The 56303-nt window shown below is 59.6% G+C and carries 54 protein-coding genes, 1 tRNA gene and 2 pseudogenes (2 of these 57 running past the window's edge); 43 read left to right on the forward strand and 14 right to left on the reverse strand.

The annotated features are described in order from the left end of the window. Nucleotides 1-214, forward strand: the 3' end of a protein-coding gene (locus tag BK662_RS05320) for an aminoacyl-tRNA deacylase (RefSeq protein ID WP_123357216.1). The gene continues 254 nt to the left of window position 1, outside the view; the window shows 214 of its 468 coding nt (coding positions 255-468); its start codon lies off the left edge, out of view; the stop codon is at nucleotides 212-214. Nucleotides 215-349: 135 nt separating this feature from the next. Continuing rightward, nucleotides 350-595: a DUF2789 domain-containing protein gene (locus BK662_RS05325; protein ID WP_123357217.1), complete on the forward strand. Its 246-nt coding sequence runs from the start codon at nucleotides 350-352 to the stop codon at nucleotides 593-595. Between the two features lie 3 nt (nucleotides 596-598). Here the strand turns inward: BK662_RS05325 and BK662_RS05330 are convergent, their stop codons facing one another. Both BK662_RS05330 and BK662_RS05335 read right to left on the reverse strand, forming a co-directional pair. Further along, nucleotides 599-880, reverse strand: a complete 282-nt coding sequence (locus tag BK662_RS05330) for a type II toxin-antitoxin system RelE/ParE family toxin (protein WP_123357218.1) — start codon at nucleotides 878-880, stop codon at nucleotides 599-601. Then, a complete protein-coding gene (locus tag BK662_RS05335; protein WP_008068580.1) occupies nucleotides 877-1155 on the reverse strand; it encodes a hypothetical protein in 279 nt (92 codons plus the stop codon). The genes BK662_RS05330 and BK662_RS05335 overlap by 4 nt, the downstream gene beginning before the upstream one ends. A gap of 197 nt (nucleotides 1156-1352) precedes the next feature. Here BK662_RS05335 and BK662_RS05340 point away from each other — a divergent pair, with 197 nt between their 5' ends. The 11 genes from BK662_RS05340 (at nucleotide 1353) to pgaD (ending at nucleotide 15711) form a co-directional block, all read left to right on the forward strand. Next, nucleotides 1353-1781 (forward strand): MarR family winged helix-turn-helix transcriptional regulator, encoded by a 429-nt coding sequence (locus BK662_RS05340; protein ID WP_123357219.1) that lies wholly within the window; start codon nucleotides 1353-1355, stop codon nucleotides 1779-1781. Further along, on the forward strand, nucleotides 1778-3850 hold the full coding sequence (locus BK662_RS05345) for an FUSC family protein (RefSeq protein ID WP_123357220.1): 2073 nt from the start codon (nucleotides 1778-1780) through the stop codon (nucleotides 3848-3850). Before BK662_RS05340 ends, BK662_RS05345 begins: the two co-directional genes overlap by 4 nt. Beyond that, nucleotides 3847-4056, forward strand: coding sequence for a DUF1656 domain-containing protein (locus BK662_RS05350; protein WP_030128598.1), 210 nt, complete (start codon nucleotides 3847-3849; stop codon nucleotides 4054-4056). The genes BK662_RS05345 and BK662_RS05350 overlap by 4 nt, the downstream gene beginning before the upstream one ends. Beyond that, nucleotides 4053-4940, forward strand: coding sequence for an efflux RND transporter periplasmic adaptor subunit (locus BK662_RS05355; protein WP_123357221.1), 888 nt, complete (start codon nucleotides 4053-4055; stop codon nucleotides 4938-4940). The genes BK662_RS05350 and BK662_RS05355 overlap by 4 nt, the downstream gene beginning before the upstream one ends. Next, nucleotides 4937-6385, forward strand: coding sequence for an efflux transporter outer membrane subunit (locus tag BK662_RS05360; RefSeq protein ID WP_123357222.1), 1449 nt, complete (start codon nucleotides 4937-4939; stop codon nucleotides 6383-6385). Before BK662_RS05355 ends, BK662_RS05360 begins: the two co-directional genes overlap by 4 nt. Before the next feature lie 80 nt (nucleotides 6386-6465). After that, nucleotides 6466-7101 carry an NADH:ubiquinone oxidoreductase subunit N gene (locus BK662_RS05365; RefSeq protein ID WP_123357223.1) on the forward strand — a complete coding sequence of 212 codons (636 nt, stop codon included), beginning with the start codon at nucleotides 6466-6468 and terminating at the stop codon, nucleotides 7099-7101. Nucleotides 7102-7403: 302 nt separating this feature from the next. Continuing rightward, a complete protein-coding gene (locus BK662_RS05370) occupies nucleotides 7404-8915 on the forward strand; it encodes a YdgA family protein (RefSeq protein ID WP_123357224.1) in 1512 nt (503 codons plus the stop codon). Nucleotides 8916-9339: 424 nt separating this feature from the next. Continuing rightward, nucleotides 9340-11820, forward strand: a complete 2481-nt coding sequence (gene pgaA / locus BK662_RS05375; protein WP_123357225.1) for a poly-beta-1,6 N-acetyl-D-glucosamine export porin PgaA — start codon at nucleotides 9340-9342, stop codon at nucleotides 11818-11820. A gap of 12 nt (nucleotides 11821-11832) precedes the next feature. Continuing rightward, nucleotides 11833-13830 carry a poly-beta-1,6-N-acetyl-D-glucosamine N-deacetylase PgaB gene (pgaB, locus tag BK662_RS05380; RefSeq protein WP_123357226.1) on the forward strand — a complete coding sequence of 666 codons (1998 nt, stop codon included), beginning with the start codon at nucleotides 11833-11835 and terminating at the stop codon, nucleotides 13828-13830. Between the two features lies 1 nt (nucleotide 13831). Beyond that, nucleotides 13832-15187 (forward strand): poly-beta-1,6-N-acetyl-D-glucosamine synthase, encoded by a 1356-nt coding sequence (gene pgaC, locus BK662_RS05385; RefSeq protein ID WP_123357227.1) that lies wholly within the window; start codon nucleotides 13832-13834, stop codon nucleotides 15185-15187. After that, complete coding sequence (gene pgaD / locus BK662_RS05390) at nucleotides 15184-15711, forward strand: poly-beta-1,6-N-acetyl-D-glucosamine biosynthesis protein PgaD (RefSeq protein WP_123357228.1); 528 nt, start codon at nucleotides 15184-15186, stop codon at nucleotides 15709-15711. Before pgaC ends, pgaD begins: the two co-directional genes overlap by 4 nt. 155 nt (nucleotides 15712-15866) lie before the next feature. Here the strand turns inward: pgaD and BK662_RS05395 are convergent, their stop codons facing one another. Then, nucleotides 15867-17396: an FAD-dependent oxidoreductase gene (locus BK662_RS05395; RefSeq protein ID WP_123357229.1), complete on the reverse strand. Its 1530-nt coding sequence runs from the start codon at nucleotides 17394-17396 to the stop codon at nucleotides 15867-15869. A gap of 139 nt (nucleotides 17397-17535) precedes the next feature. On the opposite strand from BK662_RS05395, the gene BK662_RS05400 reads away from it, so the two are divergent. From BK662_RS05400 to BK662_RS05425, 6 genes are all read left to right on the forward strand, one after another. Next, nucleotides 17536-18096: a YbhB/YbcL family Raf kinase inhibitor-like protein gene (locus BK662_RS05400; RefSeq protein WP_123357230.1), complete on the forward strand. Its 561-nt coding sequence runs from the start codon at nucleotides 17536-17538 to the stop codon at nucleotides 18094-18096. Between the two features lie 87 nt (nucleotides 18097-18183). Then, complete coding sequence (locus BK662_RS05405; RefSeq protein ID WP_123357231.1) at nucleotides 18184-19932, forward strand: vWA domain-containing protein; 1749 nt, start codon at nucleotides 18184-18186, stop codon at nucleotides 19930-19932. 17 nt (nucleotides 19933-19949) lie between these two features. Next, nucleotides 19950-20531 (forward strand): RNA polymerase sigma factor, encoded by a 582-nt coding sequence (locus BK662_RS05410; protein WP_123357232.1) that lies wholly within the window; start codon nucleotides 19950-19952, stop codon nucleotides 20529-20531. Next, entirely contained in the window at nucleotides 20528-21145 is a 618-nt protein-coding gene (locus BK662_RS05415) for a hypothetical protein (RefSeq protein WP_123357233.1), read from the forward strand. The genes BK662_RS05410 and BK662_RS05415 overlap by 4 nt, the downstream gene beginning before the upstream one ends. Nucleotides 21146-21166: 21 nt before the next feature. Continuing rightward, nucleotides 21167-21433, forward strand: a complete 267-nt coding sequence (locus BK662_RS05420; RefSeq protein WP_207189013.1) for a hypothetical protein — start codon at nucleotides 21167-21169, stop codon at nucleotides 21431-21433. After that, nucleotides 21430-21648: a hypothetical protein gene (locus BK662_RS05425; protein WP_259695879.1), complete on the forward strand. Its 219-nt coding sequence runs from the start codon at nucleotides 21430-21432 to the stop codon at nucleotides 21646-21648. The genes BK662_RS05420 and BK662_RS05425 overlap by 4 nt, the downstream gene beginning before the upstream one ends. 65 nt (nucleotides 21649-21713) lie before the next feature. Here BK662_RS05425 and BK662_RS05430 read toward each other — a convergent pair whose 3' ends face one another. Beyond that, entirely contained in the window at nucleotides 21714-22007 is a 294-nt protein-coding gene (locus BK662_RS05430; RefSeq protein ID WP_123357235.1) for a DUF3077 domain-containing protein, read from the reverse strand. 791 nt (nucleotides 22008-22798) lie between these two features. Between BK662_RS05430 and BK662_RS05445 the strand changes: the two genes are divergently transcribed. Beyond that, the gene (locus BK662_RS05445; RefSeq protein ID WP_123357237.1) at nucleotides 22799-23053 is read left to right on the forward strand and encodes a type II toxin-antitoxin system HicA family toxin; all 255 of its coding nucleotides are present in this window, start codon (nucleotides 22799-22801) and stop codon (nucleotides 23051-23053) included. Continuing rightward, a complete protein-coding gene (locus BK662_RS05450; protein ID WP_123357238.1) occupies nucleotides 23050-23382 on the forward strand; it encodes a type II toxin-antitoxin system HicB family antitoxin in 333 nt (110 codons plus the stop codon). The genes BK662_RS05445 and BK662_RS05450 overlap by 4 nt, the downstream gene beginning before the upstream one ends. A 118-nt stretch (nucleotides 23383-23500) precedes the next feature. Here BK662_RS05450 and BK662_RS05455 read toward each other — a convergent pair. Beyond that, nucleotides 23501-23577, reverse strand: a tRNA-Arg gene (locus BK662_RS05455). 349 nt (nucleotides 23578-23926) lie between these two features. Here BK662_RS05455 and gabD point away from each other — a divergent pair. The 3 genes from gabD (at nucleotide 23927) to BK662_RS05470 (ending at nucleotide 28189) form a co-directional block, all read left to right on the forward strand. Then, complete coding sequence (gene gabD / locus BK662_RS05460) at nucleotides 23927-25369, forward strand: NADP-dependent succinate-semialdehyde dehydrogenase (RefSeq protein WP_123357239.1); 1443 nt, start codon at nucleotides 23927-23929, stop codon at nucleotides 25367-25369. A gap of 193 nt (nucleotides 25370-25562) precedes the next feature. Then, entirely contained in the window at nucleotides 25563-26840 is a 1278-nt protein-coding gene (gabT, locus tag BK662_RS05465) for a 4-aminobutyrate--2-oxoglutarate transaminase (protein ID WP_008068635.1), read from the forward strand. Nucleotides 26841-26974: 134 nt separating this feature from the next. Then, a complete protein-coding gene (locus BK662_RS05470) occupies nucleotides 26975-28189 on the forward strand; it encodes a response regulator (RefSeq protein ID WP_123357240.1) in 1215 nt (404 codons plus the stop codon). A gap of 135 nt (nucleotides 28190-28324) precedes the next feature. On the opposite strand, the gene BK662_RS05475 is transcribed toward BK662_RS05470, so the two are convergent. Beyond that, nucleotides 28325-29314: a GGDEF domain-containing protein gene (locus BK662_RS05475; protein ID WP_123357241.1), complete on the reverse strand. Its 990-nt coding sequence runs from the start codon at nucleotides 29312-29314 to the stop codon at nucleotides 28325-28327. A 238-nt stretch (nucleotides 29315-29552) separates the two neighbouring features. Further along, entirely contained in the window at nucleotides 29553-30737 is a 1185-nt protein-coding gene (gene desA, locus BK662_RS05480) for a delta-9 fatty acid desaturase DesA (RefSeq protein WP_123357242.1), read from the reverse strand. Nucleotides 30738-30884: 147 nt separating this feature from the next. Between desA and BK662_RS05485 the strand changes: the two are divergent. The 6 genes and pseudogenes from BK662_RS05485 to BK662_RS05510 all read left to right on the forward strand — a co-directional run. Beyond that, a pseudogene (locus BK662_RS05485) lies at nucleotides 30885-31080 on the forward strand (GGDEF domain-containing protein); the annotation flags it as partial. Nucleotides 31081-31315: 235 nt separating this feature from the next. Continuing rightward, nucleotides 31316-31498, forward strand: coding sequence for a sulfur starvation response protein OscA (gene oscA / locus BK662_RS05490; protein ID WP_007941032.1), 183 nt, complete (start codon nucleotides 31316-31318; stop codon nucleotides 31496-31498). A 152-nt stretch (nucleotides 31499-31650) separates the two neighbouring features. Then, nucleotides 31651-32664: a sulfate ABC transporter substrate-binding protein gene (locus tag BK662_RS05495; protein WP_123357243.1), complete on the forward strand. Its 1014-nt coding sequence runs from the start codon at nucleotides 31651-31653 to the stop codon at nucleotides 32662-32664. A 240-nt stretch (nucleotides 32665-32904) separates the two neighbouring features. Then, nucleotides 32905-33723 carry a sulfate ABC transporter permease subunit CysT gene (gene cysT / locus BK662_RS05500; protein ID WP_033058556.1) on the forward strand — a complete coding sequence of 273 codons (819 nt, stop codon included), beginning with the start codon at nucleotides 32905-32907 and terminating at the stop codon, nucleotides 33721-33723. A 12-nt stretch (nucleotides 33724-33735) separates the two neighbouring features. Then, complete coding sequence (gene cysW, locus BK662_RS05505) at nucleotides 33736-34605, forward strand: sulfate ABC transporter permease subunit CysW (protein ID WP_052962920.1); 870 nt, start codon at nucleotides 33736-33738, stop codon at nucleotides 34603-34605. A gap of 3 nt (nucleotides 34606-34608) precedes the next feature. Then, complete coding sequence (locus BK662_RS05510; protein WP_123357244.1) at nucleotides 34609-35598, forward strand: sulfate/molybdate ABC transporter ATP-binding protein; 990 nt, start codon at nucleotides 34609-34611, stop codon at nucleotides 35596-35598. A 90-nt stretch (nucleotides 35599-35688) separates the two neighbouring features. Here the strand turns inward: BK662_RS05510 and BK662_RS05515 are convergent, their stop codons facing one another. Next, entirely contained in the window at nucleotides 35689-36207 is a 519-nt protein-coding gene (locus tag BK662_RS05515) for an Mpo1 family 2-hydroxy fatty acid dioxygenase (protein WP_123357245.1), read from the reverse strand. An 85-nt stretch (nucleotides 36208-36292) separates the two neighbouring features. On the opposite strand from BK662_RS05515, the gene BK662_RS05520 reads away from it, so the two are divergent. Beyond that, nucleotides 36293-36979 (forward strand): Crp/Fnr family transcriptional regulator, encoded by a 687-nt coding sequence (locus tag BK662_RS05520; RefSeq protein WP_123357246.1) that lies wholly within the window; start codon nucleotides 36293-36295, stop codon nucleotides 36977-36979. 134 nt (nucleotides 36980-37113) lie between these two features. Beyond that, nucleotides 37114-37479 carry a response regulator gene (locus BK662_RS05525; RefSeq protein WP_030131593.1) on the forward strand — a complete coding sequence of 122 codons (366 nt, stop codon included), beginning with the start codon at nucleotides 37114-37116 and terminating at the stop codon, nucleotides 37477-37479. 151 nt (nucleotides 37480-37630) lie between these two features. On the opposite strand, the gene BK662_RS05530 is transcribed toward BK662_RS05525, so the two are convergent. Next, nucleotides 37631-38635: an AraC family transcriptional regulator gene (locus tag BK662_RS05530; protein ID WP_123357247.1), complete on the reverse strand. Its 1005-nt coding sequence runs from the start codon at nucleotides 38633-38635 to the stop codon at nucleotides 37631-37633. A 100-nt stretch (nucleotides 38636-38735) separates the two neighbouring features. Here BK662_RS05530 and BK662_RS05535 point away from each other — a divergent pair, with 100 nt between their 5' ends. From BK662_RS05535 to BK662_RS05570, 8 genes and pseudogenes are all read left to right on the forward strand, one after another. Further along, nucleotides 38736-39809 (forward strand): fatty acid desaturase, encoded by a 1074-nt coding sequence (locus tag BK662_RS05535; RefSeq protein WP_123357248.1) that lies wholly within the window; start codon nucleotides 38736-38738, stop codon nucleotides 39807-39809. Between the two features lie 472 nt (nucleotides 39810-40281). Next, the gene (locus BK662_RS05540; RefSeq protein WP_030131588.1) at nucleotides 40282-40863 is read left to right on the forward strand and encodes an alpha/beta hydrolase; all 582 of its coding nucleotides are present in this window, start codon (nucleotides 40282-40284) and stop codon (nucleotides 40861-40863) included. 67 nt (nucleotides 40864-40930) lie between these two features. Continuing rightward, nucleotides 40931-41863, forward strand: a complete 933-nt coding sequence (locus BK662_RS05545; protein WP_123357249.1) for a sigma 54-interacting transcriptional regulator — start codon at nucleotides 40931-40933, stop codon at nucleotides 41861-41863. A gap of 262 nt (nucleotides 41864-42125) precedes the next feature. Then, nucleotides 42126-42894: pseudogene (locus BK662_RS05550) on the forward strand (MetQ/NlpA family ABC transporter substrate-binding protein). Between the two features lie 563 nt (nucleotides 42895-43457). Further along, nucleotides 43458-44123: an amino acid ABC transporter permease gene (locus BK662_RS05555; RefSeq protein WP_007941049.1), complete on the forward strand. Its 666-nt coding sequence runs from the start codon at nucleotides 43458-43460 to the stop codon at nucleotides 44121-44123. Next, nucleotides 44104-44763, forward strand: coding sequence for an amino acid ABC transporter permease (locus tag BK662_RS05560; RefSeq protein ID WP_123357250.1), 660 nt, complete (start codon nucleotides 44104-44106; stop codon nucleotides 44761-44763). Before BK662_RS05555 ends, BK662_RS05560 begins: the two co-directional genes overlap by 20 nt. Next, nucleotides 44760-45542, forward strand: a complete 783-nt coding sequence (locus BK662_RS05565) for an amino acid ABC transporter ATP-binding protein (RefSeq protein WP_123357251.1) — start codon at nucleotides 44760-44762, stop codon at nucleotides 45540-45542. Before BK662_RS05560 ends, BK662_RS05565 begins: the two co-directional genes overlap by 4 nt. Next, entirely contained in the window at nucleotides 45539-46420 is an 882-nt protein-coding gene (locus BK662_RS05570; protein WP_123357252.1) for a transporter substrate-binding domain-containing protein, read from the forward strand. The genes BK662_RS05565 and BK662_RS05570 overlap by 4 nt, the downstream gene beginning before the upstream one ends. Nucleotides 46421-46566: 146 nt before the next feature. Here the strand turns inward: BK662_RS05570 and BK662_RS05575 are convergent, their stop codons facing one another. Further along, on the reverse strand, nucleotides 46567-47763 hold the full coding sequence (locus tag BK662_RS05575) for an AAA family ATPase (protein ID WP_123357253.1): 1197 nt from the start codon (nucleotides 47761-47763) through the stop codon (nucleotides 46567-46569). A gap of 247 nt (nucleotides 47764-48010) precedes the next feature. Here BK662_RS05575 and BK662_RS05580 point away from each other — a divergent pair, with 247 nt between their 5' ends. The 3 genes from BK662_RS05580 to BK662_RS05590 are packed head-to-tail and all read left to right on the forward strand — an operon-like array spanning nucleotide 48011 to nucleotide 53228. Further along, complete coding sequence (locus BK662_RS05580; protein WP_123357254.1) at nucleotides 48011-49114, forward strand: efflux RND transporter periplasmic adaptor subunit; 1104 nt, start codon at nucleotides 48011-48013, stop codon at nucleotides 49112-49114. After that, nucleotides 49111-50178: an efflux RND transporter periplasmic adaptor subunit gene (locus tag BK662_RS05585; RefSeq protein ID WP_123357255.1), complete on the forward strand. Its 1068-nt coding sequence runs from the start codon at nucleotides 49111-49113 to the stop codon at nucleotides 50176-50178. Before BK662_RS05580 ends, BK662_RS05585 begins: the two co-directional genes overlap by 4 nt. Next, a complete protein-coding gene (locus tag BK662_RS05590; RefSeq protein WP_123357256.1) occupies nucleotides 50175-53228 on the forward strand; it encodes an efflux RND transporter permease subunit in 3054 nt (1017 codons plus the stop codon). Before BK662_RS05585 ends, BK662_RS05590 begins: the two co-directional genes overlap by 4 nt. Before the next feature lie 106 nt (nucleotides 53229-53334). On the opposite strand, the gene BK662_RS05600 is transcribed toward BK662_RS05590, so the two are convergent. The 4 genes from BK662_RS05600 to BK662_RS05620 all read right to left on the reverse strand — a co-directional run. Next, the gene (locus BK662_RS05600; protein WP_123357258.1) at nucleotides 53335-53970 is read right to left on the reverse strand and encodes a class I SAM-dependent methyltransferase; all 636 of its coding nucleotides are present in this window, start codon (nucleotides 53968-53970) and stop codon (nucleotides 53335-53337) included. A 196-nt stretch (nucleotides 53971-54166) separates the two neighbouring features. Further along, complete coding sequence (locus BK662_RS05605; RefSeq protein ID WP_123357259.1) at nucleotides 54167-54523, reverse strand: DUF6124 family protein; 357 nt, start codon at nucleotides 54521-54523, stop codon at nucleotides 54167-54169. 542 nt (nucleotides 54524-55065) lie between these two features. Next, nucleotides 55066-55710 (reverse strand): methionine ABC transporter permease, encoded by a 645-nt coding sequence (locus tag BK662_RS05615; RefSeq protein WP_030128490.1) that lies wholly within the window; start codon nucleotides 55708-55710, stop codon nucleotides 55066-55068. Continuing rightward, nucleotides 55700-56303 carry the 3' portion of a methionine ABC transporter ATP-binding protein gene (locus BK662_RS05620; RefSeq protein ID WP_123357261.1) on the reverse strand. It continues 518 nt past the right edge of the window, so 604 of the gene's 1122 nt are visible here — the last part of the coding sequence; its start codon lies beyond the right edge, outside the window — the gene reads right to left on this strand; the stop codon is at nucleotides 55700-55702. The genes BK662_RS05615 and BK662_RS05620 overlap by 11 nt, the downstream gene beginning before the upstream one ends.

Below are 56303 nucleotides of genomic sequence, written 5' to 3' on the forward strand. Positions count from 1 at the left end.
CCTGCCGCACCTGTTCGACGATTGCGAACGCGGCGCCGTGCCTGCACTGGGCGAATCCTACGGGATGGACATGGTCATCGACCCTCTGCTGACCCGGCAGAAAGACATCTACCTCGAAGCCGGCAACCACAACAATCTGGTACACATGAGCGTGCCGGAATTTTTGAAAATGGTGCCGCATGCCGAGGTGTGCGAGTTGAGTCAGTCGGCGTAGCGTCGACATAACTGCCGTCATCGCGGGCAAGCCTCGCTCCTACAGGAATTGCGAAAACCCTGTGGGAGCGAGGCTTGCCCGCGAATAGCCGCGCCACGGTCACCCATCCAATACGCAATCACGAAGGAGCCAAACATGGAATCCCCTACCCACAGCCTCCCCAACCTGTTCAAACAACTCGGCCTGCCCGATGACGCTGAAAGCATCGATAAATTCATCGCTACCCATTCACCGCTCAAACCCGAACTGCACCTGGCGGACGCGTTCTTCTGGAACGAGAGCCAGGCAGAGTTGCTGCGTGAGGAGATTCTGGATGATGCGGATTGGGCGGAGGTGGTGGATCAGCTGGATGTAATGCTGAGGAAGGGGCGGGGGGTGTAACAGTCATCTTTCTGGTGGCCACTGTCGGGACGTATGCGCTAGAGCGAGTATCCAGATCGCATCTGGCCCCAATTCATAAACGACGCGATAGCTCTGATGTGGAATTAACTCGCGAGTACCTGCAATGATTCCGACAGGGCCGCTTTCAGGGTATTGGGCAATGCGGGATATCGCGTTTTTGAAGCGGTTGTCCATGTCGATGGCGGCTTGCGGGTTGACGGCATGCAGGTAATCCCAAATGTCTGCACGATCCTGTGCTGCTGTTGGCGTCCAGATTATCTTCATTCTTGTATAGCTGCTCGCACTCGCCTGGCAGTGAATTCTGCTTCAACTTCTTCATTTGTCAGACCATCCCCAGCGCGCATGGACACTCGGGCCTTGTCGACCTTACGTTGCAGGAATGCTTCGTACTCGCGCGATTCTCGTTGGGTTTGAACGAATTGACGCATCATTTCCCTGACGATTTGAGAGGCAGGACGATGAGAAGCTTCTGCTTCGGCCATGAACTGTTCACGCAATTCGGGTTCGAGTTTCATCGTAAAAACGGCTTGTTTTGACATGTCCAAGTCCTCGGAATATGTACTGACGAAGTATATACACCTTCACTACTTTCTTTGGTCAAGCAGTCGCTTGTCACGACAGACGGCGGCAAATTGTTTCAAAACTTGACCAACTTTCCCCTCCAATGCCATATTGATAGTTAGCAAACTAACTGTGTGTGCATCCCCTCGTGCCAAAGAACCTCGACGCTCTCCAGATGAACATCAGCAGCTCCATGGTGGTGGCCGCCAGGCATTGGCGGAAGATCTGTCAGACCACGCTGGTCAACTATGGAATCTCCGAAGCCTGCGCTGTGCCGTTGTTGATGATCGGGCGTTTGGGCGAGGGTGTACGGCAGGTGACGGTCGCGCAGGCGGCGGGGATGGAGAGTCCTTCTCTGGTGCGTTTGCTGGATCAGCTGTGCCATGCCGGTTACGTCTGCCGTACCGAAGACGTTCATGACCGGCGCGCCAAATGCCTGAGCCTGACCGCGACCGGTCGCGAGCTGGTGCAGGCAGTTGAAATCGAGTTGGTGCGTTTGCGCCATGAAGTGCTCGAAGGGATTGCCCCGAGTGATCTGGAAGCGGCGCTGCGGGTACTGAAAGCTTTCGAAGCGGCCGATCATTCAGCGGTGGCCCATCCTTGAACGGTTTTTTCACCGGTGTGCCTCCGGCGCGGGACTGGTTCTACGGTGTGCGCACGTTCGCGGCATCGATGATCGCGCTGTACATCGCCATGCTTATGCAAATGCCCCGTCCGTATTGGGCGATGGCTACGGTGTACATCGTTTCCAGCCCGTTCGTCGGTCCTACCAGTTCCAAGGCGTTGTACCGCGCCGTTGGCACTTTGCTCGGTGCGGCGGCGACGGTTTTTTTCGTGCCGATGTTTGTGCAGAGCCCTTATGTGCTGGTGGTGGTCATCGCCCTGTGGACCGGGATTTTGCTATTTCTGTCCTTGCACCTGCGCACTGCCAACAGCTACGCCTTGATGCTCGCCGGTTACACCTTGCCGCTGATCGCCCTGCCGGTGGTGGATAACCCGCTGGCGGTATGGGACGTGGCCGAGGCGCGCACCGAAGAGATCTTTCTCGGCATCGCCTGCGCGGCAGTGGTCGGCGCCATGTTCTGGCCGCGGCGGCTGGCGCCGGTGTTCAACGATTCGGTGAATAAATGGTTCGCCGATGCCTCGACCTACAGCCTGCGCTTCCTCAGTCGCAACGTGCAGCCGGACGAAGTCAGTGCCCTGCGTTCATCGATGGTGGCGAACTTCAACAGCCTGGAATTGATGATCGGTCAGTTGCCCCACGAGGGCGCGCGGCCGCAGACAGTGCGTAATACCAAGGAACCGCGCGGGCGAATGATCCATCTGCTGCCGGTGATCGATGCCCTCGACGACGCGCTCTATGCCCTCGAGCGGCGCACGCCGGAGCTTGTGGATAAGTTCGCGCCACTGCTGACCGCGACCGCCGAATGGCTTGACCACAAAGACGCGGACCTCGACCGCTGGCAGGCCCTGAAAAGCCAGCTCCAAGCGCTGCAACCGAACGCCGAGGCGCTGGACGATCGCAAGCAGTTGTTGTTCTCCAACGCCCTGTATCGCCTCGGCGAATGGATCGATGTGTGGCAAGACTGCCGCAGCCTGCAATACGCCATTCAGTGCGAGAGCCAGGACAGTTGGCGTGCGGTGTATCGGCACTGGCGCCTCGGTCGGCTGTCGCCGTTTCTCGACCGTGGGTTGATGCTCTATTCGGCCGCGTCCACGGTCACCGCCATCATCGTCGCCTCGGTGCTGTGGATTCTGCTCGGTTGGACCGACGGCGGTAGCGCGGTGATCCTGGCGGCGGTGGCGTGCAGTTTTTTCGCTTCGATGGACGACCCGGCGCCGCAGATCTACCGGTTCTTTTTCTGGACCGCGATGTCGGTGCTGTTCGCCAGCCTTTATCTGTTTCTGATCCTGCCGAACTTGCATGACTTCCCGATGCTGGTGTTGGCGTTTGCCATCCCGTTCATTTGCGTCGGCACCCTGACGGTGCAGCCGCGTTTCTACCTGGGCATGCTGCTGACCATCGTCAACACGTCGTCCTTCATCAGCATTCAGGGCGCCTACGACGCGGATTTCCTCAGCTTCGCCAACTCCAACCTGGCTGGTCCCATGGGCTTGCTGTTCGCGTTCATCTGGACCCTGATCGCCCGGCCATTCGGCGCGGAACTGGCGGCCAAGCGCCTGACCCGTTTCAGCTGGCGCGACATCGTCAGCCTCACCGAGCCGGCTTCGTTGGCCGAACACCGGCAATTGGGCGTGCAGATCCTCGATCGTCTGATGCAGCACTTGCCGCGGCTGGCCATGACCGGCCAGGACACCGGGATCGCACTGCGGGAAGTGCGCGTGGCGTTGAATCTGCTCGACCTGCTGGCTTATACGCCGCGTGTGGTGGGCGTGCCGCAGGTGCTGCTGCAGCAAGTGGTGGCCGAAGTCGGTGAGTACTTCAAGGCCTGTCTCAAGGCCGACGAACGTCTGCCAGCGCCGAGCCCGTTGCTGATGACCCTCGATCGCACCCGTCGCGCCCTCGATACCGAGTGCGACGACGGCGCCCGTCTGCATTTGCTGCACGCCCTGAGCGGCTTGCGCCTGGCCTTACTGCCGGGTGTGGAGTTCGTCGGCACAGGCGAGCTTGAAGAACCGCTTCCCCATGGCATCGATGGAGCGCCTTTATGATCGGTGATCTGGATATCAGCGGGGTGTTCCTGCCCACGCTGCTGGTGCTGATGGGCATTACCTACGTGTTGTACCTGTTGGTTCACGGGTTGCTGACGCGCCTGCACTTTTACCGTCTGGTCTGGCACCGGGCATTGTTCAACGTGGGTCTCTACGCCTTGCTCCTCGGCGCCGTGGACTCACTCAGTCGATACCTGATGACATGAAAAAACCTTTTTTGACCCTCGGCCGCGTGGTCCTGACGCTGTTGATCGTGACCTTCGCCGTTGTCGTGGTCTGGCGCATGGTCATGTATTACATGTTCGCGCCCTGGACCCGGGACGGGCACATCCGCGCCGACATCGTGCAAATCGCCCCGGACGTGTCGGGGCTGATCCAGCAAGTGGAGGTGCGCGACAACCAATGGGTGAAACGCGGCCAGGTGCTGTTCAGCATCGATCAGGACCGTTTCAAACTGGCGTTGCGCCAAGCAAAAGCTGCCGTCGCCGACCGCCAGGAAACCCTGGCCCAGGCTCAACGCGAGGCCAAGCGTAACCGTGGCCTCGGCAATCTGGTCCCGGCCGAACAACTGGAGGAAAGCCAATCCCGTGTCGCCCGTGCCGAAGTGGCGTTAATGGAAGCGCAGGTGACGGTGGACAGCGCCCAGCTCAACCTCGACCGCTCGCTGATCCGCAGCCCGGTGGATGGCTACGTCAACGACCGTGCGCCGCGTTCCCAGGAGTTCGTCACCGCCGGGCGGCCGGTGTTGTCGGTGGTGGACAGCAACTCCTTCCACATCGACGGTTATTTCGAAGAAACCAAGCTGGATGGCATTCATGTCGGCCAAGGCGTCGATATTCGGGTCGTCGGCGACCGCGCTCGGCTGCGTGGGCACGTGGAAAGCATTGTCGCCGGCATCGAAGACCGCGATCGCAGCAGCGGCAGCAACCTGTTGCCCAACGTCAATCCGGCGTTCAGCTGGGTGCGGCTGGCGCAGCGGATTCCGGTACGAATCGCTTTCGACGAGGTGCCAGCGGACTTCCGCATGATTGCCGGCCGCACGGCCACGGTGTCGATCATCGACGATCAAGCCGGGGAGCCGGCGCAATGAGCAGGGCCTCTGGATTGGCGGTGGCCGGGTTAGGGCTGCTGCTGTCGGCCTGTCAGGTGGTCGGGCCGGATTATCACTTGCCGGACGAGGCCGCCGTGCACCGTGACGACTTTCAGGGCGATCTGACGGTGAACGGCAAAAATGTCGTTTCGGCACCAGTGCCCAGCGATTGGTGGCGGTTGTATCAGGATCCGCGTCTGGACCAATTGGTGCAGCAGGCCATGGCCTCCAACACCGATTTACGGGTGGCGGCGGCGAATCTTTCGCGGGCTCGCGCTCAGGTCGACGAAGCGCAGGCGGCGGGCGGTTGGAGCGGCGGCGTGAAAGTCGGCGCCCAGCGTTTGCAGGAGTCCGGCGAGGCGTTCTTGCTGGCGGATAAAGTACCGGTGGCCAACGTCGGTGACATCGGCATCACCACGTCCTATCAGTTCGACCTGTTTGGCACGTTGCAGCGCGGCATCGAAGCGGCCAAAGCCAATGCCGATGCGACTCAGGCGGCAGCGGACACTGCGCGCATCACGCTGGTGGCCGATGTGGTGCGGGCTTACACCCAAGTCTGCGCGGCCAACGAAGAGCGGGAGATCGCTCAGCATTCTCTCGACCTGCAAGCCCAGAGCACCACGCTGACCCAGCGTTTGCGCGATGCCGGGCGCGGTGATGAAACCCAGGTCACCCGTTCGCAAACCCAATTCAAATCCTTGCGCGCCGAATTGCCGCGTTATGAAGCCGCACGTCAGGCCGGACTGTTCCGCTTGTCGATGCTGCTGGCCAAACCGGTCGAGCAATTGCCTGCGGGCACCAGCGACTGCGCCGAGCTGCCGAAAATTGCGCAATTGTTGCCGGTGGGTGACGGCGCCACGCTGCTCAAGCGTCGACCCGACGTGCGGCAAGCCGAGCGCAGATTGGCGGCCGCAACCGCCGGTATCGGCATTGCAACCGGCGAGTTGTACCCGGACATCAGCATCGGCGCGACCGTTGGTACGGTCGGGATTCTGGAAAACCTCGGCAAACCGGCGACCAATCGCTGGGGCTTCGGCCCGTTGCTGAGCTGGACCGTGCCGTCCAACGGCTCTCGCGCGCGAATCCGTGAGGCCGAAGCCGCGACCCAAGGCGCGCTGGCGCATTTTGATGGCGTGGTGCTTAACGCCATCCGCGAGACTCAGACTGGCTTGGCGCAATATTCCGCGCAGCTTCAGCGCCGCGATGCGTTGGCAGATGCCGAACAATCGGCACAACTGGCGGCAGACCAGACCCACCGCTTCTTTCAGGCCGGCCGCGCGTCGTTTTTGGCTGACCTGCAAGCCACCCGCACCTACACCGACGTACGGGCGCAACTGGCTTCGGCCAACACCCAAGTCGCCATGAGCCAGATCGATTTGTTCCTTGCTTTGGGCGGCGGCTGGGAAAGCGGACGAACGCAAGGGTCACAACCCGGCAAACCCTGAGGCCGTTGCTATGCTTTGATTTGATGGGGGCGCGCGGCGAACCCGTCGATCAGGCTTGCGTTGGTCATGGGGATCTAATAATGAAAAACCCTTATGCTCCTGGCTTCTGGTGCGCCATTGCGGCATTGGTTTTGCTGTCGGCCACCTATTTCTACGGCGTCATGCTGGCCCACCAGCTCGACACGGCGCTGATATTCCTCGACAGCGCGGTGGCGTTGATCGCCGTGATGGCTATCGTGGTGGTCGCCTGGGCGTCATTACAGGGCCAGCGCATCAAGAAACGACAACTCGAACAAGGCAAGACCCTGGTGCTGATCTGGGACACCAAGGTGGCTTTGCGTCGCGTCGAAACGGTGTTCGACCGGTATTTCTGGGGCAGTTACTGGCAACCGGGGCGCACCTTCCAGGAAGTCATGGGCGAACTCACCGGCACGCCGCTGGAAAAAAGCCTCGAAACCTTGAAGAAACAATGCCTGGCGCTGGACAAGCAAGTGGCCGACGAGGGGTGGCACTGGCTCAACAATGCGCGAGAGCTGTCCGATGTCGCCAACGCCATGGCCCGTGAACGCTATCAGCTGGATTTCTGCGACCCGCGCGCGGAAGTGACCGGCGGGGCGGTGATCAATCGGGATTTTGAAGTGCTGGTGTATACGTGGACTGCGCGGCTCAAAAGCTTCGATCATCAGCTTGATGAGATCGAGGTCCAGTATTCCTGATCCGGTGTTGGCGGGACTGACGCCTTCGCGAGCAAGCCCACTCCTACAGGGGGAACGCATTCCAATAATGTGGGAGCGGGCTTGCTCGCGAAGGCGATCGAATGACCGCCGAAACTCTCGACCCTTGCCAGTTGTCCACAGGCTGCCGCATCCCATAGACACTCTTTCACCTTTAATCATTGGGCCGCTTTGCGGCGCAAATGCTAATCTCCATCCCACTTTTAGCACAGTCGTGACCGCAACCCGTCATGGGTACAGGGAAGACGACCACACTTTCAGCAACGGACATTGACGGGTACTTCATGAATAAATCAGCAGGCGTGCTTCTAGGAATTGTCGTGGCCATCGGTGCAATCAGTGCCGGCGGTGCGTGGTACACCGGCAGCAAGCTCGATGGGGTGCTGAACACCTCGATCGCCGATGCCAACAAAGAGCTGCAAGCCGCGCTGGCAGGTTCCAATGGTACGGCGTCTCTGGAGCTGGTGTCGCTGGACCGCCATGTGTTCAGCAGCACCGCGCACTACCGCCTCAAGGGCGAGGGTGAGATGTTTGGTGAAGCACCGGTCGAGTTGCTGTTCGTCGACCGCATCGAACATGGCCCGCTGCCGTTCTCGCGTCTGGTGTCGCTGAAGTGGTTGCCGGTCCTGGCCACCAGTCACTACGAGCTGGAAAAGACTCCGCTGACCGAGAAGTGGTTCGCGGCCGCCAAGGACAATTCCCCGGTCAAAGGCGTGGTCAACATCGGCTACGACAACTCCACCAAGGGCACCCTCGAATTTCTGCCGCTGGAAACAGCACTGGATGACAAGTCCAATCTGACGTTCTCCGGATTGAAACTGGACGTAGCCGCCAGCGCCCAGGCGCAAAAGGTCAAGGCTGACGGTTACATGGACAGCCTGAAGCTGACCACCGTGGCCGAAGATCAGACCCCGGTACAGGTCGAGCTCAATGGCTTGACCGTGGCCAGTAACCTGAACAAAAGCACCTACGGCTATTACGTCGGTGAAAACACCGTCGAGCTGACCAGCAGCAAGACCACCTTCGGCGCCAAACAGTCGGTACTCGGCTTCAAGAACTTTGAAATGAAGAACAAGACCGAGGAATCGGGCACCAACGCTTCGGGGCGTGCCGATTACAAGGTTGGTGAAGTGTCCTTGAACGGCAAGGTTGTCGGCTCTGCGCAGATGGCCATGAGCCTGAAAAACCTCGACATCCCGTCAACGATGTCGCTGATGCAGATCTACCAGACCAAACTGCAACCGTACGAGAAGGCCGCCGCTGAAGCTGCTGCCGCCGGTCTACCGGCGCCGGAGCTGAACCTGACCCCGGCCGAAGAGGCACAGGTCAAGACCGGCCTGGAGAAACTGCTGGCCGCCGGCCCGCAGGTGGCTCTGGAAAACCTGTCGTTCAATACCAGCAACGGCGAAAGCCGCGCCAACCTGGTGCTGGACCTGACCAAACCGCAGTCCATGGACCTGCCGCCAGACCAGTTGGTCAAGCAATTGATCGCGCTGCTGGACTTCAACGTACTGGTATCCAAGCCAATGCTGGTTGACGTGCTCACCGTGCAGTCGCAAATCGACGGCCAGACCGACGCCAAGCTCATTGCCGATCAGGCGAGTGCAACCGCCGACATGTTCGGCAGCATGGCGGTCGGCACGCAACTGGCGAAACTGGACGGCAACAACGTCGTCACCAAGCTGCACTACGCCAATAATCAGGTGGACTTCAACGGCCAGAAAATGACCCTCGAAGAATTTGTTGGCTTCGTGATGAGCAAACTCGGCGGCACTGGCAACGTCACCATCCAGTAAAACCGCAGGCTTCAGCGCAACGCCCGGCCTCTGCACCACGCAGACGCCGGGCGTTTTGCTGTCTGGGGTTTTGAAAGGAGGTGAGGGGGAAGGAGGCCCTGATGCCTGTCAGTCAAGGACATGAACACTGCAACCTCTGTGGGAGCGAGCCTGCTCGCGATAGCGGTGGGTCAGCCAACATTGATGCTGAATGTACCGCCGTCATCGCGAGCAGGCTCGCTCCCACAGGGGTTGCGATGGGCTGACTGGCACCAGAGAAGACCCGAGCGTCACGAATCTGAATAATTATTGTGTTCTGAATAGTCGACTACGCTTGCATGCAAGACTACGTCGATAAAGCTTGGCTGGGTCTTTCGACCCGGCTTTCCGCTACGAATGGGCAAGGGACATTGCGACCCGGCTGGCCATGTAAGGATGCTGACGAATGCCGTGTATTGCTGGTCCCTTTATTCATCGTGGTTTGCGCCCCTTGTTTCGCATGGCGCTGTGCGGCCAGTTGCTGTGGCCGATGCTGGCGCTCGCTGACACTCCCTACGACCAAATGGTTCGCGATGCACGGGCCGGCAACTACACGCCTGCGCTGACCGTATTGCGCCAGGTGCCGGTCAACCAGGCCACCACCGGCCAGATCAGCGATCACTTGCAGATCGCCAGCTGGGCTGGGCTGGACGCCGAAGTGGTCCAGGTCTATGAAACCCAAGGGCACAATCGGGCGCTGCCGGTTCAGGCCCTGACTGCCACCGCGCGTGCCTATCGCAACCTCAAGCGCTGGGACTCGGCGACCCAGGTATACAACAAGGCTTTGGCCCTTGAACCGCAAAATGCCGACCTGCAGCTGGGGCTGGCGATGACCCAGGCCGATGCCGGTAAACCTGACGAGGCCGTTGCCCGCGCCAGGGCGCTGGTGGCGGCGAAACCGGATGATCCTTCCCGCCGCCTGGCCCTGGCTTACGCCTTGACCCGCGCCGGTGCGACCTACGACGCATTGTTTGAATACGACCAGGCCTTCATCCGCGCTGGCAGCAAACCCGACGTCGCTCGGGAATACGTGATTGCCCTGCAACGTGCCCGCCTGCCGGAACCGGCCTTGCGCCTGGCGCGTCAGCGGCCGGGGTTGCTGGATCCGGTCACGCTGCGACGTCTTGAAGGTGATCTGGCCGCAGAACGAGTGCGGCTGGCCGAGCTGGCCACTCGCAGCGAAAAAGAACGGTATGTGATCGCCGATCGGGCTCTGGCCGATTACGACCAGTTACTGGCGACCTGGACGCCGGATCCTCAGGCCCACGATGACGTCATCCGCTGGCGAATCGATCGCATGGGCGCCCTCAAGGCCCGTGCGCGCACCGCTGATGTGATCGCCGAATACCAGAAGCTGCTCGCCGAAGGCGTGAAGATTCCGACCTACGCCCTGCGTTGGGTGGCGTCGTCCTATCTGGACCAGCGTCAGCCAGAAATCGCCACCGATTTGTATCGTCAGGTGCTGGTGGCGCCGGATGCTGATGTCGGCGACCGCCTGGAAGACAGCACCGCGCTCTATTACGCCTTGCTCGAAAGCGATAAGGCCGATGAAGCGCGTCAGGTCGCTGAAGACCTGGCCAAGACTCAGAAGCCGCGCGTCGAGCTCAAGGGCTTGCCGGTGGGCAATCCCAACGATGAATGGATGGACGCGCAGCAACTCGCCGCCCAGGCCGGCACCTACGGCGCTGATCTGCCCTCGGGCGAGCAGCGTTTGCAGGTGCTGGTGGATCAGGCCCCGGGCAACCTCGGCCTGCGTCTGGCCCAGGCCGATCTGTACCTGGCCCGGGACTGGCCACGGCGTGCCGAGAATCAGCTCAAGGAAACCGAGAGCATGGCGCCACGGGACATCGGGCTGGAAATTGCTCAGGGTCACACCGCCATGGATCTGCAGGAATGGCGGCAGCTGGATGCGCTGACCGACGATGTGGTCGCGCGCTATCCGAACAACCGTCAGGTCCAGCGTTTGCAACGTCAGCGCGCGGTTCATGACATGGCCGAGCTGCGGGTGGAGGCCTATGGCGGCAAGAGTTATGGCGGTGGCAACGGCGACGTCGGGGCGGTCAACGGCAGTCGCGATTTCGGCATCGAAACCACGCTGTACAGTCCGCCCATTGATGAAGACTGGCGCGTGTTCGCCGGCGCCGGTTACGCCACCGGCGACTTCCAGGAAGGCACTAGCCACCATCGCTTCCAGCGCGTCGGCCTCGAACGTCGGACCCGCGACATGACCCTGGAAGCGGAAGTCTCCAACCATTCCTACGGTTTCGGTGACAAACAGGGCGCGCGTCTGGCGATTGCCCGAGACATCGACGATCACTGGCAGTACGGCGGCAGCCTCGAATACCTGTCGGCGCAAACGCCGTTGCGGGCCTTGAACAGTGACATCACCGCCAACGGCGGCAGTGGTTTCATCCGTTGGCGCGCCAATGAGAGCCGTGAGTGGAAACTGGCGGTCAGCCCCTCGCACTTCAGTGACGGCAACAACCGTGTCGAAGCCTTGCTCACCGGTCGCGAGGGTGTTTATCGCGCGCCGGGGCTGCATGTCGACCTCGGCCTGGAGGTCGGCACCAGCCATAACTCCAACTCCAGCGACGTGCCGTACTTCAACCCCAAATCCGACTTCAGCGTGCTGCCAACGGTGAACGTCAACCACGTGCTCTACCACCGCTACGAAACTTCCTGGAGCCAGCAATTCCTGGCCGGTGCGGGCACCTATAGCCAGCGCGATCACGGCACCGGCGGCGTCGGCCTGCTGGGTTACGGCCAGCGCTACAGCTGGAACGACGTATTCGAGGTGGGCGGCTTGCTGAGCGTGATCAACCGGCCTTATGACGGCGACCGCGAAACCGATCTGCGCCTGCTCGTCGACCTCACTTACCGCTTCTAGAAGAGTTTGAAGATGCCTTTTATTTCGCGATTCATCCTTCTGCTCGGAGTGCTGCTGATCAGCGCCTGCGCCCAGCAAGCCCCAGCCTTCGCGCCGCCGTCCGAACGCCCGGTGTCGGCCAATGAAAAGCCTTGGCCGAAAAACCATGTGCTGGGGATTGCTTACCATGACATCGAAGACCGCGACCCCGATCAGGCGGTGGTGGCTGTGCGCACCGAGCGCATGATCGAGCAACTGGCGTGGCTACGGGAGAACAACTACAAACCGGTCACGGTCGACCAGATCATGGCGGCTCGCAAGGGTGGCCCGGAGCTGCCGCCCCGGGCGATTCTGCTGAGTTTCGACGATGGCTATTCGAGCTTCTACACCCGCGTGTTGCCAGTGCTGCGCGCCTATAATTGGCATGCCTTGCTGGCGCCGGTCGGGGTATGGATCGATACGCCGCTGAACCAGCCAGTGGATTTCGCCGGTACCCCGCGCAAGCGTTCGGACTTCCTGACCTGGGAGCAGATCCGCGAGATTTCCCGATCCGGCCTGGTGGAAATCGCCGCCCACACCGACGCCAGCCACAAAGGCGTGTTGGCCAACCCGCAAGGCAACCTGCAACCGGCGGCAGCGACCCGGCGCTATGACGCCGCTACCGGGCGCTATGAAACCGAAGCCCAATTCCAGGCCAGGATGCGCGCCGACGTGGCGGCCATCTCGGAGAAGATCCGCAAGGTCACCGGTTACAAACCGCGTGTGTGGGTCTGGCCGTATGGCACGGCGGATGGCACCTCGCTGCAAGTGATCAACGATCAGGGTTATCAGATGGCCCTGACCCTGGACGACGGCCTTGATGCCCTCGACAACCTGATGAGCAGCCCGCGCTTTTTGGTGGCTTCGGATCCGAATGGCGAACGCTTTGCCAACAGCATCGTCTCGGTGCAGACCGAATCGCTGATGCGTGTGGTGCATGTGGACCTGGACAACGTCTACGACCCGGACCCGGCCCAACAGGAAATCAACCTTGGCAAACTGATTCAGCGCATGGCCGACATGGGCGCCAATACGGTGTTCCTGCAAGCTTTCGCCGACCCCGCGGGCGATGGCCTGGTCCACTCGCTGTACTTCCCTAACCGGCACCTGCCGATGCGCGCCGATATCTTCGACCGCGTAGCCTGGCAGTTGCGCACCCGGGCTCAGGTCAAAGTCTATGCCTGGATGCCGGTGCTGAGTTTTGCCCTGGATTCGAAGTTGCCACGCGTCACTCGCTGGGACCCGAAAACCGCTACCACCTCGATCGATCCGGGCCAGTACAAGCGCTTGTCGCCATTCGATCCGAACGTGCGGCGCATCATCGGTGAAATCTACGAAGACGTGGCACGCCTGACCTCGGTCGACGGCATCCTCTATCACGATGACGCGGTGCTGTCGGACTTCGAAGACGCCGGGCCTGAAGCCCTGAAGGTCTATGCCGCCAACGGTCTGCCCGGTTCGATCGCCACCCTGCGTGCGGATCCAGCCACCCTGCAACGCTGGACGCGGTTCAAGAGCCGCTACCTGATCGATTTCACTCACGAACTGACCGCCAGGGTCCGCGCCATTCGCGGTCCGCAAGTGAAAACAGCGCGCAATATTTTCGCCGAGCCAATGCTCAACCCCGAGAGTGAAGCGTGGTTCGCGCAGAACCTCGATGACTTCCTGAGCGCCTATGACTGGACGGCGCCGATGGCCATGCCACTCATGGAAAAACAGAGCCGCCAGCAATCCGGCCCCTGGCTCGAAACGCTAGTGGCGACGGTCAAATCGCGCCCCGGCGCACTCGAGCGCACGGTGTTCGAATTGCAGGCCCGTGACTGGACGAAAAACGCCAACGCCGACATCGACGGCGAACAGTTGGCTGACTGGATGGGCCGCCTCAAGCGTCAGGGCGCCACCAGTTTCGGCTACTACCCGGACAACTTTCTCGAGAACCAGCCGGACCTGAAAACCGTACGGCCCGCGCTCTCCAACAAGTGGAATCCATAACATGCTGGACAGACTTTTAGCCCTGCTGGTTCTGGCGATCGTCCTTGGGGTTCCCCTCGGGCTGATCTTTCTGCTCACCGGGCAATTCCTGATGGACTTCGTGTTCTTTTATCCACTGTTCATGTCGGGACTGTGGATTGCTGGCGGCCTGTATTTCTGGCTGCACTGGGAGCGCCACTGGCCGTGGCAGGACGACACTTTGCCGCCACCGCTGGTCGGCGAACCGCTGATCTCGATCCTGATCCCTTGCTACAACGAAGGCGACAACGCGGCCGATACCATCCACGCGGCGCTGGCCCAGCATTACCCGAACATCGAAGTGATCGCGATCAACGACGGCTCCAAGGACAACACCGCCGCGGTGCTCGATGCACTGGCGTTGCAGGATCCGCGTCTGCGGGTGCTGCACCTGGCGGAGAACCAGGGCAAGGCCGTGGCCCTGCGCATGGGCGCCATTGCGGCGCGCAGCGAATATCTGGTGTGCATCGACGGTGATGCGCTGCTGGCGCCGAACACCGCGGCGTATCTGGTGGCGCCGATGCTCGACAATGCGCGACTGGGCGCCGTGACCGGCAACCCGCGAATCCGCACCCGTTCGACCTTGATCGGCCGTGTGCAGGTCGGCGAGTTCTCGTCGATCATCGGCCTGATCAAGCGCACCCAACGGGTGTTCGGGCGGATCTTTACCGTCTCCGGGGTGATCGTCGCCTTCCGTCGCACGGCCCTGAACCGGGTCGGCTACTGGAGCCCGGACATGATCACCGAAGACATCGACATCAGTTGGAAGCTGCAACTGGATCACTGGAGCATTTTCTACGAGCCCCGCGCGTTGTGCTGGATCCTCATGCCGGAAACCCTCGGCGGCCTGTGGAAGCAGCGTCTGCGCTGGGCCCAGGGCGGTGCCGAGGTGCTGTTCAAGAACATCCGTGGCATCTGGCAATACCGCCATCGTTACCTCTGGCCGTTGCTGTTCGAATACTGCCTGTCCACCGGCTGGGCGTTCACCTTTCTGCTGTCGGTGATTTTCTGGGGCGTCGGCAAATTCGTCGAAATGCCGCCAGCCATTGCCGTCGATCACCTGATGCCACCGGCGTTTACCGGATTGTTGTTGGCAGTAGTCTGCCTGGTGCAATTCGCGGTCAGCATCCTGATCGACCGCCGTTATGAAAAGGGCCTCGGCAAGACCATGTTCTGGGTGGTCTGGTATCCGCTGGTGTTCTGGCTTATCAGCTTGTTCACCACCCTGGTCAGCTTCCCCAAGGTACTCTTCGGCCAACATCAGAAGCGTGCGCGCTGGGTCAGCCCGGACCGGGGCATCAAGCCGCTGAATGACGATGAAGAGGAGGTCATCAAATGAAAATCATCAGAACCCGGCAGCGGCCCTTTCTGGTCGTGATCGATGTTTTTCTCACCGTGCTCGCCTGGGTCGGTCTGCTGTATTTGCTGGCGCGGGGTTTGTGGCCGTTGATCGATACCCATGACGGCCCGCGCATCGATGCGTCATTTTTCGACGCCCTCGGCACGTTGCAGATTTACCTGTGGGTGGCGTTGTTGAATGCGGTGATCCTGATCACGTGGGCGCGTTATCAACAGCGCAAAAGCAAGAGCTTCGCCCAGCGCCGTTTACCGGCGCCGGTGGTGGATGATCAGGGGCTCAGCAAAAGCTTCAAGCTGACCGGCGACCGGCTGGCGAAACTGCGCACGTCTGGCTCGATGACCATTCATAACAATCAGGATGGTGATGTCAGCCATGTCGTTACGCACTTCTTCCCGGTCGACCCGGACAAGCTGCCACTGCCTTTGGCGCCGCTTGAACATCCGTTCGTGATTCGCTTACCGGCCGAAGATGACGACAATCGAGAGCCGGTGAGCCATCTCTAGGCATATGTTCATCTGTGGCGAGGGAGCTTGCTCCCGCTGGAGGCCGAAGGACTCCCGATGCCATTAACCGCGCTGTAGCTGATAGAGCGCGGTCACCGATTTTGCGTCTGCTTCACAGACGAACGGGAGCAAGCTCCCTCGCCACTAAGTCGCGGTCAGCCAACATCCCGAATCAGCCGCCAGGCCTCATCCACCGACAGCGGCTGTTTCATCCGTTCGGCAAGCATTGCCATAACCCGTTCCTGATCGCAGGCAACGGCCGCCGCCACCACGCCGTTTTTGCCAAACAGGCCGATAAACGGTGGATGGTCAGGGTCGCCCTTGAACTCGACCTCGTCCCAAGCCTCGGCGTGTCCGAGGTAGTCGTAGTTTTTGCCGAAGTGCCAGGTCCAGAAATACGGCACGTCGAGGTAGCGCTCATCGCCGCCGAGCATATTCGCCGCCGCAATTCGCGCCTGTTGCTGGGCCAGTCGCCAATGCTCGATCCGTTGCGGCTGGCCATTGAGCGGGAAGGTCGCAATGTCGCCGACGGCCCAGAGCCCGTCGGTCACACGCATTCCGCCATCGACCTTCAATGACTGGTCTTTTTCTTTTGGCAAATCGGCAAACGGGGCCGTTGCCGGGGTGACGCCAATGCCGACCAACACCAGATCCGCCGGCAAGCGCTGACCGTTATCCAGCAGCACCGCTTCGACCTTGCCTGTGCCTTCGATCTGCGCGGCCTCGCCATCGGTATGAAACACCACGCCATTAGCCTCGTGCAGGGCACGAATCGCTTTGCCGACGGCATCGCCGAATTGCGCCTCGAACGGGATGGCATGGCGGGCCAGGACAGTGACCTCCAGGCCGTACTGACGCAGGGATGAAGCGGACTCCAGAGCAATGAAACTGTCGCCGACAATCACTGCCCGTTGACCGGGTTTGGCGGCTGAAAGAATCTGCTGCGCCTGTGCCTTCGAACGCAATACGAATACCTGCGGCAGATCGGCGCCGGGCAGCGGCAGAGACTTGGGTATGCCGCCGGTGGCGATCACGGCGCCGTCATAGCTCAACGATTGGCCATCAGACAGGCGCAGAGTCCGGTTCGGTGCATCCAGGCCCATCACATCGCTGTTTATCCGTTCAATGCGCTGTTCGCTGTAAAAACCTTCATCACGCAGTGGCGGGACTTCGTCGGGCGGCATCTCCCCGGCAATCACGAATTTGCTCAATACCGTCCGGTCGTAACCGGCCTCGGGCTCGCGGTCGATCAGCAACACCCGGCCACCGAAACCTTTCTCTCGCAGCGCCGCCGCACAAGCCGTACCTGCGGCACCGGCACCGATGATCACAAAGGTTCGCTTATCGTCCGCCGGCGGGGTGCTCGCGGTGGGCATCGGCTGGTCATCGACCCAGACCTCATCGTCGCGGATTTCAAGCGGGTAGCGTCGCAGACTGTCCAGGGACGGTGGCTCGCATAACGCGCCGTCTTCGAGCCGGTACGCTGCCTTGTGCCACGGGCAGATCAGCCGTCCTTCACACAGCGCACCCTTGGCCAAGGGTGCCCCGGCGTGGGGACATTTGCCCTGATAGGCACGCAATTGATCGCCGAACCGCAGCAAGACGATTTTCGTCTTATCGATCCGGACTTCAAGGCCACGGTCTTGGGGCACATCGGCGAAACGGGCGACGCGATGCAGTGCCATGATCGATCTCCAGACAGGTGTTTCACTTAGGAGTTTGGCGCCTTTTCCGAGGTTCAGCCAATTCCTGCTGCCACCGCACGAACGGTCCGGCTATAGTTTGCCAGCCGACCACGGCCCCACCCGCACAAGGTGCTCCGGTATGACCCGATTGACCTCTTTGAACCCTTGGCTGGCGGCCGTTGCAGTCGCCCTTTGCGTGCAGTTTCCGGCGCAGGCCCAGGAGCGTTTCACCCTCAGCATTCCCGGTGTTTCGGACAATCGCCTGTTCACGTCAGCGGCGGCCAGCGATGCCAGCGGTTGCGGCGGCAAGAACCAGTCCCCGGCCTTGAGCTGGAACGCGGGCCCCCCGGGCACCCTCAGCTATGCCATCGTCATGCACGACCCGGACGGCCAGAAGGGCTTGGGCGTCGATCACTGGATTCATTACGGCATCAAGGCCGCGACGCGTCAGATCCCGGCCGGTGTCGGCGCCAAATCCGCCCTCGAAGGCGTGGGCGGCACCAACATCAAAGGCACCACCGGTTACATTGGCCCTTGCCCGCCCATTGGCGATAGCTCTCATCACTACATCATCCAGCTTTACGCCCTGGACCTGGCGCCAGACGCCTTGCCTGCCGGTCTGACCCGCGCGCAGCTGATGGAACAGATCAAAGGCCATGTGCTGAAAAACAGCAGCGTGGTGCGGCGTTATCACCGCTAAAGATTTTTCCTGGTGAGTTAACCCGAACCTGCCGGGCTGTCCGTCTCAGAGGATGAATGAGTCAATTTCCTCCTGAGGTCAGCCCCCATGTCCCTCCCTCTGCACTACCTCCGCCCGGCCGCCCAGGGTTTCGCCGCCGGGTTATTGCTGGCCATTGCCGGTTGCGGCGCTTCATCCACGCCAGATTCTGCGACGGACGCCTCTGAGACAGACAGCCCGGCAGCGGTTGCGCCACCGGTTCAAGGTGCGCTGAAAACTGAAGCGTTGGCGCGCGAGGCGGTCATGGCAGACACCGCGCAGGCCAAGCGCAACGCGCGACCAGCACCCTCGGCCGCTTTCGCACCCATGCCGGCCGGTGAAGCTTATCCACAGGGCTATCGGGACGAGCAGCGGGAGCAATATCAGGCGCTGGCCGATAACCCGATCCACAGCGTGACTGAGGCGCCGGTCTCGACCTTCAGTGCCGATGTCGACACGGGCGCTTACGCTAACGTCCGGCGCTTGCTCAATCAGGGGCGTTTGCCTCCCGAAGGGGCGGTGCGGCTGGAAGAAATGGTCAATTACTTCCCCTACGATTACGCCTTGCCCACCGATGGCTCGCCGTTCGGCGTGACCACCGAACTGGCGCCGTCGCCCTGGAACCCGCATACCCGTTTGTTGCGGATAGGCATCAAGGCATCTGATCGCGCCGTGGCGGAGCTGGCCCCGGCGAATCTGGTGTTTCTGGTGGACGTGTCCGGCTCCATGGACCGGCGCGAAGGCTTGCCCATGGTCAAAAGCACGCTGAAATTGCTGGTCGATCAATTGCGCGAGCAGGACCGGGTTTCGCTGGTGGTATATGCCGGAGAATCTCGTGTGGTGCTGGAGCCGACTTCCGGACGGGAAAAAGCGAAAATTCGTACCGCCATCGATCAATTGACCGCAGGCGGCTCGACCGCCGGCGCATCGGGTATCGAACTGGCCTATCAAATGGCGCAACAGGCGTTTATCCCCAAAGGCATCAACCGCATCCTGCTGGCCACCGACGGTGACTTCAACGTCGGCATTAGCGACTTCGACAGCCTCAAGCAAATGGCTGTGGATAAACGCAAAACCGGCGTCTCTCTGACCACCCTGGGTTTTGGTGTGGATAACTACAATGAACACCTGATGGAGCAACTGGCCGATGCTGGCGACGGCAACTACGCCTACATCGACAATCTGCGTGAGGCGCGCAAAGTACTGGTGGATCAGCTCGGTTCGACCCTCGCAGTAGTGGCGAAAAACGTGAAGCTGCAGGTGGAGTTCAACCCGGCGCAGGTCAGCGAATATCGGCTGCTGGGCTATGAGAATCGCGCCTTGAAGCGTGAGGATTTCAGCAACGACAAAGTCGACGCCGGAGAAATCGGCGCAGGGCATACGGTGACAGCGTTGTATGAAATTGTGCCCAAGGGTGAGAAGGGCTGGCTGGAACCGCTGCGCTATGGCAATCCTGGGGCCGATGTTTCCGCAAAAACCGGAGAATTGGCGATGCTGCGAGTGCGTTATCAGTTGCCTGAAGGTGGGAGCAGTCGCTTGATCGAGCGGCCAATCTTGAGTGGTGAGGCCGGCAAACTCTCGGCAGCCAGCAATGATCTGCGCTTTGCCGCTGCCGTCGCTGCCTCTTCCCAGCAACTCAAGGACGGGCGTTATACCGGTAATTTCAGCCTCAAGGACACCGAAACCCTGGCCCGTGGCGCACGGGGTGATGATCAATTCGGCCTGCGCAGTGAATTCGTGCAATTGGTGGAGTTGGCGCAGAGCCTGCGAACCCCGACCGCTTCGAATCAACAGCCCAACGACAACCGGATAGAGTGAAAGAGGCCAGCGCTGACATGTCCGATTCTGCAATCAGCTCAGCCGCCAGCAGCGACGAATCGCTGCTGGCGCGCTACCGCTCCGGCGACGGGCCGGCGTTCGAGGTTTTGTACGCCCGTCATCGCCAGGGTCTTTATCGATTCCTTCTCGGCCTCAGCGGCAAACCCGAATTGGCCGAAGAGGTGTATCAGGAAACCTGGCTGAGCCTGATCCGCAGCACCAGTCAGCCACAAGGCCGGGCGAACTTTCGTACCTGGCTCTACCAGATTGCCCGCAACCGACTGATCGATCACTGGCGCAAACACGGAATCCACAACCCCTTGCACGACAGCTATGACGAACAATCCCATGCCCTGATCGATGACGCGGCCGACCCCGAACAACTGCTGAGCCTGAGCCGCGACGGTCAGCGCCTCGAAGCCGCCCTGCAAACTCTCCCCGCCGACCAGCGCGAAGTGTTCCTGCTGCGCGCCCACGGCGACCTCGACCTGCCGCAGATCGCCACCCTCACCGAAACACCGCTGGAAACCGTCAAGAGTCGCTTGCGCTACGCCCAGCAAAAACTGCGTCGGCTGCTGGCCGAGGAGGTACTGACATGACTGACGCCCGACAAACACCGCCATCGCCTGACGATGAAGTTCTCAAGCATTTTCGCGACCACGCAACCGGCGAACCACCGGCGCATCTCGACGCCTTCGTCTTGGCCACAGCGCACCGCGAAGCCCCACCGAAGCCGAACCTGTGGCAACGATGGCTCCGCGCCTGCCAGCAACCCCGCTGGCAAGTGGCGTTCGCCAGCCTCGTCGGCGTGGCCCTGATGCTGGCGCTGGTACAACGCACGCCGGAACAACTGCCGAGTTATGACTTCGCCCCTGCGCCCAAAGCGTCCGCCCCGGCCGCCAAACCGGAAGCCGCTGCTCGCTCCCAGGTTGCACCGACCGGCGCTTTATCTGCCCCCGCACCTGCTGCGCCCATGACGGAGTTCTCGGCACCGATGCAGCGCGAGTCGATCAATAGCGAAATGGCTGACGAAGCAAAAATCAGCAAACGCTTAGCCGCGCCGGCCAAGTCACTGGATGATCAATTACGTGAAGTGATACACCTGCAAGATACCGGTCAAACCCAAGCCGCCGAGGCGCTGCTGGCGACATTGCACAAGCGCTTCCCCAAGGAAAACCTCACCGCAAAACTCAAGGATTTGCAGAAGAAATGAGGTGAACAGCGGTCGGCAAATTTGGCATCGACACCCGAAAGCGCGCACTATCGGCCTATAGCCGATGCGTTGGAGGATGCCGTGGCACAAAAAATCGACCGCATCGCCCAAATGCTCAACTGCCCGGTGAAGGGTGAGGAATTGCGGCGGGCAGTGACTGAGAGTCGTAAGGAGTTTCTTCTGGCGAAGCAGGCAGAAGAAGCGCTTGAGGAAGACGTTCTTGATGATGAAGTGGTCGAGGACGAAGAGGATGATGATTACGACGAGTTTGACTGGACGACAGAATGAAAAAACCGCTTCGGCGACCCGTTGCCGTTCCCAACCATAACCATCCTGCTGCTCACCCCTTGCCGCATACGGCCTATCAGCAACGAGCCGTAGTAATACGTGAGTCTATTGGCGTCAGCCGTAATGACCCACGTCCGGCTATTCCTGCCGAAACACTATTTGCCGAGCTTGATGCGCTCATTGATGAGGTTGAAGCAGAGCGTAGCCGCCCTTGAAAACACTCACTTAAAAATTGCAGGCCCCGAAAAATCGGGGCCTGCAATTTTTGGGTGAGTTGCCGCTATTCTGCGGCTTGTTGCGTCGTCGACTGCGGTGGTCGCGTCAAAACTTTCACCACATCATCAATCACAGCCTTACCCATCGCCGTCAAATAGTGCGCGGCCCAAGCATGGCGGTCGGTGTCTTTTGCGTAGGCAGCATCCTCGGCAAACGATTTGGCCAGGAACAACAGGTCAGATGCCTGCGCTAACGCTTCGCTGATGGGCACACCACCATTCACTCGAAACAGCGGTTCAACAGAGCCGTAGTGGAAGGGTGTGAAGCCGATGGTTTTCAGTTCAGATTGGTCAGTCATTGTCACCTCCATTGGCGGAGGCGCGGTGGAAGCGTGATTCAATACAGCGTTGAGGGGTGAACCGAATTTCGTACGGATTTACATTGCGCATGGTCTAGCTCCTTGACGAGGAACTGCCACTTTTTCGTTACCAAGCGAATGGGTGGCAGCTGTGCGCAGGTTGGTAAACCGGGAGTCAAGGAATCCGGCACGCCCGAAGACGTCCCACGCACAGCCGCCATAACTCAAAATTGCGGGCATAAAAAAACGCCTGCAAATCTAATGGGGGCGCTGTTGCGCTCAACTCTCGGGTTACCAAGCCCGGTCGCTGAATTGGCAGCGACGGCAGAAGGGTATCGTGCAGGCTGATCTCCTGCAACCTCGGATATTGGGTGAATGGCAACGGCGATTGTCAGAGCACCAGTTGCCGCTGACTACCCAAGAACTACCCAAGAAATGTACGAAGGCCGGCACGCGTCTGACACTGACGCGTGCCGCAGTTGTAAACCTTTAGTTTACAACTGCCCCTTCAACCCGCTAACCATCGGCTTATACAGCCCGTAAATGTGACTCGGAGTTGCACTTGATGGCCTGATGACGCTCGCCCAAATCAAGAAGATTCACCTTGAGTCTCGAAACAACGTGTCTTCAGTCTTGGTCACTTCCATCCGTCCAGGCCAGATGGATCAGATTCGGGAAGCCATCTTCCAGTTGGAAGCATCAATTGGCCGTCATGCGCTTGGGGGGTGGACAGCGCTGATTAGTCAGGATTCGCGGTTGCTTTCTTTTGCGCGGTATCATAATTTCATACCATGAATAACAAACAGCTCAGCACCCTGAAAGCAGTATTCTCAAGGCCGACCCCAGCCACGCTGGAGTGGGCTCGTATCGAATCCTTGTTCGGTGCCGCTGGCGCCAAGACTATTGAAGGAAATGGGTCCCGGGTGCGCTTTGAGCTGAATGGTGTGGTCGCCACCTTTCACCGACCACACCCGGACAAAGAAGCAAAGCCCTACCAGGTTCGTGATGCTCGGGCTTTCCTTGAACAAGCAGGAGTCACCCCATGAGCGTAATGAATTACAAAGGCTATGCCGCCCGAATTGAATACAGCGAGGAAGATGGCCTGTTTGTCGGCCATATTGCTGGTACCAGAGATATTGTTGGGTTTCATGGCGAGTCAGTACAGGAGCTTCGAGATGCATTTGAAGAGGCCGTCACTGATTATCTGGAGACTTGCGCCAAGCTCGGGCGCACACCGCAGAAGCCCTATTCTGGCCACCTCAGTCTGCGTTTAGCGCCCGCACTCCACGCAACTGTCGCCGTAAAAGCGCAGCTAGCCCACAAGAGTATCAATCAGTGGGTAGCTGACGTTCTTGATCGTGAGGTGCATGCCTGACCACTGCCATTGCACCTTCCTGATAAAAAGCCAGGAGGTGTAAACCTTATTCAGGACGAGACAACACCCACAAAAAAGCCCCAGACCCTAAGATCTGAGGCTTTTTCATTTCTGCGTATGGTGCACCAGGCGGGATTCGAACCCACGACCCCTGCCTTCGGAGGGCAGTACTCTATCCAGCTGAGCTACTGGTGCAATGCGGGCGCCATGATACTCATATGCACTGCGGGCGTCCATGCTGCTGAAGCGTCTGTGCTTTTCGAAAGCGTAACCTGCGTTTGCTACGCTGATCTGAAAAAATAGGCAAATGCGGCGTTTTCGTTCTTTTTTTCGAACAGCCTATTGTCCTTTACCCCCTTTGATCCTAGGATTCGTTTGAGATTTCAAACGCTCTTGTCTGGGTGCTGAACCGCACGAGTTCGATTTGTGCGCTATTTATGTGCTTCAGCCCGGTGAATGATTTCCCTGACGGCAGCCTATAAGGCGCCTTTCTACAATCATAATTCGCTCCGCGCGTGCCGCGGTGCTGTTAAGGAAAGCCGACATGCAGCTTAAAGACACCCAGTTGTTCCGCCAGCAAGCCTTTATCGATGGCGCTTGGGTCGATGCGGACAACGGTCAGACGATCAAGGTCAACAACCCGGCAACAGGCGAAATTCTGGGCACCGTGCCGAAAATGGGCGCTGCCGAAACCCGTCGTGCGATCGAAGCCGCGGACAAAGCGCTGCCGGCCTGGCGTGCGCTGACCGCCAAGGATCGTGCGAACAAGCTGCGTCGCTGGTTCGAGCTGATTATCGAGAACCAGGACGACCTGGCTCGCCTGATGACTCTGGAGCAGGGCAAGCCATTGGCTGAAGCCAAAGGCGAGATCGTTTACGCCGCTTCCTTTATCGAGTGGTTCGCCGAAGAAGCCAAGCGCGTTTACGGTGACGTGATTCCGGGCCACCAGCCAGACAAGCGTCTGATCGTGATCAAGCAGCCGATCGGCGTGACCGCAGCGATTACCCCGTGGAACTTCCCGGCCGCGATGATCACCCGTAAAGCCGGCCCGGCCCTGGCAGCCGGTTGCACCATGGTGCTCAAGCCTGCTTCGCAAACGCCTTTCTCGGCTTTCGCTCTGGCTGAACTGGCCCAGCGTGCCGGTATTCCGAACGGTGTGTTCAGTGTTGTGTCCGGCAGCGCCGGCGACATCGGCAGTGAGCTGACCAGCAACCCGATCGTGCGCAAACTGTCCTTCACCGGCTCGACTGAAATCGGTCGTCAGTTGATGGCCGAATGCGCCAAGGACATCAAGAAAATCTCCCTGGAACTGGGCGGTAACGCGCCGTTCATCGTGTTCGACGACGCGGACCTGGATAAGGCCGTCGAAGGCGCGATCATTTCCAAGTACCGCAACAACGGCCAGACCTGCGTCTGCGCCAACCGCCTGTACATTCAATACTCGGTCTACGATGCGTTCGCCGAAAAACTGAAAGTGGCCGTGGCCAAACTCAAGATCGGTAACGGTCTGGAAGATGGCACCACCACTGGCCCGCTGATCGACGAAAAAGCCGTGGCCAAGGTTCAAGAGCACATTGCTGACGCCGTCGGCAAAGGCGCTACCGTGCTGTCCGGTGGCAAGGTGATGCAAGGCAACTTCTTCGAGCCGACCATCCTGACCAACGTGCCGAACAACGCTGCCGTGGCCAAGGAAGAAACCTTCGGTCCATTGGCGCCACTGTTCCGCTTCAAAGATGAAGCTGACGTGATCGCGATGTCCAACGACACCGAGTTCGGTCTGGCCTCGTACTTCTATGCTCGCGACCTGGGCCGTGTGTTCCGTGTGGCTGAAGCCCTGGAATACGGCATGGTCGGTGTCAACACCGGGTTGATCTCCAACGAAGTCGCGCCGTTTGGCGGCATCAAGGCGTCGGGCCTGGGCCGTGAAGGCTCCAAGTACGGCATCGAAGATTACCTGGAAATCAAATACCTCTGCCTGGGTATCTAAGCTCGGAAAACATAAGCAGGCATTGCTTCAAGCGCAAAGGGCACGAGAGCGCTGTCCCTTTGCGCCGCTTCAAACGGAATTTTCTCTGTGGCCGGGAAAGCTGTGGCAGTCGATCATCGCATGCTGCCGTAGTTGCCTCCCCGCCGCATTTTCCTTGAACCACGCCGCCCGATGAGCGGTGAATGAGGACACTATGAGCAAGACTAACGCATCCCTGATGAAACGCCGCGAAGCCGCTGTACCGCGCGGTGTTGGCCAGATTCACCCGATCTTCGCCGAGTCCGCGAAGAACGCCACCGTGACCGACGTTGAAGGTCGCGAGTTCATCGACTTCGCCGGCGGTATCGCTGTGCTGAACACCGGTCACGTGCATCCGAAAATCATCGCTGCCGTGACCGAACAGCTGAACAAGCTGACCCACACCTGCTTCCAGGTACTGGCCTACGAGCCGTACGTAGAAGTGTGCGAAAAAATCAACGCCAAGGTGCCGGGTGATTTCGCCAAGAAAACCCTGCTGGTGACCACCGGCTCCGAAGCCGTGGAAAACTCCATCAAGATCGCCCGCGCCGCCACTGGCCGTGCCGGTGTGATCGCGTTTACCGGCGCTTACCACGGTCGCACCATGATGACCCTGGGCCTGACCGGTAAAGTCGTGCCTTACTCGGCCGGCATGGGCCTGATGCCAGGCGGCATCTTCCGCGCGCTGTACCCGAACGAATTGCACGGTGTGAGCATCGACGATTCGATCGCCAGCATCGAACGCATTTTCAAGAACGACGCCGAGCCGCGTGACATCGCTGCCATCATCATCGAGCCGGTTCAGGGCGAAGGTGGTTTCTACGTCGCGCCTAAAGAATTCATGAAGCGTCTGCGCGCTCTGTGCGACCAGCACGGTATCCTGCTGATCGCTGACGAAGTACAAACTGGCGCTGGTCGTACCGGTACTTTCTTCGCCATGGAACAGATGGGCGTTGCTGCCGACCTGACCACCTTCGCCAAATCCATCGCTGGCGGCTTCCCGTTGGCCGGTGTTTGCGGCAAGGCCGAATACATGGACGCTATCGCTCCAGGCGGCCTGGGCGGCACTTATGCCGGTAGCCCGATCGCTTGCGCCGCGGCCCTGGCCGTGATGGAAGTGTTCGAAGAAGAGCACCTGCTGGATCGCTGCAAAGCGGTCGGCGAGCGTCTGGTGACTGGCCTGAAGGCCATCCAGGCCAAGTACCCGGTCATCGGTGAAGTGCGTGCCCTGGGCGCGATGATCGCGGTCGAGCTGTTCGTCGACGGCGACAGCCACAAGCCGAACGCTGCTGCCGTGGCATCGGTTGTGGCCAAGGCGCGCGACAAGGGCCTGATCCTGCTGTCGTGCGGCACCTATGGCAACGTTCTGCGTGTACTGGTACCGCTGACCTCGCCGGACGAGCAACTGGACAAAGGCCTGGCGATCATCGAAGAGTGCTTCGCCGAGCTCTGATTGATTTGTGACCTGATCGACAAAAAACCCGCTTCGGCGGGTTTTTTTATGCCGCTTGAAACCATCAGGGGCAATTGAGCTGTATCGAATGGCCATCATTGACTAAGGTGCAAGCATTGCCGTTGGAGTGTGCGATGACTGCTGTGGTGTTACCCGCTGTACCGCGTGTGCTGATTGCCGAGGCCGACCCTTGGTCTCGCGATCTGCTCAAGCAGGTGTTGTTGAATGTGCGCTGCGACGCACGGTTGGACCTGTGTGCCGATGGCCAGGAGACACTGCACCTGTTGGCAGAAAATCCTTACGATCTGGTGATCGTCGACTGGGAGTTGCCCGGTGTCGATGGCCTGAACATCTTGCGCAGTGTCCGTCAGCGCAAACGTAATCCGCCGCTGCCCTTCATCCTGATGAGCAGCCGCAACGACAGCGCCAGCGTGCGCGAAGTTTTGCCCTTGGCGCCGACGGCGTACCTGACCAAACCCTTGAACATGGAAAGCCTGACCCAGCGCCTGCAGGATTTGTTGCTGAACGCCGGTGAAGAGGTGTCCTGCGAGGCGCCCTCACTGGTGCCGGGCATGACCTTGTCGGTGTACCTGGAGCGGCGGCGCGAACTGGCGGACGGCGCACCGTTGATGACCGACGTGCAGGTGGCGATCAAACGTAGCCTCAATCCCGATGGCCTCGATCTGACGCTGCTGGAGGACGAGATCCGCACCGACCCGCAAATCACCGCCGTTCTGATCGCCGCCGCCAACAGCGCGGCCCAGCATCATGGCATCGCTGTGCAAACCCTCGCCCAGGCGCTGCATCGCTTGGGTACCGGGCAAAGCATGAACCTGATTCTGGGCCTCACCCTCAAGCGCAGTGCCCGGCTCAGCGATCCGCAGTTGGCGGACTATGCCGAGCGTTATTGGGAGTTGTCGCTGCACACCGCCGAATATGCGCGGACGCTGGCGCGCTTGCTGGATCTGGATCAGGCGCGCTGTTATTGCGCGGGCATGCTGCATCGTCTCGGCGACCTGGCCTTGCTGCGCTGTTTGCAGGAGTGGAAGCAGGCCGGCGGTGAGCTGGATGAATGGGAGGAGGTCGGCGATGCCTTGGCCGAATTCGGCGCGGCCTACGGTTCGGCGCTACGGACCCGCTGGCGCCTGCCCCTGGAGCTGCGAGAGCTGATTGCGGCGGTTTACCAGCTCGGTGGCGGGGTTTATTCCCGCGAGGCGCTGGTGATGAGCATGGCCGCGCAATTGGCTCGCCTGACCGAGCATGAGGGGATCGAAGCGTTGTCCAAGAGCCGCGCAGCGCGATTGCTCAAGATCGGATTGCCGGAACTGATGCGTTTGCGCAAGAAGTGAATCTGACACCAAACCCTGTGGGAGCGAGCCTGCTCGCGATAGCGGTTGATCAGCCGACATCAATGTTGAATGTCAGAACCTCATCGCGAGCAGGCTCGCTCCCACATTGGTTTGGTGTTGAACCGGAATCTGGGTTCAGCCAGAAATAATCCGGTTCTTGCCCTGGCGCTTGGCCTGGTACATCGCCGCATCGGCGCGGGCGAACAGGGTGTCGATGCTTTCATCCTCGTGCGTAAGGCTGCTCAGGCCCTGGCTGACGGTGATGCCGAAGGTCTGGTCGGCATGGCTGAAGCTCAACCGCTGAATTTCCCGTTGCAGGCGCTCGGCCACTTGCATGGCCATGTCCGGTGCGCAGCCGGGGAACACCGCTGCGAATTCCTCACCGCCGATCCGTCCGAACAGATCACCACGCCGCAGCGCCGCGCGACCGCTCTCGGCGATACGTTGCAGCACCTTATCGCCTTCCTGATGACCGTAGGTGTCGTTGACCACTTTGAAGTCATCGATGTCCAGCAACAGGAACGCCATCGGCGCACCATTCAACCGCGCCTGCTCGAATTCGTGATTCGCGCATTCGAAGAAGTGTCGGCGATTGCTGCTTTGGGTCAACACATCGGTGCTGGCCAGGCGTTGCAGCTCGGCTTCCATCTGCTTTTTCTCGGTGATGTCTTCGGCAATGCCGACGATGATCACCGGTTGGTCCGGCTCGGCCTGACGGTTGATGAAGCACTTGTCGCTGAGCCAGCGCACCTGGCCGTCGGCGGCGATGATGCGGTATTCGCGATCTTCGACGGCGCCTTTGACCAGCACTTGGGCGAGGCTGCGCTCGGCGTAGTCCAGATCGTCGGGATAGACGCTGTCGCGCCAGTGGTTGAAGTCGGACAGCAACAGGCCGGCGGGGCGGCCGAAAATCCGGTCATAGGCCGGGCTGACGTAGAGCACCTGACGGGTTTCCCAGTTGAATGCCCAAAGCACGGCGTTGACGCTGACCAGCAGCGAGCTGAACAGCTGTTCGCGTTCGCTCAGGCGTGCCACTTCACCCTGGGCATGCATCAGCGCCATCAGTGTTTGCGCGGCCTCGGGCCACTGCGGAAGGGATGTGTCTTGTAGGCTTTTATTAACCATCGGCACAAATCTCAAAGGGCGTGCCGCTATGTCGACAGCGGCCGAGAACAAAGCCCGCCTGGATGGCGAAGTGTCTTTGAGATAGGGGATTTGGAGCGAAGTTCCCACTTGGGGGGAAGGGTCCCGCTGGGCGGTATGGCTGCTTGAATTGACGACGCGTTTTTATGGGTAAAACGCGTCGTCAGGTTTTGCGACGGCTTCGCCGCCGAACGGGGGCAAGCCCCCTCGCCACAGAGGATCAGACGTTGGCAGGGCGCAGGGAGTAGGTTTTCAACTGGTCGGCGAAATCACGCAGGGATTGAATCCCGCTGGCCTCGGCCTCGTGTACCCAATCCTTGATGGCGGCCAGCATATCGTGACCATTTGAGCTGGTCTTGACCCAGATCTGTTGCAAGGCCAGGCGCTTTTCGTAAATTACTTTCAGCGCCTGGCTGTGCTCGAGCATGGTCTGGATGCGCATATGGTGCTTGTCGTCCAGCAGGCTGGTTTCCCGCGACAGCAAACGCTTGGCCCGGTGGAACTGGTGACGGACGGAGTGATCGACCTTTTCCAGCTCTTGCTTGACCAGCGGCGCGATCACCAGCTTGCGGTACTGGGCCATGATCTGGAAGCGGTTGTTAAGGATTGCCATGGCGGTGTCCATGTCCAGGCTGCCTTTGCCTTCGACACGGTGGGCGATCGGCGCGACCCGCTGGACCTTGGCCAGACGCAGGAAGCTGAAGACCTGGATCCAGGCCCAACCGAGGTCGAACTCCCATTTCTTCACCGACAGTTTGGCGGAGTTAGGGTAGGTGTGATGGTTGTTATGCAGTTCTTCGCCGCCGATCAGGATGCCCCAAGGCACCAGATTGGTCGCCGCATCGCGGCATTCGAAGTTGCGGTAGCCGATGGCATGGCCCAGGCCATTGACCACGCCGGCGGCCCACACCGGGATCCACATCATCTGGATGGCCCAGATGGTGATGCCAATGGTGCCGAACAGCAGCAGGTCGATGACGCCCATGATCGCCACGCCCAGCAGCGGGAAGCGGCTGTAGAGGTTGCGCTCGATCCAGTCTTCGGGGCAGTTCTTGCCATAGATGCGCAGGGTCTCGGGGTTTTCCGCTTCGGTGCGGTACAGCTCGGCGCCTTTACGCAGAACGGTGGACAAGCCCTTGATGACCGGGCTGTGCGGGTCATCGACGGTTTCGCATTTGGCGTGATGCTTGCGGTGGATAGCCGTCCACTCGCGAGTGTTCTGTGCCGTGGTCAACCACAGCCAGAAGCGGAAGAAATGTTTCAGGCCGGCATTGAGCTCAAGCGAGCGATGGGCTGAATAACGATGTAGATAAACCGTGACGCCGACGATCGTCACGTGGGTCATCAGCAGGGTGACTGCCACCAGTGACCAGGGCGATAAGCCAAGAAAACCTTCGTACCACATAGCCTATAGGACCCTCGATAAAGAAAAAAACAGCCGTTGCATTATCACTTAGCCCACAGATAAAACCAGTCGCCCTTTCAGATAAGAGTGGCTGGATGTTTCTTTAATCTATAATTCCAGCCTTTTTGTAGGGACATTGGCGCGCTAATGTCAGCCACCTGTCGCGATGCTTTGCGTGCCGCGCCTGCTCTATCTGGTGCTTTCTGTAACCTGGTTCCAGTTTAGTGGTTATTTATTGAACAGGTTCTTCGATAGTTCCATTGACCCGCTGCGCTGGCAACTGATCAACGGTTATGCCTGGGTGGCGTTCAGTACCGGGCTGATCTTCATTGCACGGGCTCGGCAGCTCCTACAAGGGATGGATCGGTGAACCCCTGTAGGAGTTGCCGAAGGCTGCGATCGTTTGAACTTCAAGCTAATAACGTTCCGCAATCCCTTGCGCCATCAAATAATGCATTCTGGTTATATAAACATTCTTAAATAGTCTTTTTAAGAATATCTGCGCCTATCTACTATTGCCCCTACGCCGTAAGCAGTGCCCGCCACTGCCAGGCATATCTCATTAAAGGAGCAGCACCATGAGCGCATCCCTACGTAGTGTTGACGGGCAGGACGAAGCCACCATTTTGCGTGAGATCCAGAGTGCCTTGCGCGATCTGCGCTTTGGTGCGGTGGAAATCACCGTCCATAACGCCCAGGTGGTTCAGATCGAACGCAAAGAGAAATTCCGTTTGCAGAACCCGGGCAACAAACCGAGCTGAAGCGAAAGATTGAAAGATCAAAAGATCGCAGCCTTCGGCAGCTCCTACGGGAGGCTGATGTAGGGCTTTCGAAGGCTGTGATCTTTGAACAGGCAACCCGTTCCAGACCATAAGAAAAAGCCAACACACCAAGAATTCCAGGAGCTTTCACCATGTCGTCGATTCGTCATTTTGCTTTGGCCGCCCTGGCCAGTGCCCTTTTTGCTGGTTCCGCGGTTGCCAAGGATTACGAGCTGCTCAACGTGTCGTACGACCCGACCCGTGAGCTGTACCAGGAGTACAACGCCGAGTTCATCAACTTCTGGAAAAAGGACCACGCTGGCGACAACGTGAAAATCCAGCAGTCCCACGGTGGTTCGGGCAAGCAGGGGCGGGCAGTGATCGACGGTCTGCGGGCCGATGTGGTGACCCTGGCCCTGGCCGGTGACATCGATGAAGTCGCCAAGCTCGGCAAGAGCCTGCCGGTCGACTGGCAGAAGCGTCTGCCGGAAGCGAGCACGCCTTACACCTCGACCATCGTGTTCCTGGTGCGCAAAGGCAACCCGAAAGGCATCAAGGACTGGGGCGACCTGACCAAGAGCGGCGTGGAAGTCATCACCCCGAACCCGAAAACCTCCGGCGGCGCACGCTGGAACTTCCTCGCGGCCTGGGCCTATGGCCTGAAAGCCAGTGGCGGTAACGAAGCCAAGGCCAAAGAGTACGTGCAGACGCTGTTCAAACATGTGCCTGTGCTGGACACCGGTGCTCGCGGGTCGACCATCACCTTCGTCAACAACGGTCAGGGCGACGTGTTGCTGGCCTGGGAAAACGAAGCCTTCCTGGCGTTGAAAGAAGACGGCGGCGCCGACAAATTCGACATCGTCGTGCCTTCGCTGTCGATCCTTGCCGAGCCACCGGTGGCCGTGGTCGACAAGAATGCCGAGAAAAAGGGCAACACCGACATCGCCGAGGCGTACCTCAAACACCTGTACAGCCCGGCCGGCCAGGAAATCGCGGCGAAAAACTTCTATCGTCCACGTGACAAGGACGTGGCCGCCAAGTACGCCAAACAGTTCCCGACACTGGAACTGGTGACCATCGACAAGGACTTCGGTGGCTGGAAAACCGCGCAACCGAAATTCTTCAATGACGGTGGCGTGTTCGACCAGATTTATCAGGCGCAGTAACCTGAAAAGGATCAGTCAATGGACCTGATTCCAGTCAATTAAGGTGCTGAACCTGTGGGAGCGAGCCTGCTCGCGATGACGGCGGTACATTCAGCATCAATGTTGGCTGACCCGCCGCTATCGCGAGCAGGCTCGCTCCCACAGGGGCTGTGGTGTCCAAATCCTTAACTGGCTGGCATTAGCCCCAACAGGCCCCGATTTCACCGTCGGGGCTTAGCGCATTTTCAACCAAGGACTTTTATGTCGCGTCGTATCTCCCCCGTCATACCCGGCTTCGGGCTGACGCTGGGCTACACCTTGGTGTACCTCAGCCTGATTGTGCTCATTCCACTGGCGGCGATGTTCGTGCATGCCGCTCAACTTACCTGGGACCAGTTCTGGGCGATCATCTCGGCGCCACGGGTGCTGGCAGCGCTGAAGCTGAGTTTCGGCACCGCGCTCTATGCCGCAATCATCAACGGCATCATTGGCACGCTGCTGGCCTGGGTGCTGGTGCGCTACACGTTCCCGGGGCGCAAAGTCATCGACGCGATGATCGACCTGCCCTTTGCTTTGCCCACTGCGGTGGCCGGTATCGCGCTGACCGCGCTGTACACCCCCACCGGCCTGGTGGGTCAGTTCGCTGCGGACCTGGGTTTCAAGATCGCCTACACCCCCCTCGGCATCACCCTGGCGCTGACTTTTGTGACACTTCCATTCGTAGTACGTACGGTACAGCCTGTACTGGCCGATATACCCCGTGAAGTGGAAGAGGCGGCGGCTTGCCTCGGGGCGAAACCGTTACAGGTTTTTCGCCATATTCTGGTGCCCGCGCTGCTGCCAGCCTGGTTGACCGGTTTCGCTTTGGCCTTTGCCCGCGGGGTCGGCGAGTACGGTTCGGTGATTTTCATCGCCGGCAACATGCCGATGAAAACCGAGATTTTGCCGCTGCTGATCATGGTCAAACTCGACCAGTACGATTACACCGGCGCCACCTCCATTGGTGTACTGATGTTGGTGGTTTCCTTTGTCCTGTTGCTGCTGATCAACTTGCTGCAGCGGCGCATCGAAACCCCATAAGGAGGCGCGAACATGTCCCAATCGTCTATTGCAGCTGCCTCCTCTAACGCCGCCCGCCGTGGCAGTGCCACGTCGCGGCGAATCCTCATCGGCCTCGGCTGGTTGGTATTTGCGCTGTTTCTGTTATTGCCGTTGTTCATCGTGGTGTCCCAGGGCCTGAAGCTGGGCCTGGGTGCGTTCTTCACCGCGATCTTCGAGCCAGACGCCTTGTCGGCGTTGAAACTCACCGTGATCGCGGTGCTGATTTCGGTGCCGTTGAACCTGGTGTTCGGTGTCAGCGCGGCATGGTGCGTGAGTAAATACTCATTCCGCGGCAAGAGCATGCTGGTGACCCTGATCGACCTGCCGTTCTCGGTGTCGCCGGTGATCGCCGGCCTGGTTTACGTGTTGATGTTCGGCGCCCAGGGGCTGTTCGGCCCGTGGTTGCAGGATCACGACATCCAGATCGTCTTCGCCTTGCCGGGCATCGTGTTGGCGACGATTTTCGTCACCGTGCCGTTCGTGGCCCGTGAGTTGATCCCGCTGATGCAGGAACAAGGCACCCAGGAAGAAGAGGCTGCGCGTCTGCTCGGCGCCAATGGCTGGCAGATGTTCTGGCACGTCACCGTTCCCAATATCAAATGGGGCCTGATCTATGGCGTGGTGCTGTGTACGGCCCGGGCCATGGGTGAATTCGGTGCGGTGTCGGTGGTTTCCGGGCACATTCGCGGGGTGACCAACACCCTGCCGCTGCACGTCGAGATCCTCTACAACGAATACAACCACGTGGCCGCGTTCGCCGTGGCGAGCCTGTTGCTGATCCTGGCGCTCTTCATCCTGCTGCTCAAGCAGTGGAGCGAAAACCGTATTAACCGCCTGCGCGCCAGCGCCGCGGAGGAATAAGTCATGTCGATCGAAGTGCGTAACGTCAGCAAGAACTTCCACGCGTTCAAGGCGCTGGACAACATCAGCCTGGACATTCAAAGCGGCGAGCTGGTGGCGCTGCTGGGGCCGTCCGGCTGCGGCAAGACCACGTTGCTGCGAATCATCGCCGGCCTGGAAACTCCGGATCAGGGCAACATCGTGTTTCATGGTGAAGACGTTTCCGGCCACGACGTGCGTGATCGCAATGTCGGCTTCGTGTTCCAGCACTACGCTCTGTTCCGGCACATGACGGTGTTCGACAACGTCGCATTCGGCCTGCGCATGAAGCCGAAAAACCAGCGTCCGAATGAAAGCCAGATCGCGGTGAAAGTTCACGAACTGCTGAACATGGTGCAGCTGGACTGGTTGGCCGATCGCTACCCGGAACAACTCTCCGGCGGCCAGCGTCAGCGCATCGCGTTGGCCCGTGCCTTGGCGGTGGAGCCGAAAGTTTTGCTGCTCGACGAGCCCTTCGGCGCCCTCGACGCCAAGGTCCGTAAAGAGCTGCGTCGCTGGCTCGCGCGGCTGCACGAAGACATCAACCTGACCTCGGTGTTCGTGACCCACGACCAGGAAGAGGCAATGGAAGTCGCCGACCGTATCGTGGTGATGAACAAGGGTGTGATCGAGCAGATCGGCTCACCGGGCGACGTCTACGAAAATCCGGCCAGCGATTTCGTCTATCACTTCCTCGGCGATTCGAACCGGCTGCATTTGGGCGAAGACCGGCACGTGCTGTTCCGTCCACACGAAGTGTCGCTGTCGCGGCATGAACTGGAAGACCACCACGCGGCCGAAGTGCGGGATATTCGTCCGCTGGGCGCCACCACGCGAGTGACGCTGAAAGTTGAAGGCCAGAGCGAGTTGATCGAAGCGGAAGTGGTGAAGGATCACGACAGCCTGGTTGGATTGGCGAAGGGTGAGACGTTGTTCTTCAAGCCCAAGGTCTGGCAGAAAGTCGCCAACCTTTAAAATCAAAAGCTTCGCGAGCAGGCTCGCTCCCACAGTGATTTGTGTCGTTCACAAATCCCCTGTGGGAGCGAGCCTGCTCGCGATGGCGTCTTATGTTGCAGCGTTTTTCTGACGCAAACGCACACCCCCCACCCGCGCCTCGATCTGCTCTTTCAGCTCATGCCGCATCCCCAGCAAAAACGCCAACTCAACCACCACAAACAACGGCCCGACAATCAACCCCGTCACGTCATCGACAAACGCCGGTTTGCGTCCCTCGTAATGATGGCCGACAAACTGAATCGCCCATCCCACCACAAACATCCCGATGCCGCTCGCCAGCCAGACCAGCGTACTTTGCTGCGCGAGAACCTGACCCGCCCAAATGCACAGACCGAGCAACACGGTCATCAACACCCCAAGACGCACCTCCAGGCGCAGGTAAAACCACGCCGATGCCATCGCGACCAGCATCGCCGGCGAAATCCAGCCTGCGCCCCATTGCGGCCGTGACAGCAACACCGCGACCGCCACTACAATCAGCGGGATACCGATAAAGTGGCTGGCAATATTGCGCGGGTCACGGTGGTAGGCGGCGTATTGACTGAGATGGTCAACGAGGCTTTTCATTGTTATTCCTCCTGTAGGGTGATGGATGATGCCCCGGGCTTCATCTCTCGCTCTGTCAGCCAGGCGACAATCTCCAGGAGTTTTCATGGACATGCAGGTTTGGCGTTCGCGCCTGGATACGGGGCAGTGGTTCAGTCATTTACCTGTTCCTTTACAGGATAGTCTGCTGTCTGCGGCCCGGGTTCGGCGCCTGCCGTCGGGGCAACTGCTATTCAAACGCGGTGATCCGCCGTGCGGGCTGTATGCAGTGCTCGAAGGTTCGGTGCGCATCGGCGCGGTGAGCGAGCAGGGCAAGGAGGCGCTGCTGAGCCTGGTGGAAACGCCGCACTGGTTCGGCGAAATCTGCCTGTTCGATGGCCAGCCGCGAACCCACGATGCCTACGCCGTTGGCCAGTGCATGCTGTTGCACATCCCGCAGGCGACGCTGCTGAAGTTACTCGATCAACAACCGGAGTACTGGCGGCAGCTGGCATTGCTGATGAGCCACAAACTGCGCCTGACCTTCATCAACCTTGAACAACTGAGCCTGATGCCTGCCCCGGCACGCTTGGCCCATCGCTTGCTGATGATCGCCGAGGGTTATGGTGAAATCGACCCGCCGCGCCGTATTCTGCAACTGCCTCAGGAGCAACTGGCGTCGATGCTGTCGCTGTCGCGCCAGACCACCAACCAGCTCCTCAAGGATTTGCAGGGGCAAGGAATTCTGAATCTCAAGTATGGCGAGATCGAAATTCTGGATGCCGAGCGGTTGCGAGCGTTGGCGGTGATTTGAAAAAAGATCGTCCGAACACGACGGCGCACACCTGCAGGAGCTGCCGAAGGCTGCGATCTTTTAAACCGCGACGGTATTGGTGGGCTTTATCCGCGAACGCGCCTAGCCTGTGACGACGACAATCGAGGTGTGCCATGCGTGTGTTGCTAGTGGAAGACGAACCCGAGACCGCCAGTCTCTTGGCCAAAGGCCTGAGCGAAGCGAGTTACGCGGTGGATGTGGCGCTCAATGGCATGGACGGTCGGCGCTTTATCGAATCCGGCGAATACGAACTGATCATCCTCGACGTGATGCTGCCGGGGCTCAACGGCTGGCAGTTGCTGCAGCAGATCCGCAAGCTTGGCGACACGCCGGTGCTGCTCCTCACCACCAAGGACGGCATTGAAGATCGCCTGCGCGGGCTGGAATTGCATGAGGATGATTACCTGCTCAAGCCGTTTGCCGTCAGTGAACTGGTGAAGCGGGTGCGCAAGCTGTTGCGGCGGGATCGGGGGCGCTGAAGGTTTGCGGCGTATGGACTACCGCCTTCGCGAGCAAGCCCGCTCCCACAGTGGACCTGTGTGAATCACAATGTTGTGAACAACCGAAAACCCTGTGGGAGCAGGCTTGCTCGCGAAGAGGCCGGAACAAACAAAACACCTTCCGGATCTGTCACCGCAACCCATCCCGAAACTGCCCCGGCGTCATTCCGGTCCAGCGTTTGAACGCACGACTGAAGCTGCTGGTGTCGGCGAACCCCAGCAGATAACTGATCTCACCCAATGAGCACAGCGGGTCGCGCAGGTGCAGTAGCGCCAGGTTTTCCCGGCTTTCGTTGAGCAGCGTATCGAACCGACAACCTTCGTCCGCCAAGTGCCGTTGCAGGCTGCGTAGACTCAAGTGCAGTGCCTGGGCGATGCAATCCGCCGACGGCTCGCCTTCGGGTAATTGCTCTTCAATGGCGTCGCGAACCTTGCGCTCCCAGGTCAGCGGTTTGAGTTGCGCCAAGGTGCGTTTGAGCACGGTTTCGTTGTGCTCGGCCAGTTCCGGGTTGGCGTCGTCCAGGTGACTCTCGAAGTCCAGCAGAGCGAACTCCAGTCGGTCTTCATCGGCGTTGAAATACACCGGTGAGCGGAACACTTTGTGCCATTGATGCGGGTCGGCAGGTTCCGGACGGCGCAGGTAAACCGCCAGCGGGGCGTAGTCACGGCCCAGGCGATTGCGGCAGGTGCGCACGTAAATCGCCGCGAAGGCATCGATGGCCTCGAAGGCTGGCGCGGGGTTGCCTTGGGGGATTTTCAGTCGGAAGCGGTAGCGATCCTCGGCGCGGATCAACTCCAGATCCAGTGCGTTGCTGACCACTTGGTGATAACGCACGATACGCTCGAAGACTTCCCGCAGGCTGCCGCTGGCCACCAACGCATAACCCAGCGCATGAAACGTGGTAGGGCTGACGAAACGCGACACTCGCAAGCCAATCGCCGGGTCGCCGCTGACCTGCACCGCGATTTGCCACAGGCGCGTGGTAGCGGACAACGGGTAACGGGCGTTCGGGTCGTCCATCAACTGCGGGTCGAGCCCCGCCTGTTGGCACAGGGCGGTGCTGTCGAGCCCCAGCGCATCGAGCTGCTTGCGCAGGGCGCGGGTCCAGCTGGCGAGGGAAGTCGGTTCTGTCATGTTGATTGGCGCGTCCGGTCAACAGGTTGGCGTTCACGGCTACCGCTCTGTAAAGCATCACAGGGCAGGATGCGAACATCAATAACCAGAGGATGGAAGCATGGACGGTACTTCTGCAAGTCCCCAGCGACTGAATGCAGCACAGCGATCAGCGCATATTCGCGAGGTGGTATTGGCCAAAGGCGTCGAACTGCGTCAGCGTTACCCGATTCTCAACCATCAGGACGCCTTGGGCGCGGGCATTCTGGCCTTCGCGTTGGCCGGGATGATCGGTTCGGCAGCGCTGTACATCACCGGGTACATGGCCTGGTGGGTATGCCTGCTACTCAACGCGTTTTTTGCTTCGCTGACCCACGAGCTGGAGCATGACCTGATCCACAGCATGTATTTCCGCAAACAGCGCGTGCCGCACAACCTGATGATGGGCCTGGTCTGGATGGCGCGACCGAGCACCATTAATCCATGGATCCGCCGTCATTTGCACCTCAACCATCACAAGGTGTCCGGCAGCGAAGCCGACATGGAAGAGCGGGCGATCACCAACGGTGAGCCCTGGGGCATCGCGCGGTTGTTGATGGTCGGCGATAACGTGATGTCGGCGTTCATCCGCATGCTGCGGGCCAAGACCCGGGCGCACAAGTTCAGCATCATCAAGCGTTCTTTGAAGGTTTACGCACCGCTGGCACTGGTGCATTGGGGGGCGTGGTACGTGTTTCTCGGTTTTCACGCGGCCAATGGCATTGCGCATCTGTCGGGTGCGCCTATCGAATGGTCGGCGACTACATTGGCGGTGATGCAGGTGATCGACATCGCTGCTGTGGTGATCATCGGCCCCAACGTGTTGCGCACGTTCTGCCTGCACTTTGTCAGCTCGAACATGCACTACTACGGTGACGTGGAGCCGGGCAATGTGATCCAGCAAACCCAGGTGTTGAACCCTTGGTGGATGTGGCCGTTACAGGCGTTCTGCTTCAACTTTGGCAGCAGCCACGGGATCCATCATTTTGTGGTGAAAGAGCCGTTTTACATCCGTCAGATGACCGTCCCGGTGGCGCATAAGGTAATGCGTGAGATGGGCGTGCGGTTCAATGATTTCGGGACGTTCGGGCGGGCGAACCGGTTTGTGCGCAAGGAAACTCTGGCGACGCAGGAGGTGCCTGCCACTCAGGTTTGATAGAGAGGCCCGGAAACTCAGACGCTGGTCATAAATTTGACCCAAAGGAGCGTTACGTTGTGACGCAAGCAGCGATGGCTTGAGTGCATCGCAATGATTGGTATATGCGATTTTGACCTAATAAAGTAATTAAATATTCCTTTATTAGATAACCGTTTCAGCCAATCATCACATCCCAGCGATGTGGTTCGCGCTAACAGATTTTGAGTTTCCGGGGCCGTCTCCTTGGCAGGGTGCGGCCCCTTTTTTATTGCTCGAGTAATCACAAACCCTGTGGGAGCAAGCCTGCTCGCGATGGCGTCATCACATCCAACGGTGACTGATCTACCGCTATCGCGAGCAGGCTCGCTCCCACAGGTGATCGGCTTTATATTCTTTATAGATCTTAATAAATAGCTTCTTATTCCTTAACGAATATAACTCTCCTCCCTATACTCGGTCACGAACAGACACGCAGCAGGAGAGCTCCCCCATGCGCAACGAATCAATTCGCTACCTGATTGTGCCGGGCTGGCAAGGATCGCCAGAAGATCATTGGCAAACCCATTGGCAGAACAGCCTGCCAAACAGTGCGCGGGTGGAGCAGGCCGACTGGCTGACGCCTCGTCGTGAGGACTGGGTCGCGGCACTGGCCGAGGCGATTGCCGCCGACAGCACGCCAGTGATTTTGATCGCCCACAGCCTGGGTTGCATCACCGTCGCCCATTGGGCGGCCACGGCACCGCTGCCATTTTTGCGTCAGGTGCGCGGCGCGTTGCTGGTCGCGCCAGCGGACGTCGAGCGCCCGGCTTGCGCGCCGGCCCTGCGCAACTTCGCACCGATTCCGACCCATTTGCTGCCATTCCCGAGCCAGGTCGTCAGCTCCGACAACGACAGCGCCGTGAGCGCGCCACGAGCCCTGGAGCTGGCACGTCAGTGGGGCGCCGAGGCGGGGATTTTATCGGGTGCCGGGCACATCAATGTGAAGTCCGGTCACCAGCGCTGGGAGCAGGGTTTTGCGTACCTCTATCGTCTGCAAAACCGCATGGAACAGCACGCCCTGCGTCGCGCTTGAACCTTCTATTTTTTCTTTTTTTTAGAATCGGCCCCCGCCGCCCGGCGGTTTTGGGCGGGAGTCTGCCATGAGCTTGCATGAAACATTCGGTCAGCCGCTGCTGACCTTTCCCGATGCGGAAAAAAGCCCGCTGAGCATTCGCGCCAAGGCATTGGTGTTCGTCGATCCGCGTTCCCGGCAGTTGCGCCAGGAGCTGGAACAACTGGCGCCACGTTCGATCTCGGTGTTGATCCGCGGTGAAACCGGCAGCGGTAAAGAATTGCTGGCGCGACACATTCATCGCGCCAGTGACCGTGGTGGATTGTTCGTGTCAGTCAATTGCGGAGCGATCAGCCCGACCTACGCCGATGCTGAACTGTTCGGCTATGCCGCTGGCAGTTACAGCGGTTCAGCCAGCAGTCGCGCTGGGTGGTTTGGTTCGGCCAATGGCGGCACGCTCTATCTGGACGAGATCGGCGACTTGCCACTACCCATCCAGATCAAATTGCTCGCCGCCCTGGAAAACCACGAAGTCACTCGCGTCGGCGCTCAGCAGCCAAGCCCGGTGGACGTACGTCTGGTGGCCGCCACCAGCATCGATCTGGCTCAGGCGGTGGCTGCCGGGAAATTCCATGAGCGGCTTTATCGCTATCTCAGTGAAGGCCAGCTCGAACTGCCGGCCTTGCGTGAAAGGGTGGGCGATATTTTGTCGCTGGCCGAATACTTCCTCGGCATCTACAGCCAACGGCTCGACCTGCCGGTGCCATTGATCAGCGACGCCGCGCAGCATCTGCTGGAGCAGCACAGTTGGCCGGGCAACACCCGGGAGCTGGAGAACGTCATTCACTTTGCGCTGCTGGTGAGTACCGGCGACGAGATTTTGCCGGAGCATTTGAATCTGCCTGAGGCGCCCGTGTCGCTGGTGACGATCGAGCGGCAACTCAAACAGATTCTCGGCAACGGTTCCGCCGCCGAAAAAGATGCCTTGAAAAAACTGCTCAAAGCCACCGGTCTTTTGTAGGAGCTGGCGCAGCCTGCGATCTTTGATCCTGATCTTTGGTGGCTTTGAAATTGCCAAAATCAAAAGATCGCAGCCTTTGGCAGCTCCTGCATCGGGCGTGGCGGTTGCATGAACAAAATGGAATATGAAAGTGAATAAAAGATATTATTCGGGAATAAAAAATCCCGGTATTGTCCGCGTCACGCCAGCGATAGCACATCACTGGCACTCGTACTAATTAGCCGTCGTCGATGATGGCCGCGAATTTCGATAAGGACACTGCATGAAAAAGGTTCTGTTGTTCACCGCATTGGCGGCTGCCCTGACTGCGGGCCTGGCCCAGGCTGGCGGCGGCGACCCCGGTTCCACATGCCGAGATTCTTGAGCTGATCAAGCCAACCCTCGCCAAAGAAGGCGTGGACCTGGAGATCAAAGTCTTCACCGACTACGTTCAGCCGAACGTGCAGGTCGACCAGAAGCGTCTGGACGCCAACTACTTCCAGACCCTGCCGTACCTGAAAAACTTCAACGAAGGCAAAGGCACTAATCTGGTGACCGTGATCGGTGTACACGTCGAACCATTCGGCGGCTACTCGAAGAAAGTCAAAAGCCTGGCTGAGCTGAAAGACGGCGCAACCATCGCCATCCCGAACGAAGGCAGCAACAGCGGCCGTGCCCTGATCCTGTTGCAGAAGGCCGGCCTGATCGAGTTGAAAGACCCGAAAAACGCCGTGGCCACCCCGAAAGACATTGCCAAGAACCCGCACAACTTCAAGTTCAAGGAACTGGAATCGGCCATGCTGCCGCGTGTTCTGGACCAGGTCGACCTGGACATGATCAACACCAACTACGCGCTGGACGCGGGTCTGAACCCGGCTAAAGACGCGCTGGTGATCGAAGGCGCCGATTCGCCTTACGTGAACTTCCTGGTGGCTCGTCCAGACAACAAGGACAGCGTTGCCATCCAGAAACTGGCCAAGGCGTTGACCAGTCCTGAGGTGAAAGCATTCATCGCCAAGAAGTACAGCGGCGCGGTACTGCCGGCGTTCTGATCGACCGCAGTCTCAAACCCCTTCAAGGTTTCAACGCCGACGGCTAATACAGCGTCGGCGTTTTTTATTGCACCAAGATTAAAAGATCGCAGCCTCGTTTCACTCGACAGCTCCTATATTGAAATGCGTATCCCCTGTAGGAGCTGTCGAGTGAAACGAGGCTGCGATCTTTTGCTTTAAGATTTCAGGCCACCCGCGCCTTCAACGCCTTACGCAACGCCATCAGCAATTTCACGATGTCCTGCGGGTCCAGCCGCTGCGGCACTTTTACGTCAGCCATTTTTCTCTTCCTTGTGATGGTTCGACCCGGGGGAGTCTGGCCAAAAGCTGCACGTCCTTGGAGGGGGATTTTGAAAAAAAGATCGTTCCTGCAGCGCAAAGAAAAATCGTCGTCCTCCACTGCCGCCGCAAATTCACAGGATAGTTTTTTGCGTGATATCAATATGCTTTAACGGTATTTAAATTCTTCTTTTTATACCTTTAAAGTCGGTGCCTGCCGGGTGGTTATCCACTGCCCATGGACTGCGCCATCGCCGCTTACCGAGCGGCGTACAGGATGTTCAATGACTTTCGATTACGCGTTTATCCTCAGTACCCTGCCGGCGTTTCTCAAAGCCGTGGGCGTGACGCTGCAAGTCGGCTTTATCGCCATCGGCACTTCGTTGCTGGTGGCGCTGATCAACGCGACGATTCTGGTGTTTCGTACCCCCTACCTTCAACGCCTGGTCGGGCTGTATGTGGAGCTGGCGCGCAACACGCCACTGCTGATTCAGTTGTTCTTCGTCTACTTCGCCTTGCCAGCCCTGGGCATCAAAGTCTCGGGCTTCGCAGCGGCGATCATCACTATGACTTTTCTTGGCGGCGCCTACCTCACCGAAGTGCTGCGCGCCGGCGTGGATGCGGTGCCCCAGGCGCAACTTGAGTCCGGCCGCTCCATCGGCCTGTCCCACGGGCAATTGCTGCGCTACGTGATTCTGCCGCAAGCCGGCATCCTCAGTTTGCCGTCGCTGTTCGCCAATTTCATTTTCCTGCTCAAGGAAACCACCGTGGTCTCGGCGGTGGCGGTGCCGGAGATTCTCTACACCACCAAGAGCTACATCGCGCTCTATTACAAAACCTACGAAATGCTCGCCGTGCTGACGCTGATTTGCGTGCTGCTGTTTTTGCCGTTGTCGCTGCTGCTCAGTCGTCTGGAAAGGAGGCTCCAGCATGGCCAATTCGGGTCTTGAGTTGCTCATGGTGTCGTTGCCACAACTGGGCAAGGGCGCTGCGCAAACCCTGTTGATCTCTTTTCTGAGCATCGCCATCAGCACGGTGGGCGGCGTGCTCTACGGCGTATTGCGCACGCTGAATTCGAAATGGCTGAACGCGCTTCTGCGGGTCTATCTGGAACTGTTCCGGGCAATCCCGGTGCTGGTCTGGCTGTATTTGCTGTTCTTCGGCCTGCCGATTTTTTTCGGCCTGAGCATTCCAAGCTTCTGGTGCGCGGTGCTGGTGTTGTCGCTGTGGGGCGCCAGCGAAGTCGGTGAAGTGGTGCGCGGCGCGTTGCATTCATTGCCGCGCGGACAGCGTGAGGCCGGGTTGTCGATTGGCCTTGATGGCCCGCAACTCTACGGCTACGTGCTGCTGCCTCAAGCGCTGAAACGCATGACGCCGCCGACCATCAACGTCTACACGCGGATCATCAAGACCAGCTCCCTGGCGGTGCTGATCGGGGTGGTGGACGTGATCAAGGTCGGCCAGCAGATCATCGAACGCACCTACGAATCAGTGCTGATTTACGGCGCGCTGTTTCTGTTTTTCTTTTTCATCTGCTACCCGCTGTCAGCCGCTTCCCGCGTGCTGGAGCGGCGCTGGACGCAAGCATGAGCGCATTGATCGAGTTCAAGGGTTTCAACAAGTTTTTCGGCGAGCAGCAGGTGCTCGACGGCATCGACCTGAAGGTGAAACCGGGCGAAGTGATCGTCATCCTCGGGCCCAGCGGCTGTGGCAAAAGCACCTTGCTGCGTTGCCTCAACGGCCTGGAAGTGGCTCACAGCGGCAGCTTGAATTTTGCCGGGCGGGAGTTGCTGGACAAGGGCACTGACTGGCGCGAAGTGCGTCAGCAGATCGGCATGGTGTTCCAGAGCTATCACCTGTTCCCGCACATGAGCGTGCTCGACAATCTCTTGCTCGGTCCGCTCAAGGTGCAGAAACGCGAACGCCGTGAAGCCCGCGCGCAGGCTGAGGCGCTGCTTGAGCGTGTCGGTCTGCTGGACAAGCGCGATGCCTTCCCGCGCCAGCTCTCCGGCGGCCAGCAACAACGCATCGCCATCCTCCGTTCGCTGTGCATGAACCCCAAGGTCATGCTCTTCGACGAAGTCACCGCCGCCCTCGATCCGGAGATGGTCAAGGAAGTGCTCGAGGTGATTCAGGGCCTGGCCCGTGAAGGCATGACACTGCTGATCGTCACCCACGAAATGGCCTTCGCCCGCGCCGTGGCCGACCGCATTGTGTTCATGGATGCCGGGCGCATCCTTGAGCAAAACCCACCCGAGATTTTCTTTACGAACCCGCAAACCGCACGAGCGCAGCAGTTCCTGGAGAAGTTCTCCTACGTCGCCGCACCACCCAAAACGACTCAAACAAAGGAATTGGAACTGCCATGAAAACTGCCAAGTCTTCTCTGCTGCTACTCCCGCTGTTCGGCCTGGCGCTGCTCGCCGGCTGTAACAAAACCGAAGAACCGACGAAGCCGAAAGTCGCAAGCGTCAGCACCGCACCGGCCGGGTACCTGGAAAAAGTCAAAGCCCGGGACAAGCTGATCGTTGGCGTCTTCACCGATAAACCGCCGTTCGGTTTTGTCGATGAGGCCGGGCGCTACGTGGGGTTCGATACTGATATCGGTCGTCAATTCGCCAAGGATCTGTTGGGCGATGAGAACAAAGTGGAGTTCGTTGCGGTGGAGCCGGCGAGCCGGATTCCGTTCCTGCAGAGCGACAAGGTCGACCTGATTCTGGCCAACATGACCGTTACCCCGGAGCGTAAGGAAGCCGTGGACTTCACCAATCCGAACCTCAAGGTTGCGGTGCAGGCACTGGTGCCGCAGGCGAGTTCGGTAAAGAACCTAGATGACCTGGCGACCCGCACCACTATCGTGACCACAGGCACCACGGCGGATATCTGGCTGACCAAGAATCATCCGGACTGGAAACTGCTGAAGTTCGAGAAAAACTCCGAGTCTTTGCAAGCCCTGGCCAATGGTCGCGGCGACGCTTATGCGCAGGACAATCTGGTGCTGTTCAGCTGGGCCAAGCAGAACCCGGGCTACCGCGTGCTGGAGGAAAAGCTCGGGGCCGAAGCACCGATCGCGCCGGCGGTGAAGAAGGGCAATATCGAACTGCGTGATTGGGTGAATGTGGAGTTGGCGAAGTTGGGCGAGGAGAAGTTTTTGCTCAAGCTGTACGACCAGTATGTGCGTAAAGAATTGAGCGATGACACCAAGCCTGAGAGCGTGATTGTCGAGGGTGGGAAGTGGCAGGGGTGAGTCTCTGAGCTATGCGGTGACTTTCCGATCGCCATCGCGAGCAGGCTCGCTCCCACAGGGGGATCTTCGATGAACACAACTTTTGTGTCAGTCGCCGATCCAGTGTGGGAGCGAGCCTGCTCGCGATTCGGTTGTTCAAGCGCCGATCAATCCGGCCAATACCACGCCGGCTCATCCAGCATCCGCTGCCCGACCATTCCGGTCTGGCCGAAATTCTTTTCCAGCACAATGCAATTGCATTCCGGGTCTTGCTGCAACGCCGAGATCAAGCGTCGCGCATGGGACACCACCCACACCTGACACTGCTCGGATGCTCGAATAATCAATCGCGCCAACGCCGGCAACAGGTCCGGATGCAGACTGGTTTCCGGCTCGTTCAACACCATCAACGTCGGTGGTCGAGGAGTCAGCAATGCCGCGACCAGCAGCAGATAGCGCAACGTTCCATCCGACAACTCGGCGGCGGATAACGGTCGCAACAACCCTTCCTGATAAAACTCGATCGCAAACCGTCCGCCCTGCAATGGCGCGATGTTCAGTCGCGCGCCGGGAAAGGCATCGCTGATAGCCACCTGCAAGGCTTCGGAATCACCGATTTCGATGATGGTCTGCAAGGCTGCCGCCAGGTCGCGACCATCGTGGTGCAGCACCGGTGTGCGGGTGCCCAGTTGCGGTTGGCGAACCGGTGCGTCGGCGTCGCTGCGAAAGTGATCGTAGAAACGCCAGCGGCGGATGAACTCACGTAATTCCAGAACCTCCGGTGAAGAACGCAAACTGCCGACCTGATCGAACAGACTGTCGAAATTCGGCGTGTGCTGAGCCAGTACATCCCAGCTGCGATTGGCTCGGGCACGGATCATCGGGCCGTCGCGATCCACCAGCAGGCTGGCCGGCCGATAAATCGGCCCGGCCCAGACGCATTCACGCTTGATTTGCGGGTCGAGGTTGAAGCGTGACGGAATAGGTGAACTGTGTTCGGGCAGCATGAAGTGGCCGTTGGAATCGGGCAGCCCGAGGCTGATCGAATAGCTGAAATCCTCACCGGCAAACCCCAGGCGCAGGCGTTTGACGCCGTGTCTCACCGTAGCCTCGACCGGGACTTCACCATTGCGCATTCGTCGGCTGATATTTTCAGGCCCGGCCCAGAACGTCGAATCCAGCCCGCCCTCGCGGGCCAATGCATTGACCACGCCACCCTGAGCGGTTTCCGCCAGCAGGCGCAAGGCGCGGTAGAGATTGGACTTGCCGCTGCCGTTGGGGCCGGTGATCAGGTTCAACCGGCCAAGTGGAATCACCAATTTATTGATCGAACGGTAATTGGCCACCGCGAGGGTTTTGAGCATGGAAAACGTTCTCTAAGGCCCCAAATCGGCATCAGGATAACCGCGTTGGCGAATTTACGTTGTAGGAGCTGCCGAAGGCTGCGATCTTTTGACTTTAGCGGTCGTGATATCGCCGGAAGATCAAAAGATCGCAGCCTTCGGCAGCTCCTACAGGGAAATGGTTATCTGCGCGGGCGAAGGTGGAACCCTGTTCTAAGCTCACAGTCGTATCGTCACTGGCACGTTCGTACAACGCAAAGGAGTTTGCATGGCGGGTCCCGGATTGAAAGTAATGGTTGGCCTGAGCCTCATCGCTTTGCTGACCGCCTGTGGCGATAAGAAGCCCGTCGAGAAGGACCGCCCACGAGTCTTCGTGCAAGAGGTCAAACCATCGGATTACGCCGCCGCGGTGACACTCACCGGCGACGTCCAGGCGCGAGTTCAAACCGAATTGTCGTTCCGCGTGGGCGGCAAGATCATCCAGCGTATGGTCGATGTCGGTGACCGGGTTTCGGCCAAACAAGTGCTGGCCAAACTCGACCCGAAAGATCTGCAAACCAATGTCGACTCGGCCCAGGCTCAGGTCGTTGCCGAACAGGCCCGGGTCAAACAAACCGCCGCGGCCTTCGTTCGCCAACAAAAACTCCTGCCCAAGGGCTACACCAGCCAGAGCGAATACGATTCCGCCCAAGCCGCCTTGCGCAGCAGCCAGAGCGCATTGACCGCTGCTCAGGCGCAGTTGGCCAACGCCCGTGATCAACTGAGCTATACCGCGTTGATTGCCGATGCGCCGGGGGTGATTACCGCGCGCCAGGCCGAAGTCGGCCAAGTGGTGCAAGCCACGGTGCCGATTTTCAGCCTGGCCCGGGATGGTGAGCGTGACGCGGTGTTCAACGTTTATGAATCGCTGCTGGCCGAGCCGCCGTCGGATAGATCGATTGTGGTCAGCCTGCTCGACAACCCGAAGATCAAGACCACGGGCACCGTTCGGGAAGTCACGCCGGCAGTGTCCGCGCAGACCGGCACGGTGCAAGTCAAAGTCACCCTGGACAGTCTTCCCGAGGGCATGCAACTCGGGTCGGTGGTGAGCGCCACCGCCAAGCCAGTCGGCAAAACCGCAGTGGAGCTGCCTTGGTCGGCCCTGACCAAAAACCTCAGTGACCCGGCCGTGTGGCTGGTGGACGCCGAAGGCAAGGCGCAGCTGCACACGGTCACCGTCGGCCGTTACCTGACCGGCAAAGTCATTGTCAGCGCTGGCCTCAACGGTGGCGAAAAAGTCGTCACCGCAGGCGGCCAGTTACTGCATCCAGGCGTGAAGGTGGAGATCGTCGAAAACACCTATAAGACGCCAATGACAGGAGCCCAGCCATGAAGCGCCTGTTGCTGTTGTCCGCCGCTGCACTACTGGTTGCCTGTTCCAAGAGGGAAGCGCCACCAGAACCGGTTCGGCCGGTACTGTCCGTGGAGGTGAAAGCGCTCAATCAAGAAGACCTCGGCCGGTTTGCCGGCAGTATTCAGGCCCGTTACGAAAGCAACATCGGTTTCCGGGTGCCGGGGCGTATCGCCAGCCGTAATGTCGATGTCGGCGCCGAAGTCCAGAAGGGCGCCTTGCTCGCCACGCTCGACCCCACCGATCAGCAGAACCAGTTGCGCTCGGCTCAGGGTGATCTGGCGCGGGTTCAGGCGCAGCTCATCAATGCCCAGGCCAACGCCCGGCGTCAGCAGGAACTGTTCAATCGCGGGGTTGGCGCGCAGGCGCAACTGGACATCGCCCAGACCGATCTGAAAACCACCCAGGCCTCCCTCGATCAAGCCAGGGCCGCAGTCGATCAGGCGAAAGACCAACTCAACTACGTCGAACTGCGCACCGATCACAAAGCCATTGTCACCGCGTGGAATGCTGAAGCCGGGCAAGTGGTCACAGCCGGCCAGCAAGTGGTGACCCTGGCGCAGCCGGACATCAAGGAAGCGGTGATCGATTTGCCCGACACCCTGGTCGATCAATTGCCATCCGACGTGGTGTTCCAGGTTGCCTCACAACTGGACCCGAGCATCACCAGCACTGCCATCGTGCGTGAAATCGAACCCCAGGCCCAAAGCGCCACCCGTACCCGTCGCGCCCGTCTGAGCCTGACCGATACGCCGCCGGGCTTTCGCCTCGGCACGGCGATCAGCGTGACCCTCAGCTCCGCGATCAAGCCGCGCCTCGAACTGCCGGTGAGCGCGCTGCAGGAGGTCGACGGCAAACTGCGGATCTGGGTCGTCGATCCGCAGACGCAAACCGTTTCCCCACGGGACGTCAGCCTGATCAGCCGGACCGATGACACAGTGGTCCTGGCCAACGGCGTGAAGTCCGGCGAGCGGGTGGTCAGTGCCGGTGTGAACAGCCTCAAGCCGGGGCAGAAAGTGAAAATCGACGAGGACAGCCCGCAATGAAAGGGAGTTTCAACTTATCCGAATGGGCCCTCAAGCATCAGTCGTTTGTCTGGTATTTGATGTTCGTCGCGCTGCTGATGGGCGTGTTCTCGTACCTGAACCTGGGCCGCGAAGAAGACCCGTCGTTCACCATCAAAACCATGGTGATCCAGACCCGCTGGCCCGGCGCGACCCAGGAAGAAACCCTCAAGCAGGTCACTGACCGGATCGAGAAAAAACTCGAAGAACTCGACTCGCTCGATTACGTGAAAAGCTACACGCGCCCCGGCGAATCGACGGTCTTCGTTAACCTGCTCGACACCACCAGCGCCAAGGACATCCCGCAGATCTGGTACCAGGTGCGCAAGAAGATCAACGACATTCGCGGTGACTTCCCGCAGGGCCTGCAAGGGCCGGGTTTCAACGATGAGTTCGGCGACGTGTTCGGTTCGGTGTATGCCTTTACCGCCGACGGCTTGTCGATGCGTCAGCTGCGCGATTACGTGGAACAGGTGCGTGCCGAAATCCGTGAAGTCCCGGGGTTGGGCAAGGTCGAGATGGTCGGCGAGCAGGATGAAGTCCTTTACCTGAACTTCTCCACCCGCAAACTCGCCGCGCTCGGCATCGATCAGCGCCAAGTGGTGCAGAGCCTGCAATCACAGAACGCCGTGACCCCGGCCGGGGTGATCGAGGCCGGTCCGGAGCGGATTTCGGTTCGGACCTCGGGGCAGTTTGCCTCCGAGAAAGACCTGGCCAACGTCAACCTGAAGCTCAACGACCGTTTCTACCGACTGGCCGACATCGCCAACATCAGGCGTGGCTACGTCGATCCGTCGACCCCGGAGTTTCGCTTCAACGGTCAGCCAGCCATCGGCCTGGCGATTGCCATGAAAAAGGGCGGCAACATTCAGGACTTCGGCAAGGCGCTGCACCTGCGCATGGATGAGCTGACGGCAGACCTGCCGGTGGGCGTCGGTGTACATACCGTTTCCGACCAGGCTGTAGTGGTGGAGGAAGCCGTCGGCGGCTTCACCAGTGCGTTGTTCGAAGCGGTGGTGATCGTGCTGATCGTCAGCTTCATCAGTCTGGGTGTTCGCGCCGGGCTGGTGGTGGCGTGTTCGATTCCGTTGGTGCTGGCGATGGTCTTTCTCTTCATGGAATACAGCGGCATCACCATGCAGCGGATTTCCCTCGGTGCGCTGATCATCGCCCTCGGCCTGCTGGTGGACGACGCGATGATCACGGTGGAGATGATGGTCACGCGCCTGGAAATGGGTGAAACCAAAGAGCAGGCGGCGACCTTCGCCTACACCTCTACCGCATTCCCGATGCTCACCGGCACGCTAGTCACCGTGGCCGGTTTCGTGCCAATTGGTTTGAACGCAAGCTCCGCCGGTGAGTACACCTTCACGCTGTTCGCGGTGATCGCGGTGGCCATGCTGGTGTCATGGATCGTCGCCGTACTGTTCGCCCCGGTACTCGGCGTGCATATTCTGAGCGCCAAGGTGAAACCTCATGACGCAGAGCCAGGGCGCATCGGTCGGGCGTTCAATGGCGGCCTGCTCTGGGCCATGCGCAATCGCTGGTGGGCGATTGGCATCACTGTGGCGCTGTTTGTGCTCTCGGTGTTTTCCATGCAGTTCGTGCAGAGCCAGTTCTTCCCGTCCTCGGACCGCCCGGAAATTCTCGTCGACCTGAACCTGCCGCAAAACGCTTCGATCGCCGAAACTCGCATGGTCGTGGATAAGCTCGAAGCGACGTTCAAGAACGATCCGGACATCGTGCGCTGGAGCACTTACATCGGCGAGGGGGCGATCCGTTTCTATCTGCCCCTCGACCAGCAATTGCAGAACCCGTACTACGCGCAACTGGTGATCGTCAGCAAAGGCCTGGAGTCACGCACGGCCCTGACGGCCCGTCTGCAAAAGCGCCTGCGTGAAGAGTTCGTCGGTGTCGGCAGTTACGTCCAGGCCCTGGAAATGGGCCCGCCGGTGGGCCGGCCGATTCAGTACCGGGTCAGTGGCAAGGACATCGATCAGGTGCGCAAACACGCTATCGCCCTGGCCACCGAACTGGATAAGAACTCGCACATCGGCGAAATCATTTACGACTGGAACGAGCCGGGCAAAGTGCTGCGCATCGACATCGCCCAGGACAAGGCGCGGCAATTGGGGCTGTCATCTGAAGACGTGGCGAACCTGATGAACAGCATCGTCGTCGGCTCGCCAGTGACGCAGGTCGATGACGATATCTACCTGATCGACGTGGTCGGTCGCGCTGAAGATGCCGAGCGCGGCAGTCCGGAAACGCTGCAGAACTTGCAGATCGTCACCCCCGGCGGCACTTCGATTCCGCTGCTGGCGTTTGCCACCATGCGGTATGAACTCGAACAGCCGCTGGTGTGGCGTCGCGATCGCAAACCGACCATCACCATCAAGGCCGCGGTGCGCGACGAGATTCAGCCGACCGACCTGGTGAAACAGCTGCAACCGGACATCGACAAATTCGCCGCCGGTTTGCCGGTAGGCTACAAAGTCGCCACCGGCGGTACGGTGGAAGAGAGTGGCAAGGCCCAGGGGCCGATTGCCAAGGTCGTGCCGTTGATGCTGTTTTTGATGGCGACCTTCCTGATGATCCAGTTGCACAGCGTGCAGAAGCTGTTCCTGGTGGCCAGCGTCGCGCCGCTCGGGTTGATCGGCGTGGTGCTGGCGTTGATCCCGACCGGCACGCCGATGGGCTTCGTGGCGATCCTCGGGATTCTGGCGCTGATCGGCATCATCATCCGCAACTCGGTGATTCTGGTGACCCAGATCGACTCTTTCGAGAAGAGCGGCTACACGCCATGGGACGCGGTGGTGCAGGCCACGGAACATCGTCGCCGACCGATTTTGTTGACGGCGGCGGCAGCGAGCCTGGGGATGATCCCGATTGCCCGGGAAGTGTTCTGGGGGCCGATGGCCTACGCGATGATTGGCGGGATCATCATCGCGACTTTGCTGACACTGCTGTTTTTGCCGGCGCTGTATGTGGCCTGGTACAAGGTTCGCGAGCCGAAGAAAGAAGTGCAGTAGCGAGCGCTGCGCGCTCATCGCGAGCAGGCTCGCTCCCACATTGGATCGCGTTCGCCTAGACAACTCGGTCAAATGTGGGAGCGAGCCTGCTCGCGATGGCGTCCTGTCAGGCTGCGTCGGCTCGACGCCAAACACTCGCCAACCAAGGCTGTTGCTCCCGCGGCAGCCCCGCCGGCCGGTAGTAATGCTCAAGCTCCACAAACCCCGCCTCAGTCAGTAGTTCCTGCCACGCCTGAAGATCGTAATAAGCCCCATACCGCGGCCCGTTCCAGCCTTCCTGATTCTCGCCACGCGGATTGGAGCTGAACAACACCCCACCCGGCTTCAACGCCCCGCGCAGTTGCTTCAACACCCGAGGCAATTCCTGACTCGGGATGTGGAACAGCACCGCATTGGCAAAAATCCCGTCAAACCGCTCGGCCGGCAGGTCGAGTTTCAGAAAGTCCTGTTGCCAGACTTCGCAGCCACTGTCTTCACGCGCCATCTGCGCAAACTTTTCCGAACCGTCCAGGCCGACGGCGGTGTGGCCCAGGCGCGTGAAGGTTCTCAAGTCACGGCCAGGGCCGCAGCCGAAGTCGAGAAGGGTAAACGGCGCCTCACCCTGAATATGCCGCAACAGGGCATCAATGTTCTGGCTGACATCGTGATCGCGAGTGCCTTCACGGAAGTCCTCGGCCACCGCGTTGTAATGGCCCAGCGTGGTGGCGGTGATCTGCTCCAGGTCGTCGGGAGTCTGTTTCATGGTCGGCTGCACAGGCAATTGGGATTCGCCGAATATACGCCATCAAGCTTGGGGCTGCTGTGCAGCCCATCGCGAGCAGGCTCGCTCCCACAGTTGATCTGCTGTGAACACACAACCCGTGTTCGACACGATCCATTGTGGGAGCGAGCCTGCTCGCGATGGCGGTATCACTGACAACCAATGACTAAAGCCAGACTCAGCTCTGTTTCATCCCCAGACATTCAATGGACCGATCAACCATCGCCTTGGCAATCTCCAGCAAATGCCAGACGGAAAACACCAATGCCCGATCGGCCCCCTTGAGTTGATCGCCGCACTGATACGCCGTGACCGAGGCGCAGCGCAGTAGGTCAGCCACATAGAGCTGGGCGTCTTCGAAGCTCACGTCTTTGCTGACGTTGTAGAAACGCAATTCATCAGGTGCGGCGGGCTGGTTGCCAGTCAGATGGAAATCGATCGCGCGGTAAAGCGCTGAACGGTCCTTGAGCAGGTCGTCGGTGAAGGCTTTGTTGGAGGATGTTTCGGGAGGTGGATCGGGGATGCTTCTTTCCATAGGTAAAACTCCTGGTAGTAGTAGGAGCCAACCGGTATCGCGACTAAACGAACAGGGTGGCGGCTGTACGCAGGTTAGTCGACCGGATACCAGGAACCCCGGCGCACCCGAGGGTGCCCTGCGCACAGCCACCATAACTTTCAGGTAATAAAAAACACCTGACATGAGGTAGCGCTATGCGCCTGGTAAGATCCGGGCGACTAAACCCGATCACTGATGAGCAGTGACGAACCGAGACTAGCCACGAGATTCTGCCGGCGCAAGCGAGCGGAATGATCTAGGAAATGTCCTGCAAATGAAAGGGATCGGGCCTGCTGGCACTCTGATTTTCCTGTGCGAAATGTTCCCCAGGAACTAGAGACAATACTTCTGGTGAGAGCGCTTTTCTGTGGCGAGGGAGCTTGCTCCCGCTGGGCTGCGCAGCAGCCCCAAACCATTCGATCAGGTGTGTCAGATAAACCCGGTCCTCAGGTTTCGCGATTGCTGCGCAATCGAGCGGGAGCAAGCTCCCTCGCCACAAAAGCCCTTTAACCGCACCGCACTCAGCGCTTGTTGAGGCCCCGAGCCAACCGATCCCCACCCAACTGAATCACCGCCACCAACACCACCAGCAACACAATCACCGTCAACATGATCTGGCTGTCAAACCGCTGGTACCCATATCGATAAGCAATGTCCCCCAACCCACCGGCACCAATCGCTCCGGCCATGGCTGACGAGTTGATCATCGTCACCAACGTAATCGTGAAACCACCGACAATCCCCGGCAGCGCTTCGGGCAGCAGCACATGCCAGACGATATGCCAGCGCCGGCAGCCCATTGCCTGCGCCGCTTCAATCAACCCATGGTCGACCTCGCGCAAACTGACCTCGGCAATGCGTGCAAAGAACGGCGTGGCAGCGATAGTCAGCGGCACCACGGCTGCCCAAACACCGTAAGTGGTGCCGACGATCAACCGGGTAAACGGAATCAACGCCACCATCAAAATCAAAAACGGAATCGAGCGAAACAGATTCACGAACGCGCCCAGTGCGCGGTTCAGCGCCGGTGCTTCGTAGATCCCGCCCTTGGAACTGGTGACCAGAATCACCGCCAACGGAATGCCCGCCAACAACGCGATCAGTGACGACACACCCACCATCAAAAACGTGTCGATAAAGCCCTGAAGCAACCGATCAAACCACATAACCCAGCACCTCCACCTGTTGCGCCCAGTTGCCAGCGCGCTGACGCAATTCCTCGGCGCCGAGGGACGAACCGGTCACCGCCAGCAATAATTGCCCGAGCGCATGCCCCTGAATCCGTTCCACGCCCCCTTGCAGCAAGCGCACGCGGCCACCGAGGGCGCTGAACAGCGCCGCCAGGTCTGGCTCGTCGTTTGCGCTGCCGGTGAATTGCAAACGCAACACCACAGCGGCGTCCGAAGACTGCGGTTGTGGACGCAGGCGGCTTTGCAGTTCTTCCGGCAGACCGTGTTGCAGCGGCGCGAGCAAGGTCTTGCTGACCTCATGTTGCGGGTTGCCAAAGACTTCCCAGACCGGCCCTTGCTCGACGATTCGCCCGTGTTCCAACACCACGACCCGATCACAGATATCGCGGATCACCGCCATCTCGTGGGTGATCAGCACGATGGTCAGGCCCAGCCGTTGATTGATCTCACGCAGCAGGCCAAGGATCGATTGCGTGGTCTCCGGATCCAGCGCCGACGTCGCCTCGTCACACAGCAGAATCTCCGGGTCATGCACCAGCGCGCGAGCGATGCCGACGCGTTGTTTCTGC

It is taken from the genome of Pseudomonas frederiksbergensis, assembly GCF_003732275.1.
Lineage (GTDB): Bacteria > Pseudomonadota > Gammaproteobacteria > Pseudomonadales > Pseudomonadaceae > Aquipseudomonas > Aquipseudomonas frederiksbergensis_H.

Coding starts and splice junctions, on each gene's coding strand:
- BK662_RS05325 (WP_123357217.1), top strand. CDS start 350: ATGGAATCCCCTACCCACAGCCTCCCCAACCTGTTCAAACAACTCGGC.
- BK662_RS05330 (WP_123357218.1), bottom strand. CDS start 880: ATGAAGATAATCTGGACGCCAACAGCAGCACAGGATCGTGCAGACATT.
- BK662_RS05335 (WP_008068580.1), bottom strand. CDS start 1,155: ATGTCAAAACAAGCCGTTTTTACGATGAAACTCGAACCCGAATTGCGT.
- BK662_RS05340 (WP_123357219.1), top strand. CDS start 1,353: ATGAACATCAGCAGCTCCATGGTGGTGGCCGCCAGGCATTGGCGGAAG.
- BK662_RS05350 (WP_030128598.1), top strand. CDS start 3,847: ATGATCGGTGATCTGGATATCAGCGGGGTGTTCCTGCCCACGCTGCTG.
- BK662_RS05355 (WP_123357221.1), top strand. CDS start 4,053: ATGAAAAAACCTTTTTTGACCCTCGGCCGCGTGGTCCTGACGCTGTTG.
- BK662_RS05360 (WP_123357222.1), top strand. CDS start 4,937: ATGAGCAGGGCCTCTGGATTGGCGGTGGCCGGGTTAGGGCTGCTGCTG.
- BK662_RS05365 (WP_123357223.1), top strand. CDS start 6,466: ATGAAAAACCCTTATGCTCCTGGCTTCTGGTGCGCCATTGCGGCATTG.
- BK662_RS05370 (WP_123357224.1), top strand. CDS start 7,404: ATGAATAAATCAGCAGGCGTGCTTCTAGGAATTGTCGTGGCCATCGGT.
- pgaA (WP_123357225.1), top strand. CDS start 9,340: ATGCCGTGTATTGCTGGTCCCTTTATTCATCGTGGTTTGCGCCCCTTG.
- pgaB (WP_123357226.1), top strand. CDS start 11,833: ATGCCTTTTATTTCGCGATTCATCCTTCTGCTCGGAGTGCTGCTGATC.
- pgaC (WP_123357227.1), top strand. CDS start 13,832: ATGCTGGACAGACTTTTAGCCCTGCTGGTTCTGGCGATCGTCCTTGGG.
- pgaD (WP_123357228.1), top strand. CDS start 15,184: ATGAAAATCATCAGAACCCGGCAGCGGCCCTTTCTGGTCGTGATCGAT.
- BK662_RS05395 (WP_123357229.1), bottom strand. CDS start 17,396: ATGGCACTGCATCGCGTCGCCCGTTTCGCCGATGTGCCCCAAGACCGT.
- BK662_RS05400 (WP_123357230.1), top strand. CDS start 17,536: ATGACCCGATTGACCTCTTTGAACCCTTGGCTGGCGGCCGTTGCAGTC.
- BK662_RS05405 (WP_123357231.1), top strand. CDS start 18,184: ATGTCCCTCCCTCTGCACTACCTCCGCCCGGCCGCCCAGGGTTTCGCC.
- BK662_RS05410 (WP_123357232.1), top strand. CDS start 19,950: ATGTCCGATTCTGCAATCAGCTCAGCCGCCAGCAGCGACGAATCGCTG.
- BK662_RS05415 (WP_123357233.1), top strand. CDS start 20,528: ATGACTGACGCCCGACAAACACCGCCATCGCCTGACGATGAAGTTCTC.
- BK662_RS05425 (WP_259695879.1), top strand. CDS start 21,430: ATGAAAAAACCGCTTCGGCGACCCGTTGCCGTTCCCAACCATAACCAT.
- BK662_RS05430 (WP_123357235.1), bottom strand. CDS start 22,007: ATGACTGACCAATCTGAACTGAAAACCATCGGCTTCACACCCTTCCAC.
- BK662_RS05445 (WP_123357237.1), top strand. CDS start 22,799: ATGAATAACAAACAGCTCAGCACCCTGAAAGCAGTATTCTCAAGGCCG.
- BK662_RS05450 (WP_123357238.1), top strand. CDS start 23,050: ATGAGCGTAATGAATTACAAAGGCTATGCCGCCCGAATTGAATACAGC.
- gabD (WP_123357239.1), top strand. CDS start 23,927: ATGCAGCTTAAAGACACCCAGTTGTTCCGCCAGCAAGCCTTTATCGAT.
- gabT (WP_008068635.1), top strand. CDS start 25,563: ATGAGCAAGACTAACGCATCCCTGATGAAACGCCGCGAAGCCGCTGTA.
- BK662_RS05470 (WP_123357240.1), top strand. CDS start 26,975: ATGACTGCTGTGGTGTTACCCGCTGTACCGCGTGTGCTGATTGCCGAG.
- BK662_RS05475 (WP_123357241.1), bottom strand. CDS start 29,314: ATGGTTAATAAAAGCCTACAAGACACATCCCTTCCGCAGTGGCCCGAG.
- desA (WP_123357242.1), bottom strand. CDS start 30,737: ATGTGGTACGAAGGTTTTCTTGGCTTATCGCCCTGGTCACTGGTGGCA.
- oscA (WP_007941032.1), top strand. CDS start 31,316: ATGAGCGCATCCCTACGTAGTGTTGACGGGCAGGACGAAGCCACCATT.
- BK662_RS05495 (WP_123357243.1), top strand. CDS start 31,651: ATGTCGTCGATTCGTCATTTTGCTTTGGCCGCCCTGGCCAGTGCCCTT.
- cysT (WP_033058556.1), top strand. CDS start 32,905: ATGTCGCGTCGTATCTCCCCCGTCATACCCGGCTTCGGGCTGACGCTG.
- cysW (WP_052962920.1), top strand. CDS start 33,736: ATGTCCCAATCGTCTATTGCAGCTGCCTCCTCTAACGCCGCCCGCCGT.
- BK662_RS05510 (WP_123357244.1), top strand. CDS start 34,609: ATGTCGATCGAAGTGCGTAACGTCAGCAAGAACTTCCACGCGTTCAAG.
- BK662_RS05515 (WP_123357245.1), bottom strand. CDS start 36,207: ATGAAAAGCCTCGTTGACCATCTCAGTCAATACGCCGCCTACCACCGT.
- BK662_RS05520 (WP_123357246.1), top strand. CDS start 36,293: ATGGACATGCAGGTTTGGCGTTCGCGCCTGGATACGGGGCAGTGGTTC.
- BK662_RS05525 (WP_030131593.1), top strand. CDS start 37,114: ATGCGTGTGTTGCTAGTGGAAGACGAACCCGAGACCGCCAGTCTCTTG.
- BK662_RS05530 (WP_123357247.1), bottom strand. CDS start 38,635: ATGACAGAACCGACTTCCCTCGCCAGCTGGACCCGCGCCCTGCGCAAG.
- BK662_RS05535 (WP_123357248.1), top strand. CDS start 38,736: ATGGACGGTACTTCTGCAAGTCCCCAGCGACTGAATGCAGCACAGCGA.
- BK662_RS05540 (WP_030131588.1), top strand. CDS start 40,282: ATGCGCAACGAATCAATTCGCTACCTGATTGTGCCGGGCTGGCAAGGA.
- BK662_RS05545 (WP_123357249.1), top strand. CDS start 40,931: ATGAGCTTGCATGAAACATTCGGTCAGCCGCTGCTGACCTTTCCCGAT.
- BK662_RS05555 (WP_007941049.1), top strand. CDS start 43,458: ATGACTTTCGATTACGCGTTTATCCTCAGTACCCTGCCGGCGTTTCTC.
- BK662_RS05560 (WP_123357250.1), top strand. CDS start 44,104: ATGGCCAATTCGGGTCTTGAGTTGCTCATGGTGTCGTTGCCACAACTG.
- BK662_RS05565 (WP_123357251.1), top strand. CDS start 44,760: ATGAGCGCATTGATCGAGTTCAAGGGTTTCAACAAGTTTTTCGGCGAG.
- BK662_RS05570 (WP_123357252.1), top strand. CDS start 45,539: ATGAAAACTGCCAAGTCTTCTCTGCTGCTACTCCCGCTGTTCGGCCTG.
- BK662_RS05575 (WP_123357253.1), bottom strand. CDS start 47,763: ATGCTCAAAACCCTCGCGGTGGCCAATTACCGTTCGATCAATAAATTG.
- BK662_RS05580 (WP_123357254.1), top strand. CDS start 48,011: ATGGCGGGTCCCGGATTGAAAGTAATGGTTGGCCTGAGCCTCATCGCT.
- BK662_RS05585 (WP_123357255.1), top strand. CDS start 49,111: ATGAAGCGCCTGTTGCTGTTGTCCGCCGCTGCACTACTGGTTGCCTGT.
- BK662_RS05590 (WP_123357256.1), top strand. CDS start 50,175: ATGAAAGGGAGTTTCAACTTATCCGAATGGGCCCTCAAGCATCAGTCG.
- BK662_RS05600 (WP_123357258.1), bottom strand. CDS start 53,970: ATGAAACAGACTCCCGACGACCTGGAGCAGATCACCGCCACCACGCTG.
- BK662_RS05605 (WP_123357259.1), bottom strand. CDS start 54,523: ATGGAAAGAAGCATCCCCGATCCACCTCCCGAAACATCCTCCAACAAA.
- BK662_RS05615 (WP_030128490.1), bottom strand. CDS start 55,710: ATGTGGTTTGATCGGTTGCTTCAGGGCTTTATCGACACGTTTTTGATG.